The sequence below is a fragment of the Bradyrhizobium sp. AUGA SZCCT0283 genome, from assembly GCF_018130385.1.
Classification (GTDB): domain Bacteria; phylum Pseudomonadota; class Alphaproteobacteria; order Rhizobiales; family Xanthobacteraceae; genus Bradyrhizobium.
This window is the reverse complement of the sequence record NZ_JAFCLU010000031.1, coordinates 1-57,671: the sequence shown is the minus strand read 5'-3', so window position 1 is coordinate 57,671 and position 57,671 is coordinate 1. Positions and strand designations below refer to the sequence as shown.

The following is a 57,671-nucleotide window of genomic DNA, read 5'->3' as shown; positions in this document are numbered from 1 at the left end:
AAAACGCGTTCATTAAAGTAGACACGCATTAAGTTCGATGACACATCGGCCCCGTAAGATTGCGGATAGATCGCGACGGTGATCGCCTGGACTGTTGGTAACATCAATCGTTGCCCAATTACGCCTGACGAAACCGGTGCTCCGTACCCTACCCTTTGTGGGGGGGCCGCCATGGAGCTATTTCGAGCTGAGAAGATTGCCACCGTTCAGGACCAATCAAACCATGACTGCCGTTTCTGCGGGGGAAGGCTCAGTCTCCTCAAAACGATCATGGAATGTGAAAGCGGAGACGTCATTCATATATTTGAATGCGGGCAGTGCGGCGACCGCGTTTGGAGTGAATAGGCTGCCCGACGCATGATACTTCCAGGCAACATACGCCGGACCTTACCACTACGGATTACCCGCGGAATGGCCTGTTCAAGCGGGTCTGATTCTTGGCAGAATTGGGCGCGATGAATGGCGGTGGTACTTATTTTGACTCCAAGCTGTTTCCTTTATCCTATTTCAGGTGAAGAGAAGGTCGCCCGTCTGCGCGCACATGATAATAACATCACTCGATATCGGCGGCTGCTTGAGACCGATCTTTCGGACCTTGAGCGTGGGTTTATCGAAAGGCGCTTGAACGAGGAAAGGTCGGCTATGAAAAGCTTGGCCAATCACCCAGTTTCCGGCGGCCGAGACTGAATGCAGCGCCGGCAGAAAATCACTCTTGGGGAAATGCGCCAGTCCGGCCCTCGCCACCACGGACGCCGCGGGAAAATGGTTTGAAGGCGTCGCCTTTGAGTATGACGTTCTGGAGTGAACCGCATCGGCCGCAGGACCCTTACGCGATGTTGGTATTCTTGGTGCTGGCGATCATCTGGCAGGTGCTCGGGTCGCTGTAGGTTCCCCGATTTGCGTTACAGCGCGTCAGGGGTCCGCGTTGGCGAGGATTTGTCCTCATTGCGCAGCTCTTGTTGAGCCAAGTGCCAAAACTCATCTTCCCGACCTTCGGGCCGGCCGGCTTTTTCCCAAAGTTGGTACGCTCGCGCGTCGATCTCTTGTTTGCTCGGTTCTGGCATTACATTTCTCCGAGTTGGAGCACGGCCCCACCTTCTGGGGGCTTGGGGCATATCGGCGGGACCGTGCCAGACCAGCTTGGAAAGACTGGCCACCCGATTCAAGTCCACATGAAGCCGCTCGTTCCTCGCCGAGACTTCCCACAAGACGAAGGCCAAGCGGGCATCACAACGCATGGCCTTAGCCGGACTTCGGCGAGCGCCTTAAGCTATGAGGGCTGTCTGCCTTCTCATCGTACCAATTGAGCGGCTTGGCGCTTGCGATCGACTGGCAAATTCTAGGAAACTGTAGAAGCTCCCAAAGGAGCGATCCCGGTGGGACTGGTAGCCCGGGACCGCTCCGTCTCCTTAGGCGCCCACAGAGCGGAGATCTTTTTACCGGGAAAAATTGGCAATAACGTGGGACACCTGTCAGCACGAGTGTCCTAATTAGCCGCCGATATCAGGCCGACGTTTGAGCCGGCTCGCATGGGAACGAGTGGACGTTGAGCGAGTTAAAGCGCCGCGCCGGCCATGAACCCCCCGGCGTATTGGAATTGGAATGACGGCTCCAGCTGCCTCCTCGCAGAGTGCTGGGGCCGTTTTCAGGTGTGGCCGCCAGCGCGATCGGCGGTCCTATTTGGATGAGTACGACGATCAACCTACCCTGAGGTTTTCGGCGGATTCTTTCCCGCGGTTGACTACGACTTCGTAGCTTACCTTCGCGCCCTCATTCAGATTGCTCAGACCTGCTCTTTCGACGGCCGAGATATGGACGAACACGTCCTTGCCGCCAGTATCGGGCTGAATAAATCCATAGCCCTTTGTCGCGCTAAGCCACTTCACTGTACCTATTGCCACGTCAATTCTCCCCATAGATCAAACACTCGAAAGATGGTGACAGAAATCGGGCGAAAGAAAGGGCCGCCAAAGTCCGCCGTCGCCCGGTTGCTATAACAAATATTAGTCGATGTACGTTATCCACCGGCTGTAGCGCCTTACCGGTATGATTTTTCTGCCACTGTCCTGTCCCTTTCAGGCGGTTAGGCTCGACCCGGGTGACAGTTTGGGGAAGGTCGTGTTCATCGTTCAGGGAAAACCACGTGCGCCGGAAGGCGTCTTGAAGGTCATCAAGGAGACGCGCTTGGATGCCTTGAAGGCGGCAAGGGACCTGTTTGATCAAGGCATGGCTTTTGTTACTATCATCGCGGACGGCCGCGTGTACACAGTCGACGAGTTCGCTCTAACCATTTCGGATCCGCGCGACTAAAAAACTTCCGGCCTCCCCCAAAGCTTCAATGCGCGTGCGATCATGTCAGCGCCGAAAAGCCGGAAATAAATTTGGCGCCTTTTTCCTTTTAGACGAACATCTTGAATAGTAATTCAGCGGAAGGAGCCATAGATCAGCGGGACCGCGAACGGAACCTCGTGACGGATCATAGGCGCTCTTAGCAAAAGGCCGCCGATAATATGATCGGCGGCCCCGGGTCAAAAATTACGAAATTGAATACGGCGCCTCCCCGGCTTGATGAGCATAGGAATGGCCGGTGTTCCCACATTTACATAGGTTATGTTCCAGGAAAAATTGGAAAAAGACGAGCAATAGCGTTGCCGGTGAGTGACGCCCAAGGGTGTGAACAACGGGCAAAGCACAAGCTCTCCTCAGGATGCTTTCCCCGAATGATATAATTGTCTCTGTCAGTTTGATTCGGGACCGCCGCCATGAAGACTTCCTCAAAGCGCAAGACAAGCGTGCCGGCTGGTCGGCCTGCCTATCAATCCCTGGAGGGATGGGCTTTGGGGATTCTCATCGAGCAGCACGCGGTGACCGAATGCGAGCACCACGGTCACCGACGCGACCGTTCGGATCCCCACGCTTGGAACCGAGCCCGTGAGGAGGCCTGGCGGAACCCGTTCCCGGGAGCCACGCCTGAAGCTTGTATCGCTGCGATGGACGAGATCATGCGATCGATAGGCGATAGCTGTCCGGACTGTTGATCAGGACTCCAAATTCCTCCTCTGCCGCCTATATTGAGCCTATTCTTCAGTATTAGGTGGAGTTTGAGTTCATGGCCCCGCGCGCCAATTGGAAGGGCTTTCTGCGGCTGTCGCTCGTGACATGCCCAATCGCATTGTTTCCCGCGACCTCGGAATCCGAGAAGATCAGTTTCAACCAGATCAATAAGAAGACCGGGCACCGGATTCGGTACCTCAAGGTCGACGCCGACACCGGCGAAGAGGTGTCTAACGACGACATCATCAAAGGCTATCAGATCGACAAGGACCGCTATCTCGAAGTTACCAAGGATGAGTTGGAGAACATCGCGCTCGAATCCACCCGCACCATTGAGATCGACGAGTTCGTACCGCGCACTGAGATCGATGATCTGTATCTCGTCCGCCCCTACTACATCGTTCCGGACGGCAACGCCGGCCACGATGCTTACGCCGTGATCCGCGAAACCATACGTTCGCTCGATCAGGTCGCCATCGGCCGTGTCGTTCTTACCAACCGCGAACATGTCATCGCACTCGAAGCACGCGACAAGGGATTGATGGGCATGTTGCTGCGCTACCCCTACGAAGTCCGCGATGCAGCCGAATATTTTGACGACATTCAGGACGTCAAGATCACCAAGGATATGCTCGATCTCGCCAAGCACATCGTGGAAACGAAAGCTGGCCACTTCGAACCTGCGAAGTTCGAGGATCATTACGAAGCGGCTTTGCAGGAATTGCTGGAGAAGAAACAAAAGGGCCAACCTATCGAGGCGGCCAAAAAGACGGCGCCCAGCAATGTCTACAACCTAATGGATGCCCTCCGGGCAAGCATCAAAGGCGGCCAGCGTACACCAGCGGAAAAACCGGCAAGGGCCGCCAAGAAATCCAAGTCAGCCAAGCCCGCCTCCAAGCGCAAAGCAGGTTGATGACGGAAATGCCGAGAAAAAAGAAAAGGGCTTGGACAGAAGAAGATGATCGCCGGTTGCTTGAATTACGCGCGGCCGGCCGATCTTCAATTTCGATTGCCGCGGCTCTCAAACGGTCGACAAAGGCCATTGACCGAAGATTATCCGATTTGAAGGCCCGGACTCGGTCCGCCGAAGTTGCCGCGGCAGATACGGCATCGGAGCCCGACGCCCCGCACAGCGCTTGAACTGCGCATTCGCGATAGCGGTTCTCCACACCCACGACACTCTGTAGCTTCGCTGCGTTCCAATCCACAACGAGTTGAAAATTTGCAGCCTCGCCTTTGTGGCGCTCCAATGTGGCATGCCTTGGCGCCGCAAACCCAACTCCCCACTTCGCTACTGGGCCACTGGCCGCCCCACCGACATGAACGCGGAGGGCTTCAGGACGATCCTGGTCTACTGTGTTGGGCCGCCCGATCGGGACCCCCGCCCCCGCTGCTGGCACTATGCCGTAGTGCCACTGGATAGACTCCCGGACTGGAGCTGGTACGATATCTGCGCGCATTTCAAGTGCACGCAGTGCGGCTCAGTTGGCTGGGTCGATCCGCGGCCGAATTGGTCTGAAGTTATTAATTACAGCAAGGGCGTCAGCTAGGACCCTTGCGACAATTCCTTGAGGAAAAAATGGAATTATTTACCGTTCATGCATCGAAGGATGGCGAATGGGTTGAAACGCAGAACACCAGCCCGACGCTGACGGTAGCTAAAGCGAATAGCCTTCATAAAACAGGATGGGGCGTGCACATCACGGACGCTGACGGCAGGCGCTATGGCCCGGCAAGGTTCAATGAGATTCTGTCGTTCGATCGAAAATCGCCGATCAAATTCTAGTGCCGCTCCGCTAAGAAAGCGTCCAGTGGCTGACAAGGATTGGTCGAGAGAGTTTGACGATCCCATATCATTGCCAGACGGCCGGTCCCTTACCACCCTTCGAGACGCTGCCGACTACATAACGGGACTTCCGAAGAAAGGCGCGGCGCCGGAGTGGCAGGCCGCGATTGAAGCGCTGATGCTGGTTATTGAACTGGGCGGGCCCACGATGATGGCGCGGATTGGCGTCATGCGAGCGCTGAACCGTCATGTCGAGCGGGTGTTCTATCCCGATCGCAAGGATACCCATTGGGGGAAACGGAAGCTAAAGCGGGACCAGCGACACTCGATTCTCGTGCATTTCGGTGCTATCGCCGCTTGCCCTCGCCTTTTGGTTGCGGAACTATTCTGAACGGACAGCTTTGCGGGTGGAAATTGGCTCAGAGCGACCATGAATTTGGCGGCATATCCACGGACCTTAAATTGTCCGTGGGTAGCGAGGAGGAATTCTTCAACTCTTTCGCGGAATATAGAAAGGCCATTCATTGGGACGTTCGACGCTTCGACGGACCAGCCCTCCACGGGGCTCGACCGTTCGAACTGATTTGCCTTCCTAGAACCTGGGCGTCTAATTCTCGCGTCGAGAGGCAGGCAGCAGCCCTGATGCTCCCAGACGTATGTAATTCCGATCGGTTGCTAGATACGCGTGAGCAAGATTTACGAATGATGGACATCGGGGTGCTCGCTTCAAGTGGTGCTAGCTTAACGGTGCGAGACTGCACCAATCACGGATTGAGAGCGTGGCAGACCGGAAGGGCACGGGGCGCTTCGTAGTAGACGTTTGCGAGCCCGATGCGATCAACGAAATCAAACCCGCGCTCGATCTGAAATTACTTCCAGCTTATGACCGAACGTTCGATGTGCTTGCTAATTGGATTAAGCCATTTTATGCGTCAATGACGGCCTACGGTACTATGCCGGTTAATGCGGGCCTATCTATCCCTCTCGACCTGTTTTGGGATGCTCTTTGCGAACCCGAACCGGAAAGGCAGTTTTCCAAGTAAGTGCAAACTTAGGTCAGACTCCGCCCGGATTCGCTTGCAGGCTTCCCACGATCAAGCGAGTCAAAAAGACCCGGTTCAACTGTAATCGAAGCCGATCACTGATTGCCGCTGCTTCTCGGCAATATCGTCCGGTGTAGCGGAAGCTGGCCGGCGCGTAGGAAACCGGCGAATGCATGAATTCGCGCGGTGGCTTGATCGGCCGAGCTAGCGTCTCGGGAAAGTTGAGGGACCACCGCGTGTCGCCCGGCTGACCGTTAGAATGTGACCTCAAAAAATAGCTTGTCCTCGATGACGTTCGCTTGCGTCTTGGGCTTTGGCTGGTCGACGCGGAGGACCACGTCCTTCGCGCGTTCGTTAAGCGCGGCGACGAGCTCGGCGAGCGGCATTTTTCCCCAACGTTTCTTGACCGCTATCTCATGGTCGACCGAAATCATCGCGACCCGGAGTCGCTGCATTTCTTCGAGGCCCTGCGTTTTAAGGGTTGCGTTGTGGCTGCCATGGTGACCGACCTTGTAGAGGATCGCGTTCTTGAGCAGGTCCGGCCCGGTGACGGTTTTGCCGTCCACCGTCCACGAGCGGTCCTGCCAGGACAGCCAGTTGCCCACTTGCGCATCGGCAGCGAACAATAAGACGTCGCCGCCGGGCAATTCGATAGCGATCACGAGACTGGTATTGTTGGTCAGGCTGTCGAGCTGTAACGCCAGATCCGATGCACCGCCGAGCCAATCGCTATCGATGCGGCGCCATGCATCGGGTGCAGCGTCGCTTGGCTGCCAGTAGTTCTGCCTGAAGAAATCGAGTTCAGGCGCCGATTGCGCGTAATTGAAGGGAATCTCAAATTGCTGATCGAACGGACGGTTGGTGTCGGCATTGCCCAACGCGGTACCCGCACCGTCCATGAACAGCGGAAAACTATCAAGAGCCAGACCATAGGTTTCTTTGTGGCTAGCCGACGGGTTGATCTTGCGCAGCATTTTCTCGTCATGAGGCGGTCCAAGCACGTAGAACCGTGCATTGGTCCCCGCGGGCTGGACCGGCGGTTCGGTCGGAAGGCAATAGCGTGGCTTGGCCGTCTTTGCTCGGACCTTGCTGAGCGCGTCTGCGGTCGTTGGTCCTTTTGCTAAGCCGAAGAACTCCAGAATTCCGCTGAGCTCAGCGACGCCGTCCAGATCCCCTGCCATTTGCATCTGGCTCAGCCCCATGCGTAGGGCGGAAAGCGCCAGGCCCTTCTCCTTTTTCAATTTCTTGGTCAACTCGTCGTCGGGGTTTTCAGTCCACGCCAGCCAAACCTGTCCGACCTTTAGTCTTTCAAAAGACTGCCCGGCCTGAACGAAGCCGGAGAGATGGTCCCAATGCTCGTGGGTCGCGATCAACAGATCGATCTCCCCGTCGGTGACTTCTACGATATTGTCCATCACCTGATTCATGATCGTGCCAGGATCGGGCGTACCCAGAACGACACCGCAGTCGATCATCACGTAGAACGGCCGCTTGCTGCCGTCGGTGCGCGGTAGCGAGATTAGGAAACAATCGCCTAGTCCCTGGCGATACATTCTGACTTTGGCCCGGTAGCCTGAAGCCGACATCACTGCTCCAGCTACTGCGACATGAGCCGCGTGCGTTCCGCGCCGCGGCCGCTTCGGCGCGGATTTCCTGGCCACCTTTTTCTTTGCCGTGCGCGCCAACGAACTTCTCCTATCCGTGCACGTGATGCATCAAAGCGAAGGGTTCGCGGGCGTTGGTCGGGTCCACAAAGTAATTGCCATGCAAACCATCGCTGGTATCGGCGGCGAATTTCATCTGATTGGCAAAGCGCCAGGCACTGTCGACTTTCTTGCGTACCATGTACCGGACTTCTGCCGTCGCGAGGTCGATGATCAACGTGCAGCCGCCGCGGAATCGCGTCCGCGGCATTCCTTTTGGCCGGAAGCTCTGCGTTATTTCGACAACTAGGTCCGAGCGAATGTTGCCGTCGGGGCCCACCCGTCGTACCGGCCGTACCGAATGAACCTCGATCCTGCGCAGGGAGCCATCCTGGCTGCCGATCTTGTACGGCATGGGTTCAGGAATTCGGACAAGGCCGAGAGCTGCCAGTTCGTCGTCGCTGACGGCTGTCTTATCCATCAGCCAGTGCCACAAAACGCGGGCGTTCTCGTTCGACAGATCGTAGGCTTCCTTGCGCTCGCTTTTCAAATCCCAGTCGGTCGACATTTTCTCGAGAACCTCCTGCACCTTCACCTGCCGTAAAGGCAAGGGCGGCGGCTCCCAGATCAGGCTGCCGGGCGAAAGATGTTTCACGTCACGCGGGTAGATTCCCCGGTTACGAAACGCCTCGATGAAAGCGATGCGGTAACCGAGCCTGTCATAGGGCACGAGATCAGTATCAGCCGTGATCAAGGCGCGCAAATATTCGCCTAAGACGATATCGATCGGCGGACAATAGTCCAATGCGCGTATGCATATATTCAGGATTTGGCCAGCGACCTTGCTCGCCTCCCGCGCCAGGCGGTTGATCAGGTCGGTCGAGATCGCTCCGTCGGGCAGAACGCCGGTGCCGCCGGTGGCAAGGCGCACGAGGTCGGCCGTTCGTCGCTTATAGATCTGAAGAAAGGCGTCAAACACCGCGGCGACCATGACCGCGCCGATGGCGTGAGGGTCTCCCGTTGCCATTGCGTCGTCGTAGTCGCTCTGCTTCGGCTCGCGGCGAACCCATTTTTCCTTTTCGCCGCTACCCTCCTTCGGCTTTTTGGTTTCGCCGATATAGTCGCGCAACGCGCCATAACGCCCGGTCGCCTCGCCGAATTGGACCGCAAGTTGCCCGAGCAGATTCTGCTGTTCGAGGTCGCCGCGTGTGGCCTTGATCTGGTGGCTTAGCGCCTCCGGAAGGGTGAAGTGCTGGAATATCGCGACGATGTCGGCAAACGCCTCGTGGAACGCGAATACGTCCGGATTGGTCGCCTCGCGAAAGCGACGATGCACGCCGTCGAGTAAGGCGTGCGTCGTCTCATGAGCGATCACGTCATGCGAAACTGCCGTGAAGATCACGCTGCCTTGCATCAGGCCTTCTGCTGCGGAGCCGGATGCGCTGAAGTAGCCAAACAAGAGTGCTTTGTGTTCCGGACTATAATAAGCGTTCTTTGCGCGCAGCGCGTGCGGATAGATTCGCAACCGCCTTACGTATTCCAGTTTTTTGGTGGGCTCCGCGTCTGGGGATTTCTCAGTTTCAGAAGCCTGCTTTTTCTGCGGCACCACGATCTCGCGCGGTGCCCAGAGCGCGACGCGGCCCAGCGCTTTCTCGAAATACTCGATGGTCTTCATCGCCACCGCATACGCCATCTGCTGATGGAACTGCGGATTGGCTTCCGAGGGCGTCAGGCCCGATCTCGTCAGAATATGCGGATGGTTCAGGTCGACCGGAGCATAGCAGCATTGGCTTGCGGGATCGACGTCGATCACCTCGATATATTCGCCAATCGGACCCTGCTTGAGCTCGTCCTCCCAGTGGACCTCCAGTGTGGCTTCGTTGATGCCGAGCGTTTCAAGCTTCGCGCCCAGCGATGGGTCGTAGGCATAGACTCGCAACGGCCGGATTGCCGGCTTCGGCGGACGCGGATGCTTCGCGTGCTCAAGTTGAGCAGTGAGAACCGCATTACCCAAGGGTTTCGGCGGCGTCGGGCTTCCAACGGGGACGCTTGCAGCCGCTCCGCCCAAAGCCTGCCGGAGCGCATTCGATGCGCGCGGATGCGCGACCAGCGCCTCCGCAAGACGCCGCAAATCGGCCGGCGACGCATCAGCCGGATCGGCCGGGATGATGCTTTCGATGTCGGTGTTTTGCGAAAGCTGCAAAGCCTCCAGTTCCAGCATCCGTTGTTGCGGAGAATCCGGCATCGCCTGGATACCGAGGCCGGTCAGGATCTGCAGGATGGGGAACGAGACGGTGTCAGGGGCGGTTTGGCGAAGGGTCGAAGCGGACCCGGGAACTTCGGCGAGTGCTTCACTGGCGCGCAATTTGCCGCGCCCGAGGCGCTTGACTTCCTGTTCATTCCGCTTGGCGCTTTCGAAAAGCGCGCTGCGGATCGCTTCGACGCGCATCCATCCCTGCGGATAGGCATCGACAGCGCCGCGGTTCTTTTGCAGCCAGATGGCCGCGGCGGCAGCAACCTGCGGCGTCGCGGCTGAAGTTCCCTGGCCATCGAAATCGACGATATTCCCGCACCCGAATCGCGCCCACGGCACGTTGGGTGTGGGTGCCGCGACCGCGGTCAACATTTTGCTGTCGGGCCCGTAGTTGCCGGCCATCAGGCGAATGTCGAGATCAGCGTAGGGCTTGCCATTCGCCATCACACCGCAGGCGGCGACGACACGGTTGAACCGCGCGGGATAGACGATATTGTGGGTCGGGAGATTACCAAAGTTGTTGCCGGCCGCGGTGACGATGAAGACGCCCTGCTCGTATAGCGCATTCACGGCGTCGGCCCAGGCTTGCGACGCCAGCCCGCCCATGCTCATGCTAATGATGTCGACATGATTGGCGCCGTTGGCGTTCATCCCGTGCACATAGTCGAATGCGCGCGCGATCGAACTGTTGCTGAACAACACCACCCGATTGGCGACCCGAACCGGGACGATTTCTGCAAACGGCGCTCCGCCCAACAGTGGTTGTCCCGGTAATGCGGTGCCGGCAAGGATGCTGAGCGTGCCGGTGCCGTGACCGAGATTGGTGAGAAGTCCGCTGGTCTGGTCACTCGCATCGTTCGGATTGTCATCATCTACGAAGTTACGCCCGATATCGCGACGCAACCGTTTTGGTAGTGTGTGGTGATTTGGGTCGTATCCGGTGTCGAAATGCGCAATACGAACTTTCGACGCTACCTGCGGCCCGCCGATTTCTGTGATCGCGCTGTCAAACTGGGAGTGGGATCCGGACCGAAACCAATAATTGTCATTGTCGCGGGGGAAGTCGGAGCTTTGCGTATCCGTACTCTCGCATGACTGCGTCAGCGACTGCCCGCCCTCAGTAGACTTACCCGCGACCCACTTCTGCTCGAGGTCAGGCTCGGCGAATGTGGGGGCTGGGCTGCCTGCGACGCCAAGCCCCTGTTGCATCAGCGAGTGACAAACGTCCCAGACGTTTGCCTCGGCAAATCCGGGCGGCGGCGTCAGGATGTGCCAGACCTCGCCGCCGGCCGCGCCAAGCGCCGGCTGCGAGTCGATGCTTCGGAACAGGCGGGTGGCCGCAAACGTCACCGCTGAAGCGCCGAAGGTAAGCTGCGGTGCGGAAAAACCCGGCGCAGCCTTTACTAGAATGCGCTGCATCACAAAAACTCCGGCCAGGTAATCAACCCTGAGATGCCCGGCGCTGCATCAATATCGAATACTTAAAACTGTCTTGCGTCAGTTAAGGTTGGCTGAAGAACGGCAATGTAGCTCAAAGTTCGGTTCGTCGCAACCGAAGCGAGTGTAGGAAAGGCGCAACCGCTGCACGCGCAGGATTTCAAACGGCGAGCACTGGTGCGGCGAAAGTTTTCAGAGCATTGGTAATAGGAGCGGACACCGCGTTACTATCCGGCGAAAGTCCGATGCCGTTGCCGGACTTGCGCTTGTATTGGAAGTCCTAAAGTGGGGGAGCAGCTATGAGCCGGGTATTCTTCCTCGGATCTGGAGCCTCCGCGGCGGCTGGGGCTCCCCTCATAGGCGACTTCATGCCAGCGGCAGCCGCGCGCGCGCTCGAACGGAGCAGAACTCGGAGCCGGCCGATCACCGAGAACCGGCTCTACGCCTTCCTGAACTTGGCGTTCGGCGTCGGGGAGGCCCAATTCAGGGCGATGGCGCTTAGGGAAGCCGGCCCGCAAAAGAAAGTATCCGGAAGCGCACCGGCCGATCCGGACTTCATGTTCGTCCTCGGTGCTTTGGATGTTGCCATCAGCGAAGGAACCAGCTTCGGTCAAAGCATCGTCCGCAAAGCGTCCCGCGGAGGCCCGACAAAGGGATACGACCTCAGCGGGAACGAACTGGCCCGGGTGCGTCAGGAGCTGCTTTCATCAGTCGTGGCCGCTTTCGGCAGAGGGCCCGCCACGAGCTCCCTCTATGCTAATTTCGTTGCCGCCCTCCAACCAACGGACAAGCTCATCACGACCAACTGGGACACGCTGTTGGATTTCGCGATCCAATCCCTCAATCGCGACGTCGACTACGGCGCCCGTCCGATGACGTATGTCGATGCGGCCGAAAAGCCAGATAACGCCGAAGCACCGGTGCTGCCGCTGCACAAGCTCCATGGCTCGCTCAATTGGCTGTTCTGCCCACGCTGCAGCTTGGTCTATGCGAATCGCCGGCAGAATACAGCGCCGATCCGGGGCAAGCGGCCCTACTATGTTCGATGCCATGTTTGTGCCCCTAAAAAAGATTCAAGTTTGCAGGCCGAACTCGAGGCGGTCCTCGTGTCACCGACGCTACTGAAGACGTATCGGATCGCGCAACTTAAGCAGGTTTGGATCAACGCCCAGAGCGCGCTTGCCTTGGCCGACGAATGGGTGTTCGTCGGCTACTCGCTGCCAATCGACGACATGTGGGTTGTGGCTATGCTGCTGCGCGCCGCCGCCACCCAGCGTTCCTTCAAGCAGTGCCCGAAGATAACCGTCGTCGACAGGTCAGGAGAACCGGTACGCAGCAGGTACGCACGGCTTCTAGGCTGGCCTGTCCTCGACGGCGGGTCTGACTTCGCCGAGTACGTCCAGCGCATGAGTCGGGACCTGTATAATTACCCCCGGGAGTGGAACGAAAGCTAAGAGAAGGCGCTGAAAGATTTCGGCGCACAAACTCATTAAATTCAATTGCGAACAGTGCGCTTTTCATTCTGGGAGGACGGATTGATCCTCTCTAACTCCGAGAACTCGCCGTCCCGTTCGTAACCTTTACGCCGTCAGGCGCTGAGCTGTTTGCCTGATCACAAACTCTCGATGCATTAACATTTGTGACCGTCCATGCGTTCGAATTGTGATAACGTGACAAGCTATTGCCGAGCTGGAATGAAGCGTTTTGAAGTCAGCAACCATCGAATACAACGGGCGCACGATCGCCTGCCTCATTCGTAACCAGTCCGACACTGGGGCGTCGCTGGAGGTGGTCAATCCACTGGGCATCCCGGCGCAATTTTCACTTCTGATCATTGCTGATCGCTTGAGGTGCGGATGCACGGTGATTTGGCGAACGGAACACTTGATCGGCGTCAAATTCCACTAGGCTTATCCGTCGAAGGGATTACCCCGCCAGAGTTCCGGGCATGACAAAAATAGGCCGGACCGGCTCAAATTTCGCCAATAGTGTAGATTCTGCGCTCGGATAGGGCGCGAAAGGGGGACGGCTCCGGCACGCAGACCCCCAGCCTCCGCGCTGGGGCCGTTTCGGTCTTGATAAGCCGCACTGGCGCATGGGGAATATGATGGCCCCAGCCTCTCACACCGCTGGGATGGTCCTCCCGTATGACTACGGCGCCGTAAGGCTCCGAAACCGATACCTACCCCTTTACGTGGGGGGTTGGGGGGCCCGCCATGGAGCTGTTTCGAGCTGAGAAGATTGCCACTGTTCGCGACCAATCAAACCATGAGTGCCGCTTCTGCGCAGGAAGGCTCACTCTCCTCAAAACGATCATGGAATCTGAAAGCGGAGTCGTCATTCATATATTTGAATGCCTGCAGTGCGGAGATCGCACTTGGACCGCCTAAAGCAAGCCAATTATGTGTCGGGTTCCTGTTCTTCCCGCCGGAACGATTCAGGTCAGGTAAATTTAATTCCGTATTGCGTGGAGTTCATAATGCGTAGGTCTAGTTGGACACCGTCGATAATCCCGATCGACAACGATGAGACGGTCTCCTTGGTCGCGGATGATTTCGGTCGATTAGGCCGCGCCTGGCGCGAAGCCGACTACGAAGCCACCGATCTCGACACGGTCATTCAAGATCTATTGACCGGCCAATATAGCACCCCATTCGCGTCGCCGCCTTCAATACTTCCGAGCGCTGGTCGGAAGATGTTTCCGAAGACGTTGCCTGTGAACTGCGCCGTCGTGCGATCTGCAGATGCGCGAGCTTCCCTCTACGATTTCTGATTTTGTCGAAAGGAACGAGGGCCTTCTGATGAACCCGCCCCGCTCCAGCGTTAGCACCATCTGGTGAACGGAAGGTGGGCTGACGCGACAATATTCCTGCATGTCGGTTTCGGCCGGAGGCCGGCGATGCAGGCGGGTGTAGAGGTGGATAAACGCCAGATACTGACCCTGCTTGGGCGTAAAGGTTTTTGCAGGGCGACTCACGCCGGCCATCCGATTCAGCTGTTCATCCGGGCCTCCAGCGACGAGGAGGCACAGATGAATGTACGCTATCGGGTTGAACTCAGCCAAGCCGAGCGCAGCGAACTGACGGCGCTTCTCAGTGGTGGGAAGCATTCGGCGCGCAAGCTCAAGCGGGCGCAAATTTTACTGGCCGCCGACGGAGGGGCCAGCGACGAGGCGATCGCAACCAACGTTGGCGTTGGTGAGTCCACGATCTATCGGACCAAGCGGCGCTTTGTGCTCGGCAACCTGGAAGCAGCACTGAGCGAAGAGCCGCGCCCCGGCGCAAGCCGCAAACTGTCTGGCAAAGACGAAGCCCTCTTGATCGCGACGGCCTGTTCGAGTCCACCCGCGGGCCGCGTCCGCTGGACGCTGGAGCTGTTGGCGGGTGAATTGGTCAGGCTCACCGAGCACGGCAACATCTCCCGCGAGACGGTGCGCCGCCGCTGGCCGAAAACGACCTCAAGCCGTGGCGCAAGGACATATGGTGCATTCCGCAGGTGGATGGCGAATACGTCGCCCGGATGGAGGACGTGCTCGACCTCTACGCCGAGGCTCCCGATCCAATACGCCCGGTGGTCTGCTTCGACGAGAGCCCGACGCAGCTCATCGGCGGGTCCGCCTGCCGATCCCTGCCGAGCCGGGCCAGCTCGAGCGCTATGACTGCGAGTACAAGCGCAATGGCACGGCCAACCTGTTCATGTTCCTCGACGTGCATCGGCCCTGGCGCAAGGTCAAAGTAACCGACAACCGGGCTGCCGTCGACTTCGCCACCTGCATGCGGGAGCTCACCGACGTTCACTTCCCCAAGGCCGAGCGGATTCGGGTCGTCCTGGACAATCTATCGACGCACTCGGCCGGCGCGCTCTACCAAGCCTTTCCCGCTTGCGAGGCGCGTCGCGTGCTGCGCCGGCTGGAGTTCCACTTCGTCCCCAAGCACGCCAGTTGGCTCAACATGGTTAGATCGAGATCGGAGTGCTGCGCAGCCAGTGCCTGGACCGGCGCATCGCGACCCAGCAGCAGCTCAAATCCGAGATCGCCGCCTGGGAACGACAGCGCAACGCCGCGAAGGCCCGCATCAAATCGATGTTCACGACCGATAAAGCCCGCGCCAAAATGGGCCGAGCCTATCCCGAGCCCGTTGTCGTCCGTCCGCCTCAAGCCAAAGAGTCATAATCACTGTGCGGCGGTACTAGCCCCGTTTTGAATGAAGCGTTGCCGGGCTACCCAGATACTCGTACCGAATGCGTGATGACTATCGCGCTCGCACACTGCATCCCCCATTCCCGCGAACTAGTCTCGAAGGTCTACCAATTTAAGATATTCGCCATTGATGCTGCTCGCGGCGTGACCGCCCACCACTACAGCCGCCGTCGAGATCACCAGCAAGGTCAAAGCGGCAAACATGATGCCAATCAATTTCAAAGCGCGCTTGTCTGCCATCGCAAAGCGTCCTTCCAAACACGGCCAAGAAAAGCCCGGCCGGCGTTCCGGCTCGGGCCTTTCCTCCCTCTAGCAATTCCACTTAGTGAACAGCGCGAACTAAATAATAACCGACGCCGCCGACAACGATCACGGCCGGGACGGCCCAGAGCAACAGAACTGGCATGTACGCCTCCATCGGCTGCCCTCATCCATGAACCGCAGTTCTATTGCCACTTGTTCCCGGTTCTTATCCTCATGGTAAATGGCGGCTACCCCCAGCCGCATCGCCGACCACCCGCAATCGGCCCCCGTTCGCACCTTAGTAGGCAAGGTGCGCGGGGCCTTTTGGTTACAAGGGAAAGCTGGATCACTCCGCAGGTCGGGACAATTAGGAACTTGGCTCCCTCTTCCACGTTGTGCAGCGCCGCACTGACGCGGATTAGGAGATTGCGATGAAGCAGGTTTTGATAATTGCCGCTGCAGCGTCGCTGCTGGCGACCGCCGTCAACGCTCAGACCACCATGACGACAACGACCGGCGCTGGAAATGCGGTCATACAGATCGAGCCGCAGTATCGGACCAAGATCAAAAGTTACGTTACCGAGAAGAAGGTCCGACCCGTGACGACACAGGAAAGAATTGTCGTCGGCGCTAAGGTCCCGACCAGCGTTGAGCTTGAAGCAGTGCCCGCAGATTGGGGACCCTCCGTCACCAAATATCGCTACATCTATTCCAGCGATCGAGTGATGCTGGTGGATCCAGGCACTCGAACTGTCGTTCACGAAATCGACTAAGTGGCTCGTGTAGATGCGGTTCGGTGACGAGCCGCATCTACTTCAGGAGCGAGAGACGACGCTACAAGAAGCGATTACAAGAGATCGTCTTGTTGCGGGGCAGACGCACGGCCCAAGGAACTCTAAGTTGAACTGTTGGGTTCTTTCGGGTTGCGTGCTTGGGAGGGTGTAACGATGCGACAGAGAATCTACGTCCCAAAGGTCAAGCGAGAGGCGCAACGGCGCCTGCCGGATCTTTCTGAGCGAATGGCGGAGCTTCGCAGATTAATGCGGCAAGTTCGCTTGGCTGAAGCCCGCCTTGCGGCCCAAGATGGCACGATCCAAAAATTTGACGGTGTAGGTCAAAAATATACCGGACAACGCTGTATGCGAAGCAAGTGGATGATCGTGAATTACTTGGTAGCCGTCGCACTTTATCTCATCCTTTGGATCGCGTGGCAGTTGACCTAATAGGCCGAAGGAAGCCCTGAGCGAAAGAAACGACTCCGGCACACAGCCTTTATCCTGTCTTTCCGCCCACGCCCTTGAAGAGTTCAGGGTTGTTGGCAACGTATTCGACCCAAAGCTCACGCATAATTCTCTGTACGTCATCAGGCTTGAAGCCACCCCCATTAGGAGGGATGCTACTAAGCTGGCCCAACCGCACTATTCCTGAATAGGGATCCGAAGGATCCGGCGTAAATGCCGCGTCGGTTGGCTTATGAACAATACCCTGCGGAGAAATATTGAATTGGTCCCGCCTGACTAGAGTGTGCTCCATCGCGTCTTAAGCCGTTAAGAGGGGCTCACATAAACCGGCCCCAAGTGCGCTTCAAAAACCGGGAAAAATAGATAAAGTTCCTATTGCTCTGTCGGAACGATCCGACTGTCGTCAGCTTGAATCGACCTGTTTTGTTCGTGGCGTTTGTAGCGTGGCGTTTCAACGTAAGAAGCCGGCGGCAATCGGCGTGAAAGCCCCCTTCCCCGGATTCGTCGAACCCGCACTGGCGACGTCGATCGAGAAAGTGCCGTCCGGCGATCGTTGGATCCACGCATCAATCCCGATGCCCATTCCATTAGGGAGCTCGACCACATGCATTGGGGTGTTGAGATGGGCCGTAAAGGAGGCGTATCGCCGGACCGCGTAATCAATGCCATGCCTCTCGCGCTTCTCCGTCATCTTCACAATAGACGGCAGACTGCCGCCTGCGCAGCCTAGCGTGATAGTGGCAACTACCATATCCAGTAAACAGAGCGCGGGGCTTCTCCTCTACCGCTTACGGGGCGGTGGCATCGAAGTCCTGCTCGGTCATCCCGGAGGACCCTTCTGGCGCAAGAAGGACCTGGGATCGTGGTCGGTTCCAAAAGGCTTGATCGCCGCGGGTGAAACTCCCCTCGCCGCAGCAAAGCGCGAGTTTGCGGAAGAAACCGGTCACCGTCCGCGCGGCAAGTCCGTGTCGCTGGGCCAGTCGAAGCAGCCAGGAGGAAAGATCGTTCACGTATGGGCCGTTGAACAAGACTGGGACGCCGCCGATCTCAAGAGCAATATGTTCGAGATGGAATGGCCACCGCGATCCGGGCGGCGTCAGATGTTTCCCGAACTCGATCGCGCCGCATGGTTTGAAATTGAAGAGGCTCGCGCGAAAATTGTAAAGGGGCAAGCGGTTTTCCTCGACCGCCTGCTGGCAGCTATCGCAGACGGTTAAGCTACAGCCGCGCAAGACATCATCAATGCTACTAGGCCTTCTTCTGGAGCAGACACATTAGGAGTAAGCCATGAATCTATCGGTCGACTGGAATTCCGTGTTTGTGCCGGCAATAGGACTTGCAGAGATCGTTGTTCGCGGCAGCCTCATGTATCTCGGGCTTTTCGTGGTCCTCCGCTTCATGGCGCGACGCCAGGCGGGACATTTCGGGCCTGCTGACCTCCTCGTCATCGTCTTGATCGCCGATGCCGCTCAAAATGGACTTGGAAAAGAGTACAGCTCGGTAACCGAGGGCCTCGCGCTCGTTCTTACGATCGTTGCGTGGGAATATCTTCTGGACTGGATGGCTTGGCGCTTTCCAGCGACGCGACCGTATCTGAAGCCTCCAAGCCTTACGCTCATTCGTGACGGCAGGTTGATTCCGCAGCACCTGCGCAAGGAAATGATTACCGAAGATGAACTCAAATCGCAGCTGCGCGAACAGAGTGTCGACAACTACGAAGACATCAAGCTGGCTACCCTGGAAGGCGACGGACGGCTCAGCGTTTTGAAAAGGCAAAGCGTTTAGCTTTCTGCAGTGCCGGGCCGGATCCCGGAGCTCGCGCGGTTCGTTCCCCCTGCCCGCGCATTCGACAAGTACGTCTATTCGCCCCGGACTTTCATGCCATCGTTGTGATGGACGCGGTGTGCAGCTCGGCGGACGAAACGCATGACGCAACGATGGCCCTCTACACCAACCGCTTGGAGCCCAGGTTGAAACCGTCACGCCGGATACGCTACTTGAAGGCTGGCTAGGGCAGCTGCGTACCGCCAGAACGTCATGAGCGCCGCGTCCTACCTCATTGAGATCCTACTGCCGAAAGAAACCGGCTGGACAGCCCGTAGACCGGGAATCGGTCGGCACACGCCGAGCCGCGTCGACACGACGGCGTTGCTGGACTCGCGCTCGCGCGCCAGAATGATCTTCGCCCGCAATGTCAGTGCCGCCGGTAGCGAGCGCGACCGCGTTATGGCCAAAAGATGCGCGCTTTCGTCGCTGGAAATCGTCAGTGTCGCCTTCGGGCGTCCGGTTCGCATCGGGTAACTCCTTCGATCAGGATACCCGAAACCGATGCAATAATTATGCTACGAACTTACAGGACAGCACACTAGGGCGTGTACTAATAAAACAAGAGATGTCCGCTTTTGGGCTGCTAAAGCAAGACATGGGCTGGGCATCCGGGAATTTCGCCTTTGACCAACCCAAAGCGGACACATTGGACATTGCACGTCAGGTGAGGCCGAACCTAGACTTGATAGTACAGCTGGCGTTATGTCGCGCCTGCATCGGGGATGGGAGCGCGTCATGAGCAGCACGGAAATGGCGGGATATCTTGCGGCCTTTCTCGTCTTTCTGACTTTTTACATGAAGACTAATCCCACCTCGATTAGTTGGAATTTGCAGCAACCTCATTTTCATCACATATGCATATCTTGGCAGCCTTCATCCGGTTTTGGTCCTGCATCTCGTCTTGCTACCATTGAATGGCCTACGCCTTCGCGAGATGCTGCGGCTAACAAAGAGGTGCGAGGCGCCACGCAGGCTGATCTTAGTATGGATTGGCTCAAGCCATTCACATCCATGCGCAGATTCAAGCGCGGCGACGTACTATTTCGCAAAGGGGATGCCGCCGATGCTATGTGCCTCGTAGTTTCCGGACATTTTCGTCTGGTTGAACTAGGAAAGAATGTTTCGGTGGGGCAGATCTTCGGTGAGCTTGGCTTATTGGCGCCAGATCAGTTGCGTACACAAACGCTGGAATGCATTGAGGACGGGGAAGTGCTCCAAATTACATATGAACAGGGGAAACAGCTTGCTACCAAAACCCGCAATTTGCTTTCTATTTTCTGCAGCTCACGACCCGACGACTGTTCGAGAATATTTCATCACTCGAACGGGACTTGGCCGCATGCAAGACTGCAAGCGCTTCGGTCCGGGAAGTTAGAGCCCTATAGGTCAGCTGCTACGTGGCAAAGTGGAACGAGCGCGAAGATCTATCTGGATCCCGAAGTGACTAGTAGCAAGGGTCACGACAATCTGCGGCAAGAGGGACTACCGGTCGTGATATGTCGGCGACTTCCGTTGTTGGCCACTTATCGGACCTAAGCAGTCGGGCCGACGATGTCACTTATTGACGGCAAAGCCGACCTCCCGGTCGAGCATTCGGACTTCCGAGTTTGACCCGTTAAGAGACATGCTGAGACTGGATGGTTCCAATTGCTGGGCTAACGTTGAACTCGCGAACATTCTAAGCTGGTCTGACTTCGACTGCCATTTGAGTCTGCAGAAGCCGCCCCTCACCCTGGCCTCTCTCGGTAAGGGCAGGGAGAGGAATAAGAGACGGCGCTACGGCAGCACCGTCTGCCGCCGTCGATCGAGCGCCTTCGACCGCACCATCCACTCCGGCAGGGACGCGCCGTCGCGATGCCGTCCGCCGGCGCACGCCGCGGCCCAGGCGGCTACGGCGCCAAGCAGGATCGCGGTCGCGACCGAAAAGGCGAGGATGGTGGTGCTACGCCGTGACCTTGCAATGGCTGTCTTGGCGTTGGCAATGGCGCTGTCGACCCTGCGTTCCGCGTCGGCCGCGGCAAGGCCGGCCAGCGCTCCGAGCTGCTGAATGAGATAGGTGCGGTCGTCCGCGCTCAAACCGCTATGACTTGAGGTGGTGAGAAGAATGCGGCCAGCTTCCGCGCGCTCGGCGCTGAGATCGACATTGGGTGCGCGGCGGCCGGCGCGAAACAGCCGGTCCAGCTCATAGCTCAATAGCGGCTCGGCCACACTGGCCTGCGCTGGGCCACGCATCGACGATGTCCGATTGACGGTGGCCGCGCCAATCCAGGTGGCGAGAATGGCGCCCATGACCACGGCGAGCGCCCAAGTGCCCAAGCCGTGGGCGCCGTCAACGTGCGCTGTTTCCTCCACCGCAGCCGGGCCGGTCGAGGTACGGGTATGTCCTGCGATGTAGCCACCTAGGCCAAAGCTAACCACGGCCTGAATGATCAGATAGAGGCCGGATAGGATCGCAAGTGCCGCGGAGGCATCACGCCACGTCGGCGCCGTCGACGTGACGCCGAGGCCAATCGTGACCGCGAATGTCAGCAACACCGAGGAGAGCGCAGTCGCCGCAAACGCGCCGAGCACGATCGGCGACCATTGCAGGAAGTGCGGCGCGATATCGCTTCGCGCCACCGGCGTGACGTTTTCCATAGACATGTGCATGGCCTCAGCGAAGGCCGAAGAAGGACAAGATCGCCAGAATCACAACAATCAAGCCGACAAGATAGATAAGACCGTGCATGGTTTCCTCCCAGCGCCCGCCACCATTTTCTTAAGCGACAATTTTCCCAAACCTGCAAAGTTCCTCGCGCCCACGGGAAAAGTGGCAACGGTGGAGGAGCGCGACGGTCATCTCATGCCGTATGTCCTTTGATTTGGTTGCTTCGGTCCCCATATTCGGGCTATGCGCAGCCCTATTTGAGGAGGCCGGCTTGACCGAGCAGCTCGCCCTTTTTTCACAAGCTTCAGGAGTGCCAGAGGGGCTTCAGTACGTGGCTGAATTTGTTTCGCCAGCGCTTGAGTGCGATCTCATTGGATACGGTCTCGGCGTTGCCGCTCCAGCCGTTTCAATTCGGCGCCTTCGAAGGCAAGCGCCGGGTGGCGTCGTTCGGGTTCCGCTATGATTACACGCTGCAGCGGTCGTCTAAACGCCGGCATGATCGCTCGTAAAATAGCCCCCGCGCGCGAAGTCAAGTTGAACGGTCTTCTCATGTGCGGCTGAGCCGCTAGGGCGCGATAGGCACCGGGCGCGGGCTAGCCGCACCAGCTCGATGCGCTGACATATCTTGCAGCGATATTGAATAAGATCATTCCCCTTGTCATCAGGGTCAATCTTCTCAAGATTCATCGTTTGATTGCAGTCAATGCAAGTCAACAAATCGGGCAACCTGCTCCGGTTATCGTTCATATGAGCCGTAGCCGCCACTGGCGTGTGTCTCTCTGCCGCAGTTCGACTAGCAACATATCGTTGTGCCGGATGTTCCTAAGCTATCCGCTTGTTGGCGTTACCGCTTGCCGCGCAGGAGGTCGGGCATGAAGTTGGTTCATAATGGATGGTTTAGGGGAAGCAACTGGCATTGGGCGACGATTCTGGCCCTGCCCTTGCACCCCGATAATCTCGCCGCGCAGGGACTGTCGGTTGAAACCGGATCGCACGTGTCGGTCGCCCTGTGCCATCGTGCTCGGACTGGTGATGGCCTACGGCATCACGCGAAATAGGAGCCGGACGCGCTCCGAGAAGCAGATTACCGAACAAACGAAGGACCTTTACGTGAGAGAAGAGCGGGACCGGGCACACTCAGGCAGCAAGTAACACGATCGACCGCCTGAAGCGGACCGGCCAGGAGACGCTCGAGGCCACTCGTGAAACCACAAAAGGTGGAACCGGAGGGTAGGACTTAGAAGCTGATGGAAAACCGTTCCAACGAAACGAGCGAAGCCGGCGTGCTGGATAAGCTCCGGCGTCACGTTCGCATTTTAGCCGATATCGGACGACTTGCGAGTGAGAATGCCGAGTTGAATCGCTTCCTGGACCAGGCCGTCGTCCAGATCGCTCGGGCAGTCGAAATACACCATGTAAAAATTCTTCGATATCGTCCCGAGACGTCGGATCTTCTCCTCGTCGCAGGTGTCGGATGGAAGGAAGGTGTCGTTCGCACAGCTACGTTGTCAGCAGACCTGCGTTCACCGCCTGGGCGGGCATTTCAGACCGCAGAGCCGGTCAGCATCAAAGATTTCAGAGAGCAAGATGAGTACGCTCCGTCGGATTTCCTAAAGGAACATGGCATCATCTCGGTGTCCAATGTGCCTGTGCTGATCGGGGGTGCGGCATGGGGCGTGTTGGAGGTGGATAGTATCTCGCCTAGAGACTTCAGTGAGGATACGAGTGATTTCCTATCGTCCGCTGCGGGCCTCATAGGCTCCGTACTGCGCCACCATGCACAGCCGGATAAAGAAGCACGCTTGATGGCTGCGGCTGCCGAGGCTCAGAAACAAGAGATTTTGCTTCGCGAATTGCAACATCGCGTCAAGAACAACTTCCAGCTCGTTTTGTCCTCTATTTCCATTCAGAAGCGTCGGTATCAAAATCTGGAGGTTCATCGCGCGCTGGATCATGTTGCAAGCCGCATCAACGCCATTTCACTTGCCCACGATCAGCTCGCATCGCGACACGAAGGCAAGACAGTCAGACTGTCAGATTACATTCGCGCTCTTTGCAGCGCAATCCGTCAGCAGATCGACGCCGTCGAAATCGAGGTAGAGTCGGACGAACTTGAATTGAGCATTGATCGGGCTTTGCCAGTTGGTCTTATCTTGAATGAAGCAGCAATGAATAGCATCAAACATGCATTTGGCCCGGACCCTGGCGAGATAAGAGTGAGATTGGTCGGGGGCATCGGTTATGGGGAGGCCCGACTGACCGTTTCTGACAACGGGCGCGGCATCCGTCACCCGAGCGAACACGGGTCCGGACTAAAACTGATTGCCTCTCTTGCAAGACAGATCGGCGGCACCATGGAACAAGAAAGTTCAGATTCGGGGACGACAACGACGCACACGTTTCCGTTGATAAATTGAGGGTCATGGTCGGAATTATTCGCCCTAAATCGAGCGAGGATCAGTTAATCGTTCTCTTGAGTAATCAGGCAGGGTGATAGGAATGTTTGGTTGGTTCGAATCCGAGCGGCGCGAGCGCCGGAAAAGGTTAGACAAGATCGCAAACGGCTTGAAGTAAGGGCCCGGCGATTCCTAAAAAGCTATCTAGAAGCAGATGAAGCGCGAAAGCCTGAGTTCTATCGCGCCGTTGAAGACATCAGCAAGAAGTGCCGCCCCCCGATTTAGATTTTTCCCAACCAGATTTGAATGATGGGCGAATTGCCGAGGCTAGGTCGAAAGCTGCGATGCAGATGGTTTTGGAACGTGAGAACCGCCGAGTCGGAGACTTCCTGACTGATGCCTGCGCAACGGTAGCGGTCGCATATCATCGAGCCGCAGGCGTCTACGAAGCCGACGTAGACATGCAAGAGTTAGGAACTGCCCCTGTCCACCTACTAACGATGGCAACCTCCTACACCTACGCACAGAAAGAATGATTTACGGCAACCAGTTCAGAACGCTAACAGTCGGCGACTGCGTTTGTTGGAACAACGTCGACATCGGACCTTGTCACAGATTGTGAGGGAATCCTTCGAGCGAAGTTTCGATTGATTGGGATCCCGGTCATTCGACTTCAATCCAGCGCAACGATGATGCGGGTCGAGAGAACGTTAAGTGAATTCGCGTCGGCAGGGCGAGAGCCGAAGCGAAAGTCTGTACGGCAAGTAGGTGATGGCCTCGTGTCTTAGGCTCTCCACTTGGTACTTAATTCAGCCATCTCTGTCGAATACTTCCCAAACATGGCAATCCGCTTGCTTGTGAATTCTGCAATGACAATGAAAAACTCGATTGGCGACCTAATTGTCGCCACCCTCTGGCTGAATTCAAACGCAAATGTCATGTTAGCTTGCGAGATTTCCAGCAGCTCTTGATAAACGCGAACATTTGCGGTGGCTGTAGATAAATCAAATCCTTTGCTCAAACTGTTATCCGTCATCGTGTGAGAGACATCTTCTTGTGGCGCTGTCACTGGATTTTCTTGTAGGGCTGTCACTGGATTCTCGATTGCAAGGGGAGCCGTTGGTTTTGACTCATTATGAGGCTTGGGGGACGATTCAGTCGAGCTTGCCGCAACCGAGCGACGGATCTTCGGGCTTCTGACGATAGTCTGGGCGGCCCGCTGGGGCTTCGCGGCTATTTTCGGCCTGCGCGCGTGTTTTGACGCCGTTGCCGGTGTGCGTTTGCTCATCTGACACTCCAAAGGATGAATTGGGACCACGGGGGTCATTCGTGCAAAGACAACAGGCGCTGCAGTTTAACGTTCCAAACGGAAAGTCATGGAAGTTCCACATGAGACTGTGGCTCTTCCAGATTATTTGGCGTTCAGACCAGGGGTCGATGCCTGCAACGCTACTTCCGTCGGCGTCGTGTTCCCTTAAGCACGCGGTTTTGGCTCCGGCCCGAAAGCCGCTTCGCATTTTTCGCCACATGCTGTCGGTATCGATGAACTATTTCATCCCCGGAAGCACCAGTCACTAGACTTGCGGTAGCTTCGAAAGCCGCTTTTATCTTTTCGCTGACCATCAAATTTGCTTCGCGCCGGCCGCTTCTGCCGCCTCGCATCAGCTTCATCATCCGAAGCGCAATTACTGCGTTTGCTTCGGCTGCCAACAGTATCAAAGAATTGAACATCCGCTGCGCTCCACGTGTAACAAGGCGAATGGTCAGAAATTGTTCCGGAAGCGCCCGGCACCTTGATCGTCAATCCGGCAAGCGGTTGAGCAGTATCGTGCAGAGCCGTCGCTCAAACGGGCGATCCTCATCGAGATGGCGATCAATCGCATCGCCATCAGCGCCCAGTCCGGCAAGGAATCGACCGGCTGGTCGAAGAGGCGAAACGTCTGCTTTCGGAGAAACTGGAGCGAGAGGGCAAGGACGGGTTTAAAGGCGATAACGTCACGGGAACCATCTATCAACACTCGGACTTCCACGGCGCTTCCATGTGGACTGAATTTGTCCGTGGGCAGCTTGTTAACCGCTTTCGTGAGTCTCGGCGCATTCAATTTCAACGACAAAGTCTCGTCTGCTGAGCACACGGCGAGTGCGGACGAAGTTGGTGGCCGGCTTTTCCTGTTCCAGAACGACCGCTTCTTCGGCCGTTACGTCAAGCTGGATGCCGATGGGGGCGAGACCCCCAGGCTATCCTCGCTCGGTTCGTTCATGAAGGATCGAACGTCATCGGTCCTGATCTATAGGAAATCCGCGAACGAGGAGAGCCGGGCACTCGGCAGTCTAGTTGCCGACAAAGAGATTTCAGACCTTATCAAGCCCCCATTGTCGGCAAGAGGCGAACCCACCTTACCTGGGACATGTTCCCGGATGGCAAGGACGGGCATCCCAACGAGACCGGGAAGATATACACACCTCCGCATACCGGTCACCATCGACGTGCCGGACTGGCCATTCGACTACGATGCTGAGATGCGGCTCTGGATCTATCTCTACGTCACCCAGGATGGAAACCTCCACAGCCAGCTTGACTATTACGGTGCCTGGGTCGAGGGCGGCCTGCTGACGGATCCTGTTCTGAGCTAATTGATGTGCCCGGAGGGCATTCAAACTAGGTGGGGCGCGGTTGCCAGCTCATCCTCGCTGCGTCGCCCACCTCATTGGATTGATCTACACGCCTTCTTTTGATCTACAGAAAAGCTAGTTAGCAAACAGTCAGTTACGCACAGATCGTGCTGGTTCGGGCGCCGATAAGTGGTCCGCCTCTTCAATGTCACCGGATTCCAGTTTGGCAGGCTTTGTGACCGTTCTGGTCATCTGCTCCAACCAAGCCGCATGCTCGCTCTGCAGCAAATCTTCCGTTGTCGTTACAAGCGAAGCGAGGTCCACATTAGCTTCGGAGAACGTCTCCTTGATGCGGGATAGCCGCATCGCCATTGCGCCATAGCTGGCTGCCAAGTACTGCCGTCGATCCAGCAAGCCATAGGCCATGACGGCAACTGTTATAGTTGTCATCACGCCGATCCAGGGCGCAAACCATTCCTGTCCAAAGCTGGATCCCGCAACTCCGAGGATCGCTGCTACAATCGCTGAGGCGAAGCTGATCGTTCGAAGTTGTGTAGCGGCCTGTTCGTTTTCTAACTGGCTATTCGCGTAATATCGCATCTGCTCGTCGAGCCGATTCTTCCGGTACCACTCTGCCGTGAGCGGGACTGGTGGACATCGAGCATCGCCTTGCTCGGGACTGGGATCGACGAGGGGCATCAGGCCAGCGCGTTCGGCCGGTTCTGCGAGGGCATCGCGCCGCGCCATAAACGCAGTTTTGGCTGCGGAGCCGGCATACGCTCCAATTTGCGCGGCGAAACGAAAACACTCTGATTTTATCGCTTCCGCCGTTGCGCGTGCACGAATCCGGCGTCCCTCGCTGTCAGCCGACAATATCTCACGTCCGACCACTGGCGTAACTGCCGCGACGATAGCAGCTAGGAACGCCAAGGCCCTGCCAAGCACCGAACCACCTGTAACCTGCGCAGCGGTCGTGCCCAAAATGGCCGCAAGTCCGGAACAGACGAACGAAATGCGAGCCCAGCGCCTGGCCGAGCTTTGAAGTATGCGGGCCCGCTTTGCCCAACCTCGATACTCGGTCCATGCTTCTTCGATCATGGGGCCCTCCCTTAAGGCTCGGCGATCATTTCACTGCCACGACATGAGGACATCACAGTTTTCAACTTAGGCTAGTTAAGTGCGTCACATTCCTTCCGCCTTTACCTCTCCAATCTCTGGTCTCTGCCGCGCAGCTGCTCTGATCAATTTAAAAGGACGTCACTTGCGACGCGCCACTGCTGACGCTGCGACACCTAACTGAAATCTTATTTGTGATCTCGTTCATACGAACGATGACCGCAGGGGCCTTAGAATAGCAAAGAGAAAAACACCGGTCAGGAGATTTCTCATGGCTCGCGTGATCGATGTCCTGCGGCAAGTCGCATCGAAAGCAAGCCCCGGCTACCTGGCCGCGTTCGACAGCGGGGACTCGCTGCTCCAACAGCACCAGATCACTACCCCCGATCGGCTCGCGCATTTCCTAGCGCAAATCCTGCACGAATCCGGCGGTTTGACTCTTGAGCACGAGCACATGAGCTACAGCGCGGAACGGCTACTCCAGATCTTTGGCCCCGGCCGGCACTCGGCGGCGATCACACCAGCCGAGGCGCAGCGCCTCGCCCGTGATGAGCGGGGCATCGCTGAACGCGTTTATGGCCTCGGTAATCCGCGGAAAGCGCAGGAACTTAACAACAAGAATCCGGGCGACGGCTTCAAATATCGCGGCCGCGGCCTTATGCAGACTACCGGCCGTTGCAACTACCGCCGCATGGCTCAGGTTTGTGGCGTCGATTTCGAGGACAATCCGGATCTGGTCTTCTCGCCCCAGCACGCGCTGAAACCAGCGCTGGTTGAATGGTCCGAAGCGGGGCTGAATGTCTACGCCGACAATAACGACATCCTGGCCATCTCGCGCGCCATCAACTGCGGCAGCCCGAAGTCGAAGGCGATCCCCAACGGGATGCAGGACCGCGCTACCTGGTTTGCGAAGGTCCGGCCGCTAGTCGATCATATCGATTTCAGGACGGATACGACGGCCGAAATCAAGTCGACAACGACTCAGACTCAAGGGATAGGCGAGCCTCGATCGGAGCTCGGTTCGGAAGGTGCAATTGCCGACCTGTTGGGAGAGCAGATCCTTCGGGTGCGCGACGAGGGCCCCCTTGTGCGCGCGGTGCAACTCGCGCTCGCCAGGCTCGGCTATCCCCTGCGTGGAAGCGCTAGCTTTGCCGACAGGACGCTGAGCGCGGTGAAGGATTTCCAGAAGACTCATGGCCTTGAGGTGGATGGTGAGATCGGGCAGGAGACCGCCAAGGCGATCGACCGCGCACTCGCAGAGCGAAGCTCCACAACGGCAGCTTCTGCCTCCACCATTTCCGGGCTCATCGGAGGTCGCATTCTGCGCGTCGGGGATGCAGGGGCAATCGTACAGGCCGTTCAGCTTGGGCTCGCCCGGCTCGGTTATCCGCTCAAGGGTACCGGCAATTACGGCCCGGCGACCGAGCAGGCAGTGCGGGATTTCCAGGCACATCACGCCCTCGAGGTGGACGGCGAGATGGGACCGGAAGTCGCCACCGCAATCGACCGTGCGCTTGCGGCACTCAAGCACCCCGCTCCGCCCTCGCCGCAGGTCGATTCGGGCCGCTCTCCGGTGGCGGCGGACATCCCAGTAGTGGTAGCGCAGTCCGCCGCCACCGGCCTGTTGGCGGAACTGGTCGGCAACACTGTTCTCGCCCTGGGCGATCAGGGATCAGCGGTCAATGCACTTCAGCGCACGCTGGCGAAGTGCGGCTATGAGCTGAGAGGCAGTGGCTATTTCGGCGGAGCCACCGAAGCCGCTGTCATGGATTTCCAGGAACGGTGCGGCCTTGAGGTGGATGGCGAGGTCGGTGCCGAGACAATTCGAGCGCTTGACCAGGCGGTGGCGGCGGCGCCGCGTTCCACGGTGCTCTCGCAGGACCAGCAGCCGCCTCAGCCGCCACCCGGGACAGACACACGGCCTCTGTGGGTGATCGAAGGTCTGAAATGGCTGAACTTACGGGAGGGACGAGGCGAGGCCGAGAATCCCGATATCCTGAATTGGGCAAGAGACGAGGGAGGCGCGATTGCGAGGGATTACAAACATGATGCGATCCCCTGGTGCGCGCTGTTCGCCAATATGGTGCTGACCAAGGTTGGTATCAAAGGCACCGAGACCCTGTGGGCCCTCGATTGGGACAAGTGGGGCCAGAAGCTTCCCGGTCCGGCTGTCGGTGCGTTTGCGCCGATGAAGCGCGAAGGCGGTGGACACATCGCAATCGTAGTCGGGCGTGACATGCACGGCAACCTCATGTGCCTGGGCGGAAACCAGAGTGACACCGTAAGTATCATTCCATTTCCGGTCGATCGGCCGCGAAGCTTCCGCTGGCCCGTTGGCGTAACGGCACCGTTCAAAGCCGGCTTTGAATCTCTGCCACTGATGAGATCGGACGGACAGGTTTCGGCCAAAGAGTCATGAACACGAAGTAATTACACAGCCTGTAACAGTGCAACGATGAGGCCGCCGTCTGCGGTGCAACTCCAATTCCTGACCAACGGAGGATCCCATGGAAATGGCCCTGCTTATCAAACTATTACCAATCGTGTTCCGAGCGATTAACGTCGCGCCACAAATTCAGGAAGCGATGCGAATTGGAACGCCGATCGTTAAGGCCGTGGAGGAAAACGCGGGTGATCTCCTGCCCTTATTGAAGGAAATCGGTAAAGAAAAATTTCCAGACATTAATGAAAAATTTGCGCCGGCGGCAGCCGCCTCGACGATGTTTGATCCCGTCAGGATAAAGTGGCTTCAGACCGCGCTGAACGTCCTCGGTGCCACCCCGCCGCTCGATGTCGATGGCGAGTACGGTCCAATGACGAAAGATGCCGTCCTGCTGTTCCAAAAAGTCCACGACCTTGTGGCCGATGGCTGGGCTGGTGATACCACTCACGCCGCGCTGCAACTGGCGCTTGCCAAGAAGCCACTAGCCGCAGCACAAGCGTAAATTTCTCGGCGAGGGAAGCATCTGTGTATTCGCTCGTACTCGTCGCGATGTGACGCTGGGCTTTCATCGCGGTGAACACGCACAAAACACTACAGACGTGCTGGTGGCTTAGCAGCGCAGTCGTTCTCAATATTATTCGCCATAACACAGTCGAGGAAAGTGCAATTCGACTCTGCCAACTGGATCGGCTATTCGGAACTTGGTCCAAGGCAGGGGCAACTAACTGCTCAATCTGCAATGGCTGCTTCAACAAAGTCATTCTATAATGACTATAGTGGCGTTGGCTGACGGAACGACCGTGACGTGGAGGGGCTATGGCCCCCAAGGTTTTCATTTCTTATCGTCGCGACGACAGCGCTGGCCATGCTGGCCGGGTGCACGACCGACTGGAACGGGAGTTCGGTCGCAATTTGTTGTTCATGGATGTTGACTCCGTTCCGCTCGGCGTCAACTTCGTGAAGGTGCTCGGCGAGGAGATCGCCAAGTGCGACGCGCTCTTGGCAATCATCGGCCCGGGCTGGCTTGACGCCCGCGATGAGAATGGTAATCGCCGCCTGGATAACCTCAATGATTTCGTGCGCATCGAGATCGAGACCGCGCTGTTGCGCGGAATCCCCGTTATTCCGATCCTGTTGGAGGGTACTCGGGTTCCGAAGGCGGACCGTCTCCCGGATGGCCTCAAAGAGCTGGCTCTGCGGAACGGGGTCGACGTCCGACATGCCTCCTTCCTCGATGACATGGAGAGGCTTATTCGCGGGTTGAAGGGCCTGCAGTCACCACAAAAAACTGACCCGGCTGCGCCCTCCCGCGTGGATCGCGACAGTGCTGAAGGCGGCGTTGCGGATTCGACGACCACTCACGCGCAAGCTGGCAAACAATTGCGGCTGGCCGTGCGGTCGGTAGGGTTTGTCTGGCTTGGGGCGGCAATGGGAGCCCTTGTATTCGCCTGGGTAGCCGCTGATCAGGCGGGCGTCCTTAGGCTTTGGCCGTCGCGCCCCGCCAAGACGGCATCAAGCGAAGGCTTGAACGGGAAGGTGCAGGCTGACCCGGCAGGGAGGAACAAAGCTGAGAGCGACAAGGGGACCGGTGTGGAGCCAAAGGGCCGAGAAGAGGATGCCGCACGAAGCGACCCCGCCCTGACCGTGGAGCCGGGTTCGGGCCAGAGCTTCCTCGACCAGCTGACCGACGGCAAGCCGTGCACTACGTGCCCCGAGATGGTGGTGGTGCCGGCGGGCAGCTTCATGATGGGCTCGCCGGTGAGGGAATTGGGCCACGACGACATCGAGGGCCCTCAACGCAAGGTCACCATTGCGCGGCCGGTTGCGGTGGGCAAATACGAGGTGACGTTCGCCGAGTGGGACGCGTGCGTGGCTGACGGCGGCTGCAAGCAGAATCCCGACGATGAGGGCTGGGGCCGCGGCAAGCGCCCGGTGATTAACGTGTCCTGGGACGACATCACCAAGGAATACTTGCCCTGGCTGTCGCGCAGGACCGGCAAGACTTATCAGTTGCTGACCGAGGCTGAATGGGAATACGCGGCGCGGGCTGGAAGCACGACGCGGTTTCACTTCGGCAATGACGAGAAAGACCTCTGCACCTACGGCAACGTTGCCGACCTGACCGCCAAAGAGAAGAACAAGGAGTGGACAGTTGCGAATTGCTCGGACGGACATGTCAACACGGCTGTCGTTGGATCTTTCAAGCACAACGTCTTCGGCATCCACGACATGCACGGAAACGTGTGGGAGTGGGTGCAGGACTGCTTCAGGGACAGCTACGCAAGCGCGCCGGTCGATGGCTCCGCCGTCACATACGGAGATTGCACCAACCGTGTCGTGCGCGGCGGTTCCTGGATCGGCAATCCATCGGGCGTCCGATCCGGAAGCCGCTTCCTTATCACCCCAGATGTCCGGGACAACTGGGTCGGCTTTCGTTTGGCCAGAACATTAAATCATCGCCCGTAAACCACGTGGCAATGAGGTCGGGTCTGGTAATTCTCGTCTACAGTGTCCGCGTTATGTCCGGTTAGGGGTAATCTCGGAAATGCCGGTTGTCCGGTTGGAGGCGTCGGTTTGGACATGATTCAAGCGTCCAATCGGAGCCTCTAATCATGCAGTATGAACTCCCGGGATTCCCTGTGTTGATGATCGGCGCGTCCTGAACGCTATCTTTTGGGTTTCGCGCTCAGGTGCTCGCTGGCGCGATCTGCCGGAGACCTATGTTCCCCGCACCACTTGCTATAATCGCTTCGTTCGTTGCCGCAGGCCGGCATATGGGATTGCGCGCCTTAAGAGCCCCTCTGATACGGCAATGGCCTTGCCTCTGACCCCTGAAAAGCTCCAATATCTAGTGACGAGGCTGGGTCATGGTAACAGCGAATACCCCTCCCTGTCTGTTTCTAAGCCATTCAGGCGCCGACAGTGATGCCGCGCGCGAACTGAAACGTCGCCTTCTCGATAGTCCCGATGCTCGTGCGGCTGGGCTGTTGATATGGCTAGATAAGGACGACCTGAGTGCCGGAATCGGCTGGCAGGCTCAGGTCGAAAACGCGATCAGCAAGAAAACAACGGCCTTCGCAGTCCATATCGGCGCCAAAGGCGTCGTGAATTGGGTCGATTCGGAGGTGCGGCTTGCGCTGTCGCGCGCGACCGGCACGACGGACTATCCGTTCATCCCCATCCTTTCCAAAGAATGCGGGGGAGCCGCCGCGCTCCCTCCGTTTGCGCAGCAGTACCACGGAGTTCACGACCCGCTCAACAACCCCGAGGAATTTTCCAAGCTGCTGCGCGCCGTGCTCGGCCGCTCGCCCAGCGAAAAAGCCGTCGCTCTCGAAAATCCCTTCGTCGGACTAAAGTCGATGACGGAGGCGGATGCGGATCGCTTCTTCGGCCGCAACGAGGAGATTACCAAGATTGTCGACAAGCTTAAGTCGCACCGGCTGATCGCGGTCGTCGCGGATAGCGGCGCGGGCAAGTCCTCGCTCGTCCAGGCCGGGCTTATCCCGGCGTTCCGCGGCGGTAAGCTCTCCGACATGGCGGGCCGCGAGCCCGATGACCGGCTCTGGCACGTTGTCGTCATGCGTCCCGGCCGCGATCCGATCGAGGGCTTGAAGCGAGCTGTGACAGAAGCGGCGGAGCGGCTCGGCCGCTCGGCAGACGAGTGCGCTGGTTTGCGCAAGCGGGTCGATCTCGAGGACCCAAGCGAGACCGCGTATGCGATCCGCTGCGATCTGCCGGTCGGCAAGACGGAAACATTGCTGGTCGTCGACCAGTTCGAGGAGTTGCTGACCGAGACCATGGAGACCGTGCGCGCACCGTTCGTCGATTTTCTCATAGCGCTCGCCGGCGGTGGCAGATTCAGGATCGTTCTGACGCTACGGGCCGACCATTTCAACCTGTGCCGACCACTAGCGAACCTGTTCGAGCATTTGACGCGCGACAATTATGACGCCGTATTGCGACTTCGGCGTATTACCAACGAAGGAATTGCCGAAGCGGTCCGCAAGCCCCTTGCTCTGGCGGGCCATACGCACGTTGTTGAACAGGACGCAGTAATCGCCTCGATCCGGCGCGACATCAGCGATCGCCCTGGCGATCTTGCGCTGGTGCAGATGGCGCTCTACGCAATGTGGCAGATGCACAAGGCCGACGGCGTCGGCCTGCTTGTCGCCTATTCTCAAGTGGGCGGTGTCGCCGGCGCTTTAGCACATGAGGCCGAGAGCGTTCGGAAGCATCGTCTTAACGCGGACGAGCGTGAGCTCCTCGCAGCCGTGTTCGTCCGGTTGGTGCGTCTCGGCGAGACCGGCGGCGCGACGCGGCGCCTCGCCGATCTGGCCGATTTCGATGCGCGGCGCCACGCGCTCGCTGCGAAGCTAGCGAGCGAGGACTGCGGACGTCTCCTGCTCGCCAGCGAGGCCTCGATCGAGGTCGCCCACGAGGCATTGATCACGCAATGGCCATGGCTGCAGAATGCGTTGCAGCAGGCCGCCGCGGACATGCGCGTCCTCGACGGCCTGATGGACAAGACGCGTCGGTGGGTTTCGAGCGGATCGCGCGCGGCAGAGCATCTCGCCGCTGGCGCGGAACTAGCGGAATTTGCCGCGCTGGCCGCGCGCCAGCCCGATTGGCTGTCCGGCGCCGAGCGTGATTTCGTCGCCGCAAGCAGCCGTGCCCACACAAGGACAACGTTCGTAAAATACGCAGCCGTCGCTGCGTTGGTCGTCTTTGCGATCGGGGCCGCATCGGCGGCGTTCGTCGCAAATAGTGCCCTGAAGCAAAGTGGTCAGGCCCGCCAGGCGCTCCTTAAGGCCAATGATGAAATGCGGGTCAAGATCGGCGAGCTACAGGTCATGCAGTCCCGTTTGCTCGCCGATCGCGCGAACCAGGCTACCGGCGACGGCGATGCAGCAACGGCGATGCTTCTCGCGCTCGAAGCGCTGCCGGACACACAGAGCAACAAGCAGCGGCCCCCCGTACCGGAGGCGGATGAGGCGCTGTTCAAAGCCTATCATGCTCTTCGGGAGACGGTCGTATTGAAAGAGCATGCAGGTCCGCTGTGGAGCGCGCGGTTCACGCCGGATGGCAGGCGGCTGGTGACAGTGTCGGACGACGGCACGGGACGTGTATGGGACGCCCAGACTGGCGCGCCGCTTTTCGAGCTGCGCGGGCATCGGGGGCCGGTGCGATCTGCCGAATTTAGCCCCGACAGCCGATACGTGGTCACGACCTCGCCCGACACCACCGCGCGTGTGTGGGACGTCGAAACAGGCCGAGAGATCGCGATCCTTGAAGGGCACAGCAAGAATGTGTTGAGGGCAGCGTTCAGTCCCGACGGTCGGCAGGTGGCCACCGCGTCCTTCGACAACACAGCGCGCGTGTGGGAGGCGAGCAGCGGCAAGCAGATCCACAACCTTGACCAGCATACCGGGCCCGTGCGCGATGCCATCTTCACGCCCGACGGTAAGAACATCCTCACGATCTCCGATGACCGGACAGCGCGTCTGTGGGACGCCACGACTGGACAATCCATTCGTGTGTTCGAGGGGCACACCGGTCCAATCCGCTCGGCGACCTTCGCGAAGGATGACTCAGACACGGGCATCCTGCGATACCTGTTGATGACAGCCTCCTCAGACAAGAGCGTGCGTTTGTGGGCTCTCGATAGGAACGAGCCGATCGATACTTTCTCAGCGCATGACGCAGACGTGTGGAGCGTTGCCATAAGTTACGACGGCCGGCAAGTGGTGACGGCATCCGATGATGGGACAGCCCGCACCTGGGAGAAGGTGGGGACGGCGGGGTGGGCTGTACGGGGTTACGTTTCTCCAAAAGTGAGCCGCCGTCTTGCGGGGCACACCGAACCCGTGCGCTTCGCGACGTTCAGCCGCGACGGCAGGAACGTGGTGACTGCATCTGACGACCGCACCGCTCGGATTTGGGACGCGCGAACAGGCGAACTGAAGGCGGTTCTCAGGGGACATACGGGACAGGTGCGGACTGCTGTATTCAGCCCCGATGGGACGCGGGTTCTGACCGCGTCGGCCGACAATACCGCGCGGTTGTGGAATGTCGAGCTGCAAGCCGACACATTGAGTGTGGTCCTCAAGGGAGGCGGTGAGGGACTCCGGACTGTCGCCTTCAGCCACAATGGACATTTGGTCTTGACGGGCGCCGCCGACGGCTCCGCCATCATCTGGAACGTTCAAACAGGCATGCCGGGTACCCTACTCCGCAAACACGACGCGCGCGTGTCAAGTGTCATGTTCAGTCCCGACGGTAAACGCGTGGTCACCGGATCCTACGACGGCATGGCTCGCATTTCGGACGCACAAACGGGCAACGAACTCGCGATCCTCAAAGAACACAATGGACCGGTCCGCAGCGCGGTGTTCAGCCCCGATGGCTTGCTGGTTGCGACGGCCGCCGACATGGCGCGTTTGTGGAACGCAAAAACAGGCGAGATCGTGGTGCGTCTGGTCGGTCACCAAGGAGAAATTCACGCCGTTGCATTCACGGCCGACGGCAAACACGTCGTCACGTTGGGTGCCGACCACACGTTTCGTACGTGGGACACTCAGGGGAATGAGGTCGCGCAGAGCAAGCAGATGGGCCAGGATCATGAGGCTGGAACGCACAAGATTGCCATCAGGCCGGACGGTGAGGAGGCAGTGACCGTCGGTGGCGACAACACCCCTCGGCTGTGGGATGTGAAGACCGGTGGGCTTCTAGCGATGCTTGAGGGTCATCAGGGCTCGCTTTTCGGCGTCTCCTACAGCCCGGACGGCAGAAGGATTGCAACGACATCGGCTGATAACACCGCGCGCATTTGGGACGCCGATGCGCGCAAAACCGTCGCGGTGTTGGAGGGAGTGGCACCGATGTGGGACGCCGCATTCAGTGCCGACGGTGAACGCCTTGTCACCGCGTCCGAGGACGGTACCGCCCGCATCTGGCCTGTGTTTCCGACAACGCAAGCGCTGGTCAATCAGGCAAAGAGCACGGTGCCGCGCTGCCTCACGGTGGACCAGCGACGGCGGGCCTTCCTCGAACCAGAGCCGCCGGCGTGGTGCATCGCGGAGAAGAAGTGGCCGCCCTACCAACCTGCTAAATAGAGACGGCGTTATCGGCAGATCCTCCGGCCGTAGTAGAAGACGCAGCGCACGGGCATATATCCCGGTGTATATATTGGCCGCGGGCGTGGATAAGAAAGCACGTAGGGCCGGCGGATGATGTAGGTCGCTCGAGCGTCGTACGGACGAGGGTAGTAACTTGGCCGCTGCGGCACGACTCGTTCTTCGACTATCGGCCGTCGCTCTTCGACTACCCGCGATCTCTCCTGGACCATCCGCGGCCGTTCTTCGACTCGCCGCGGTCGGCTCGGTTGAACGTCGACACGTCTTGTCCTGGAGACCGGCGGCTCTCGCTGCGGAGGCTCAGGTGGACTGTAGGTCAGATTTATGGCGCAGCTCCGACCGCTCGCGCTCAGGCATCGGTCCGCAAAGTCTGCCGGTTCGGGGGCGCCACGCGCAGGTCCTTGCAGCCCATTTGCGGTCACCAGCACCACATCGCCGGCGTTGACGAGCATTTTGCACGTCGGCTGCAGGTCGTTGGTGCAGACGTTGACACGTCCTTGTCTCAATATCACAAAGGTCCTCTGCCAATCGACAAACAAGTCGAACACCGTGCCTATCGGCGTCACGCTGGCGGTCGGCGTCTTGATCAAGTAAGAGTTCGAGTCGCCGCTGGTCCAGCGCACGGCGCCTTCGCCGGCGCTCACGATGATACCCTTGACGGATTGATCGGGGTTGTAGACCAGACGATCGATCCGGATCATGGTGATTGGCCCGACCGCGAGAGCCGTCCGGTCGACGAGCAGAATGCGCGCCTGACTCTCGACCGCCGTGCGGATGAATTCATTTTCGTAGACGTCGTCGCCTTCGGCTTTCGAACCCCACGCTTGTTCGCTGGACTGTCGGCCCGCGACATCGTGCACGATCTGCACGGCATCGCCGACACGGACGCTTGCCGCCTGCGCGCCCGTTACGTCGATTATTCCGGCAATGATGAAAGACAAAGCAGCGGCACACTGGAGGCGAGACATGTTACCCTCCTATAAGGCCTGTGCACTTGAACGCACATCATAGCAGGGCACAAACAGGCGGCGTGTGAAACATTTCACAGGTAGCGCATATTGGTGATGCAGAATAAACGAGAGCCCAGATCGTTCGGGAAGCTGCCATTTGCTCAATGCTCAGGATTAGCCCTAAAAACTGTTCTTGCCTCCGTCGCGCTGTGATGGAATCATCGATCCGCTTAGGTTTCGATCACGATCTACGGAATGTAAGACCCGTAATGGCGAATTTTTGTCGGCGAGACAACGAATATTGCTGCACTCGAACTACGGCGTCGAGTGCTCTAGGGAAAATTGTTGCGTCAGGAGCGCATCCCATGGCCCTTACTTATTATCTGGCGATCGACGGCTTCTTTGGTGATTCGACCGGCGACACTAACAAGGGCGCGTTCGACGTCATTGGCTACAGCTTCGACGTAAGCGCGGTCCTCAGTGCAGCGACCGGAGGCGGCCGACCTTGACCTCAACTCCGGCCTGACGGCGCTGCGCAAGGATGCCGCGACCGGCAAGCACATTCCGTCGATCGAGCTCAAGGGTGTCTCGTCCAATGGACAGACGTTCTATGATCTCAGGCTCGGCGACGTGGTCCTGACCGCCTATCACGACACCAACGGTGGCCACGACATGCTGTCATTCAGCTACCAGCAGGTCAGCCTCACCACTTGGCCGCAAAGGTCCGATGACAGTCTCGGCACCCCGGTCACCTTCGCGATGGGCCAGAAAGCGGCCATCGAAGCTGGGATGGAGGCTTACGCGCGTGTTGTCAAAGTCGAGAGCTGATCCGTGTCGTAGCGATCTCGAAGATCAGCAAGCGCCTTGGGGTCCGGCGCACCCTGCGCCGCGAGTTTCGCGAGCTCTTCGAAATAATGCTCATGGCCGGGCGGAGAAACGGTCATCAGCACGCGAGCCGGCTTCTCACTGACATTCGTGATGTTGTGCGGCACCCCCGGCGGGATGAACAGATAGGTTCCGGGCGTTGCGCGGATCGTCCTGTCGCCGACATGCCACTCACACTCGCCCTCGAGCAGGTAGAAGGTCTCCTCCTGCAGCCGGTGAACATGCCGCCCGGTGGCGAACCCCGCCGGGATCGTCCAGTCGAACATGCTTGTGTGCCTGGTGTTTTCGCCGGTGACGAGGAAGACCATAGGATGACCACGCAGTATGACCCCCTTCTTCTCATCGGGCATACGAATGACGGCATCGGCGCTCATGTGATCCTCCATTGACCAAATGCCAATTTCTGCAAGCACTTGTGCAACATCGGCCGTCCGTGCCGAGAAGTCGTGAATCCGTTCCCAAAAATTTGCTAAAAGCGTCGAATGACAGTCGGGAGTGACCACTACCAGTTCGGCCCGTTCCGCCTCGACCCGGAGGCGGGCATTCTATACCGCGGGGCCGAGCCGACCATGCTTGGGCAGCGCGCCGTCGCGCTGCTGCGCCGGCTGCTCGAAAACCCGGGCGTACCGGTGTCCAAGGACGCCCTGGTCGACGCCGGCTGGGGCGGATTGGCGGTTGCCGATAACAATCTAACGGTTCAGATCGCAGCCTTGCGCCGGGTGCTGGCGGACGCGGCGGAGGCCGGGAGCTGGATCGAAACGCTGCCGCGGCGCGGCTATCGGTATGTCGGACCGGCCGTTGTCATCAATGTTCCCGATGCGTCGGCTGCCGCCCTCGCCGCGTCGGCACCGACATTGCCCGAAAAGCCCTCCGTCGCCGTTCTGCCGTTCTCGAACCTGAGCGGCGATCCGGAGCAGGAGTATTTCGCCGACGGGATGGTCGACGACATCATCACCGGTTTGGCACGCATAAACTGGCTTTTCGTCATCGCGCGAAAACTCGACCTTCACCTACAAGGGCCGCGCCGTGGACGTAAAGCAGGTCGGCCGCGAGCTTGGCGTGCGCTATGTCCTCGAAGGCAGTGTGCGGAAGGCCGGCGACAGCGTGCGCGTGACGGGCCAAATGATCGACGCGTCGACCGGCGCGCACGTGTGGGCCGAGCGCTACGACCGCAGTTCCCACGATATTTTCGCGCTTCAAGATGAGATCGCGCTGTCGGCGGTGGGCGCGATTGCGCCAAGCGTGCGGAAAGCGGAAATCGAACGTGTCAGGCGGAAACGACCTGACAGTCTCGATGCCTACGATCTCGTGCTGCGGGCCCAACCTGACGTCGATTCAGGTATGCCGGAGCAAGTGACGAGAGCGCTGGCACTTCTTGATCGTTCGATCGCGCTCGAGCCCACTTATGCGCTTGCGCATGGTAATGCCGCGATGTGTCACCATTGCTTGTTCCTTCGCGCCGGGCTGCAGGAGATCAACCGTGCTGCTTCGATCCGCCACGCCCGCTCCGCCATTGTCTATGGACAAGACGATGCGCTCGCTCTGACGTGGGCCGGATTTTCCATCGGCATGGATGAGCACGATCGCGCCGCTGCATTCACAGCATTGGAAGCCGCCCTCGCCATCAGCCCGTCATCGGCGCTGACCTACATTCTCGGCAGCGTGATTTTCGGATGGGGCGGCGAAGCCGAACGCGCAATAGATTGGAGCGAGCAGGGTATGCGGCTAAGCCCGTTCGATTCCTGGGCGTGGGCCGCGTTTGACGCGCAAGCAATGAGTCATTTGTTGCGCGGCCGCTACGAGGAAGCTTGTCGTGCGGCCTACAAATCCGTTCAAGCCAATCCGGCACACAGCATCACTTACGTGCAATTGGCCGCCGCATTGGCCAAACTTGGCCGGTTCGACGAAGCGAGGGCGGCCGCTACGCGTGTGCTCGAGCTTCAGCCGGCCTTTCGCTACAGCCGCCAGTTTGCGGGCGTGAACTGTGCCCCAGCGCTTGCGGAAGCCCTTGGTGGGGCGTTGCGGACCGCCGGGCTGCCAGAATAGCGCGGCGTGCGGCTAGCTTATGTCTTCTGATCGGCGACGACCTGCAAAGACCCGCGCGAACCGAAGGGGCGTGTTTGTCCGCGATGCGCCGTTGGTCAAATTTAGAATGTCCGCCAATGGAATGGTCGATTTTGCCATGTCCGCTCTCTCGTCAGCTTTCCCCAACACCGGACATTGCGCGCTGGCTATCTGGATATCCGAATGGGCCGGCGTGCGGTTGTGGTCACCGGCCGTGATATTTGGCCCAGCAGTCCGCCGTTTCGTAGACCCGAACAGCCGAGATTTGCTCAAGACCCGGCTTCAATCGCTCCCATATCCAGACCGCAATATTCTCGGCGGTCGGGTTCTCCAGTCCCTCGACGTCGTTCAGGCACCTGTGGTCCAGCGCGTCGACGACGCCGGCGAAGCATTTTTCGATATCAAAGAAGTCGGTGACGAAACCCGTGTGCGGGTCCACTGGTCCATCCAGATGAACCTGTAACCTGAACCCATTACGGGTCCGCGTATACGTCTCGAAGCCACTTAGGAATGTCTGCGGATGCATGCTTGAAACGCGAGCGTTTCGACGGTCAGAACGTTGTTGTCCCTTAAGACAATCGGAAGCGCTGGCGTGTTCGTGCGTTCGACGTCCACGAAATTTCGCCAGAGTCCACCGACGTATATTTTACCGATACTCGACAAGTAGTGGCGCGGCCACTAAAGCCATTGATTTCATGGCGCGCCAACTGCGAACTTATATGTCATTGAATTGCTGTATAATTGCGATCGATTGGAGCGCCACCTCACCTGCCACGTCCCCCAACTCGGCGAATAGGCGGCGCAAAACGCGCCCGTGGCTCTCTCACATCCGCCCAGCGTCCTTGAGGACCGCGATCGTCCGCAATGCGATATCGCGCATCAATCCGATCTCCGTCACATCCCGTCCGTCGGCGAGCGCCTTTGCAACGATCGCGAGTTCGCGCCAGCATAGATCGGCGGCCACAGGCGCCTCACGCATCCACAGAGCCGTCCGCAATACAATGTCAGCCCATCTGTCACGATGTCGTGCAATAACGCTCTGCAATAGATAGGTAGCAAGTTTGGTGCGATCACGGCCGCCGGCGCGCTCCACCGCTTGAGCGACCTGCGGGTCGTCCTCAAACCAGGATTGTGCGACGGCCTCCAGCTCGGCAAGTTCGTTGCTCTTCCGCAGCACCGAAGCGAGCGTGGCGGGCTCACACATCGCCTTGGGGACCTCGGCGATCAGCCCGGCGAGCGTTTCACCAAACGCCATGCGCGCGGGTTGCCAATCGGCACCGCCGATAGTTTCGGCGACTTGGAGCAGGCCGAACGGCGGCGCTTCCCGTTTCTCAATACTGAGCGCCAGTTCGTGCGCCACGATGCGATCGAGATATGATCGGGATACGGCAAGCGTAGGGGTTTCCATCCCAGCGGCGGCGAGACTCATCTCGATCTGGCGGCGCGATTCCGGTTCGCCACTCCATGCATCCGCGATCCCTCCCTTGATCAGGACCGATGATATTCGCTTTTTCCGTCCAACCGGGGATATCAGAAGGAATCCTTGCGCTGTGGCTCCATCGACGGCGGTGGCGACAATTGCCTCTATGGTGCCAGCCTCCCATGGTGCGCAATCGATCCCAGCCGCCCGCGCCTTGCGGATAACCGTGTCGACCGCGGCTCGTTCCTTCTCGGGTCGCCAATTGCGCATCGTAATCAGCCGCCGAACCTCGGTCGACGTCAGCGAGGCTGCGACCTGCGCAAGCGCTCCGGCAACCGCCCGGCGCACAGTCGAATCTGGATCGAGCAGGAACAGAACCGCGGCGCCACGCGCTTTGGGGATGCCGGCAAGCGCCAGGCCCACGGCCAAGGCGCTACGGGTTTCCGCCGGCATGGCATGACCGCTTTCGATCAGCGAGCCGACGGCCAGGAATGGATCGCCGTCGCACGCTTCGAGGATGCCGGCGAGAGCGGCGCGGACGTCGGTCGGAAGCGGTCCATCCTGGTTCCGATCAACGAGCTGATTTGTCGACGCCGCGGCAAGCTCTGGCGACGCAGGGATTTTCGACTGATGCAGCGCTCCTCCCACAAAGGCAAGCATGCGGCCGTCGACGTTTCCGGCATCGACCTGCGCGACGACGTCGGCCTGAAAATCCGCGATCAGTTTGGCTGCGTCCGCGTAACCGCGATCGGTGCGATAACGAAGATGCTCGAGCAGCCGCTGCAGCAGAAACAGATAACCGATCGCAAGCGGCTCATCCTGGCCGGCCGGAGGCATGTGGCGAGCCGCGCCTGTGAAGGCGGCAAAGATTTCGCGCGGGGAGCTTTCGCAGTACCGATCGAAGGCATCATTGAACGGGGGCGGTCGACCCTTAGCGATCGCCTGCGCGATCCGTCTCGCATGCTCATCCGTCGGCGAGGATTTTGGCTGGGCTCGGCTCATCGAGGTGCCTCCGCGAATCATATGCAATGATAGCCGGGAGTTGGTCTCGTTCCTTTCAAAGCCGGCGATATCCACGCACAAAATCCACCCTTGGACAGGCTGAAAGGAATTATCCGGCTTCCTTTCGATTGACGAATTCCCGTCGATGGGATCGCCGGTTTTTGCGGAAGGGACCACTTTGATAGCCGCGGTCTTCCCACTCCGCGCCGATCGTAGAGTGTCGATCTCGGCTACGATCTCCGCGCACTCGCGTTCCAGTGCCGTGAGCCGCGCCACGAGTTCGGCAATTCTGGCGTCCATTTGCGTCATCGTGAAGATTAGCTTGCGCCAACGTTATCCAACATCAGCTTGACGCAATTTGGCTTTGCCCGATAGCTGCGCAAGGAGGAGGCCGCACAATGGCAGATCCAAGCCCATAGTTCGCAATTTTATTCTGAATGGTGGCAATTTGGCGCTCCTAAGGAGCGCCTCATTGTTTTTCGAGGCGTTTCAGAATGGCCGCCCAAACTGGAACGAGGAGAAGCTTCGATTCATAGCGGGTGGTGTCCTCGCCGTTATAAGGCGACGGTCATGCGTCCGAATTGAATAGTGCTTCGCATTGGAGCGACTTTCGCGGTCGTCCGCGACTCGAACTGCGTCCCGCCCGGCGCAGAGCGCCTTCAGGCCGAGCCGGCGGGCGCCTTTTCCGTTCACCCACGTCTCGCTTCGTCTCGCTTCGAGAGTTACGCCAGCCCAGCTTCAAAGCGCTGTCAGCCTTGAGAGCCTCCTTGGAGGGAGCGCAATATCGCTTTGGCATCTGCGCGATCGCCGCGGTCCGGCTGATCGGCGAAGAATTGTAATTCGTATTGCAGCAGCGTGTGTGCACGTTCGGTCTGGCCTTTGGCGGCGAGAAGGCCGGCAAGACTGCCCGCCGCGCGCAAGGCAAATCCTCGTTGGCCGCGCTGGCGGGCGAGCGCCAGCGATTGCTCGAAGCACCGTTCAGCGAGTGCAGCATCATTGATTTGCGCGTGCGCGGCAAGCCGCCCTTCGATACGAAGACATTCGACCTCGTACCAGTAGTTGCCGCCCCGCGCGAAGACGTTGCGCGCCTGCTCGAGACAACGTCTAGCTTCCGCCAGCTTATCGGTGCGGACATATGCCTCAGCAAGCCAGCAAAGGTAGGTGGGCAGCCAGTAGACAAGGTGCGCGTTCTGAAAGGAGTCGCGCAGCTTCTCCAACGTGTCGATGCCCTCCGCCAAGCGGCCGGATTCGACCTCGGACCAGCCGAGAAATGACCGCGCCACCAGGATCCACAGCGGTAGCTCCCGTTCGATCGCGCGCGCAAGCAGCCGCTGTGCGAGCGCCTGCACCGTTCGTACGTCTCGCTCCAGTGTGTACAGCATGCAAGCGTGAGCACAGGCGTAGCCGAAGGTATGAGCGTGCGACAATTGGTCTGCATATTCGAGCGCGTCTCGCCCGTGTGCGACCGCTTCGGTAACCCGGCCCAGCAGCCAGCAGGAAATGCACAGGTTGGATAGGCTCGTGACCTGCACATCGGTCCCGTATATGACGGCCGTTGCGCGGTCGGCGGTTGCATCGTAGAGTTTGGCTGCCCGCTCGAGATGATCGCGCGCCTTTTCAGTCTCGCCGTCAAGTAGCGACGTGCCAAGCAACCGGTGGCCGACCATTCGATCGGCTCTCGTTCCTTTCAGCTCGGCGAGCGTCAGAAAGTCTCGCGCCAGCGCGCCGGCCTCCCGCACATCGCTTGCAACTCGTAGGTACGACCACCGCGCGTACAGCGCCGGAAAGATGCGCGGATCGTTGTCCAAAGCGCGGCAGAGCTCGATGGCGCGGCTGCTCACATCGGCGACCGCGTCGGCACCCCATCCCTGTAGCGCGATCGTCGGTCCGATCAGCGCAATCTGGGCGTTCAGCTCCAGATTGTCCCGTTCAAGTCCAGCAGGGAGCTTCCTGATCTCTTCCCGCGCCGTGTTAAGTTGCGCGATGGCCTCCAGATTTGCCGAGCGCTCGGCTGCTTGCTTTGCCGCTTTGAGCCACATCTGCGCCGCTCGCGAGGTGCGGCCGGCCTCCGACAGGTGCTGCGCGAGGTAGTCGGGTTCCCTGTTGGTGATCTCCGGCAGCTGGAATTCGATCTCCTCGGCGACGCGGGCATGAAGCTCTCGTCTCTGCCGCTTGAGGAGCGAATAGTACGCTACGTCCCGCACCAGAGCATGCTTGAAAGAGTAGACCTTTTGGTCGCCACTGCGCTCGAGCCCTATCAGTCCGGACGCGCGCAGCCGCTCGAGAGCGGGTTCAAGGGTGTTGTGGTGCTCGCTCGCAACAGCCGCCAGAAGTCGATGCGAGAAACTGCGCCCGATCACCGACGCGAGCTGAGCGATCACCTTGGCATCGCCGAGCCGCTCGAGACGGAGCATCAGGGAGTCGTAGAGCGCCGATGGCACTTCGGCGGGCCCACTGGCAACGATCCCACTTCTGACGCCCGGATCGACCTGGCCGGTCTCGAGGGCGGCCGCCGCCAACTCTTCTACGAACAATGGCACGCCGTCCGATCGCGCGACGATCTGCTGGATCAACTGGCTAGGCAGCCGCTTGTCGCGGACGACGGAGCCGGCGAGATCGCGGCAGTCGTCGTCGTCAAGACGCTGAAGCAGTATGCGCCGGATCATCAGCGAACCGCTGTGAATGGTAGTCGCCCGGCTGGTGATCACGAGCAGAATCGGCGCGTTGCCGATCTGGCCAGCGATACGCTCGACGATCTCGATCGTCGATGGATCGGTCCAGTGAAAATCCTCGACCAGTATCAGGCCCGCGCCGCCGTGGGCGTGCGACGTCAACAGCTGCACAACCGCGTCGCGGGTCTTCCGACGCCGCTCCTGCGCATCGGGAACTGTCGCGCTCGATGTGCCATACGTAGGTAAGCCAAGCATTTGGCCGATCAGCACATACTGCTCCTCGTCGCCGGCAGGCGTTGTGGAAAGGAATTCGCGCAGGCGCGCCGAATTGGCCTCGGCGCCTTCATCCTTGCGAATACCGATGCGCTGCTCGAGGGTCCTTATGATCGGGTATAGCGGCGTGTTCTGGTGCTGGGCAGAGGCTTGGACCGCTAGAATCAAGTCGTCGGGCAGCCCGGTTTTGTCGATCAGCTCCAGTGCCAAGCGCGATTTGCCGATCCCGGGCTCCCCGGTGATTTCCACCGTGTGTCCCCGTCCGCTCTTCGCTAACTCCCACGCTTGCAGCAACTCGCCGATTTCGGCGACCCTATTGACCAGGGGCAAGGCATTGCGATGGCGTGCGCGATGCGCCACGTCATCTTCCACCGCCTCTCCCAGGACGAGGAAAACTTCAATTTTCCGCGACAGTCCTTTGAGCGTGCGCATCCCGAGCGGTCGCAACGGGAATTTGCCGCGTAGCAGGCGCTTGGTCTCACCGCTGATCACCAGCGAATTGGGCTCGCCTATTTCCTGCAACCGGAATGCGATGTTGGGCGTTTCGCCGACGATCTCCGTTCCGTCGTGCACATGGTCCCGCCCCGCCTTGCCGATCACCGCCACGCCCGTGTGTAAACCGATCCGGACGCGAAGCGGTTCCTGGATCGTCGCCGTCGAGCGCTCGCTGAGCTCTTGAATACCCCGCAATAACAGCAGGCCAGCGTGTACCGCGCTCTCAGCCTCGTGCTCCGACGCGAGGGGATACCCGAACTCGGCGCGAATGCCGTCACCGATGTAGTTGACGACAATGCCCCCAGCATTCTTGATGCACTGGGAGCTGATCGCCTGGAATTCCAGTAAAATCTCTCTCAGGTCCTCAATGTCGCAACGCTCAGAGAGACCGGTTGAATCGACTATGTCGCAGAACAGAACCGTGACCTGACGGCGTTCAGTTGTTCTGTCGTGAAGATCGTCCATCATTCATCCAGGAATTCTGACGATGGTCCGCGGATCGTTTTGAGCTTCGCTTCTTCTTCGCTATGAGTTTAAGATCCCCTTGCCGATCTGCTTGAGCCCAATCACTGAAAACAAGTCCGCAACGCTTCAAGCGACCAATCGACAACCACCCTAATCTCAATCACGCCAGACTAGGCTTCCAGCTTGGGCATCACAAGCGCTTCCCTTCCCGTTGGGCAGTCTCTGAGCCGGGCCTCACGCGCTCAACAGTTCAGCAAAGAATGGATTTAGCATACGCCGTTGTGGGTCCGCTTGTTTAACTCGCGCAGAGAACTCCTTCCATCTCGCCCCATAGGCTGCCTCGACATGCTGCCTCTCGACGAATGGGCTCTGGTTGAGCAATGGAATGCCGTTCCGCTTGTAGGCAAACTCATTGAATTCCTTTAGAAATCCGTCCCAAGCCGGCTTATCCGTGTAAGCGTGAATGGGGTCGATCGAGAAGATGTCTCCATCGTGCGTGTAAGATAAAATGGAGTGAGTATCCTTCCGGATGAAGTATGAGCCAAGCGCCATGTTGCAGCGAAAGTCGTATTTCTTGAAATACTTCTCACTGAACTCCACGTATTCGCGCAGCGCGCCCAGCCATTGACTGCGGGGGAACGCCCAGAATGTGAATGCATATTTCGCAGATGGCAGAGTCCTGCTGTAGTCGATCGTCTTGTCGGGATTATACAAGGTCGCCCCGCCCACCAGGTACAGCGTCGACATCAGCAGCTTGCTGCCAGCAAACCAAGCATCGAGGGACGCATTCCTAAGCGGCTTGGTCGGGATGCGGCTGTCAATGAACCGGCCCACACGGGCCTCGGTGTGATTCCACAGGGTGCGTCGACCGGCGGCGAATAGCGACGCGAACGGTCCAACATGGTCGACATGCTTTCGCGTCTGGAAGTGTGCCTTTCTGCCGACCGTCCAGCAGATCAAGCCTTTCGACGCATCGATGATCTCGTCCACCTCCTTCTCGGTCAGATCTTTGATCGGACGCGGCAGGTAGCTGAACTGGATCGCTTCCAGCGGCTTGATGCGAAACGTGACCTCATAGACGACCCCACATAGGCCGTAACTCGAGCGCATGAGGTACAGTAGATCCGGGTCATTCGTCTCCGACGCTTCCGCCAACTCACCGCTGGGTGTCACCCATTTGATGCCTATGAGGTATGATCCGACCTGCCCGAACTCGCCCCCGTCCAAGCCGTCCTTCGTATGGCAGCAAGCCGCAGCACCGAGCGTCATGTTCCCGATTTCGATGTTGGTCAGGAATTGGAGGTTCTGCGCGCGCAGCGTCCGCGACGCGTCGATAAACTGAAGACCCGCCTCGGCCGTGAATGTCATTCCCTCTCGATCGATCTCGATGATCCGCTTCATGCCGGACATGTTGATGATAGTTCCGTCCGAGGATGCGCATGGCGTCAAGGAATGATAGCTACCCATCGCCCGGACCGGACCAGGGTAGCGGCCGGTATCTCTCAGGACCGATTGAATCTCGGCAACGGTGCTGGGAAACACGAGTTGCGCGGGAGAGGTTGTGATCCCGCCATCGTAATTCCGCACCATGTTTTTCATCGTATCTACCCCACGAGTACCCCTGTCGGGCGAAAACATGCAGATCAGATATTTCCAGCTCTATCGATGTTAGGATCGAGCTTCGGCTCGGTCATCACAACAATAAGCTTGTTGCCGGACAGCTTCGCAACGCTAACGCAAAATCAGGCGCGTCGGTCACTGCAGGCTGTAATTCCATTGCATACTATCCCAGCATCCATTCGGTCGACAGGGGGAATTGCTGGGTTCGTGCCGATCGGACACCGAGGTCGAGGTATGGTTGCAAGCGGGGGCTGCCTACTCTGCAGGTCGGGATCCGCATCGGTTTCAGCGATGTCACGGATCTTGGTAATCCAGTGATGCTCGCTTGCAGCTGGCTTCTCTTCGACGGCGGTCCATCGCTGCCATCTGAAATCCGGGATATCGCGTCGAAGGATCAGGCAAGGACGGACCAGGGGGACCTCTCCGCCTTCGTCGTCCAACAAATGCTCAGCGAATGTCGCAAGGTCGTAGCGTACGGCATCCAGCGACTTCGCGAGGGCTTCTATGGCGAAACGCTCCCCTCGGGGCAAAAGCGGTCCACATCGCATCGTGCAATCCCCGCGATAACCATCGAGAGTAATTCCCAGCAAGCGCCTGCACTGAATTGATGGCAGCTTTACTCATCTGCGATCGGCTCCAATGTGAAGCACCTCACATTTGTCGCAAGATTTTTGAGCAGCCGGGGCGCCAGATCCAAACTACGCTGAGCAATCGGAGGATCATGGTGGCCGCCCTGAAGCACACCTATCTCAACTGAGGATGCAGAACGATCCGCTTCTTTGAACGTCGGCGCCACGACAACTTGGCAGCGAGGGCCTATCGCGACTTCTTCACGCCGCCAATTGCATAGCTCGCCATAAGAGTTCTCCTTGAGGAAATTCGATTTCAACACGCATTGATCTTATGGATGTCGCAACCGGACCGGGTTCTGTTGCCTTGCAGCCAAGGACTGGATGCAAACACCGTTGGCGTTGATTAGTCGCCGGGGATCATCGAGCTTGCGACAAATCTCATCCCGGCCCGACTTCTGCGTAGTGAAGGGCCTGTTTCAATCATCCCTGGCGGTGCCGCGCTCATACAACGCAACCAACGGGTGTTCGCGGGTTACCTAGCTGCCCGCCGGAAAGAAAGAATGCATATCCGCGAGTCCGATTGGCGAAGAGACGCTTTGGTGATAATAGATTGCAGTTATCAGCTGTAGCCGAAATCGATTTCAGACGTATGCCTTTGGAGAACAAATGTCGCGTCGAAACGACGGCTTTGAATTCCATGCTGGCCTGCTGCAGCGGCTCTTGGATATTGTTTATCGGGTCATCAACTTCTTTGAAAGATGGGATCGACTGCCGACCTTGCTGGCGGCCGTCAACCTCGGCGTATTCCGTGACAGGCTACGGGCGCACAACCTCCACCATACCGGCTACGGTATTGGGACATCGAGCGACTGGAGCGCGGGCAGAGAGCGCTGGCGTTCGCCCGATGGCTCGTTCAACAGCCTCGATCATCCGCGCATGGGCATGGCGGGGTCCCGGTTCGGCCGCAACTTTCCGCTGCCTGAATGCGTGCCCGACAGCGGGGACGAACTGCTCGATCCCAGCCCGCGGGAGATATCCCAAAAATTGCTGGCGCGCCGCACTTTCATTCCCGCGACCAAACTCAATCTTTTGGCCGCCGCCTGGATCCAGTTCGAAACACACAATTGGTTCAGCCATGGGCTGCCCGAGCCGGGTAATGAGTTCAAAATTCCGCTGCAGCCGGACGACGACTGGCCCGAGCGGCAGCGGGTCGACGGCTGCATGCAGATCCGTCGCACCCTCGCGGATACGACACCGCGCGAAACATGGCTCGGCGCCACCCCGACGTTCCGCAACACCAACTCCCATTGGTGGGACGCCGGACAGATCTACGGCAGCAGTCACTCAAGGCAGGCGGATATACGTTCCGGCACGGACGGGAAGATCGCGGTCGGTCCCGACGGCATGCTTCTGGAGGACCCGACACATCTCGGCGTTGATCTCACCGGCTTCAACGACAATTGGTGGGTTGGGCTCAGCCTGCTACACAATCTTTTCGTGCGCGAGCACAACGTGCTCTGCGACGCCTTAAAGGAGCGCTATCCGGCCTGGCACGACGAGGAGCTGTTCCAGCGAGCGCGTCTTATCAACGCGGCCTTGATTGCCAAGATACACACGATCGAATGGACACCGGGCATCCTCGGGCATCCGGCGCTGGACTTCGCCATGCATGCCAATTGGTCGGGTGTACCGTACCGCGTGATGCGCGCGGTGCTCGGCAAGGACAACGAGGCGGCCCACGGCATCCCGGGCTCGCCGACGGACCAGCACAGCGCGCCCTATGCGATGACCGAGGAGTTCACCTCTGTCTATCGCCTCCACCCGCTCCTCCCGGACGAGATGAACGTGCGGCGGCTCGACACCGGAAAGCAAGTGTGCTGCGAGCTGGTCAACATGCAGGGTAAGTCGACGCGTCGTTTCATGGAAGAGCACGGCTTCACAAACCTGCTCTACTCCTTCGGCACCAATCACCCGGGCGCCATTCGCCTTCATAATTTTCCCAATTTCCTGCGCCGGTTCGAAAAGGTTGGCCAGCCGCTCCTGGACGTGGCCGCGATCGACATCATACGCGACCGCGAACGCGGTGTTCCGCGCTACAATCGCTTCCGGGAGTTGGTGGGCAAGCGACGCGTCGAGACATTCGATGAAATCACCAGCATCCCCGGCGCGGCCGACAAGATGCGTGCAATCTACAAGCACGTGGATCGTGTCGACCTCCTCGTTGGGCTACTGGCGGAAGATCTGCCGGAGGGCTTCGGCTTCAGCGACACCGCCTTCCGCATCTTCATTCTGATGGCAACCCGGCGGCTCAAGAGCGATCGCTTCTTTACCGACGACTATCGGCCCGAAATCTACACCGACTTCGGCCTGGATTGGATCAATAATAACAACATGAAATCTGTGCTGTTGCGGCATGTGCCGCAACTCGGCCCGGCGCTCGAAGGCGCCAAAAACTGCTTTGCCCCCTGGAATGTGCTTTGAGGTTTTGCCGTGGCCTTCACGATCACCATTCCGGGCATCATCCGTCTCGTTGTTGTCAGGACGCCGGACGAGGTGCTCGCCGTCAACGATGCAAGCATGGTCGAACGCTCATTGTCCGGCCGTGGCGGTCTGGTGAACCGCTCGGTTGCCGCCAAGCTCGCGGTTTTCCGCACGCCGGACGGAGACATCTGGCCGGCGTTCCGCGACCGGCTCGATCCGTTACGCGTGGCGCACCAAGCGGCGCTCGAAGCGGCGCTTTCCGACGTCAGGCCGTTGCTGCGACGGATCGCGCCCGAAATCGCCGAGCTTGGCGGTTACGTTCGCGACGGGGCAGCGGATCGCAGCTTGGGCGTCATCGTCCAGCAAGCAGTGGGTCGCCTGTTCTTTGCCAATTACACCGCCAGCGAGAAATCATACTACGCCGCGCGCACGCTGCAGACTTGGTTGTCGCCCTGGCCGCTGCGCGCGTTCTGGATCAGGCGTAGCGGCGCGCTGCAGGCCTCGCTTGACCGGATCATGGACTTATCGCGCGGTGATATGGCGTGCGCGCACGCGACCGCGCTTGCAATGGACAACATCGTGAGGTCGATCAAGTTGATGCGCAGGTTGGCGCGTCACGGCGACAATCTGGCGAAGATCGAACCGCTGGATGCGCTAGCGCAGACCTTGCGCGCGCCGACGCGCGTGGTCCGCGAGGCGCGCGACGAACGCCACGTCGGCCCGGTCCGGCTCCGCGCACGGTCGCTGGTGCTGCTAGCGGTGGAAAGCGCCCGCCGGCAACGCCCGGATCCGGGCTTCGCATTGTTTGCCAGCGCTTGGAATCGCTGTCCCGCGCACGGCGTTGTCCCCGCTTTGCTCGCCGACGTTTGGCAGGCAGCGAGGGCCGACACGGGAGGCTCGCCTGAGCAACGCCGCGATCTTCAAACTGATCAAATTCCAGTCTCGAAGAACCCGCCAACGGCGGCCATTCGATAAGCGCTCATTCCGCGATTGGGAGTTGGCATAAATTGACCTCGTCCCCCGTGCATACAAGATCAAACACTTTCGGAGACATGCACAGCCCCGCCGACACCAGTGAGCGTTTAGAACGCCTGCTCTCGTTGGCTGTCTGTAGATTTTCATTTATCTCTCGGTGCACACATCGTGCACGCGCCGCCAAACTATTTGAAAGCATTGAACTCGCGGTCCGATCCGTCATTGGTAGTACAGACGGGGCCTCACGCGATTTTATGCAAATTGGCAAAACAGCATGGCGCGAAATGCCGAGCGGCCCTGTGCAATCAATTATGGAACGGGATAGTACTTCTCAACCGGAGCCGTATCGTTCTATGTCGTAGAATATCGTGGATTTTGGCGCTCCGTGCCTGTAATCATGATTACCGCTATGGGGACGATGCGACCAGGAGGAGAGCTGCTTGGAGCAGCCGGATTGCTTTCTAAGCCCATTGATTTTGGCCTCTTGCGTCAGGCGATCGACCAGCGCTTGGAGGGAGCCACCTAGTCAGCATGTGGCACCTTTGAGATATGCCCGCCTGTCCTGAGAATGTCGGTTCATCGAGGTAGACTGGAAGCCGCCGTGGCCCCGCTCAAACCGACGCGAATGACCCGTTTCGGACCACGCATCCAAATTCCAGCACCTGAGCACACCCACAACTTCTTGTATCCGCGACGCGCGCGGCGATGTAACCTAGGAGGAGCTGCCCAAGGCGGGTTATTGCCGAGATCGCTCCTTATTTAGCGGCTGCGCGTATGACGTCAGCAGCGATGCATTCGGACAATCAAGAAGTCACATTTTCTGGGACCGACCGCCATCGTTCACGCCGATCCTTGGTCATCTGGGAACGTCGGATAACAAGGGAGGGAATTCATGAACACTTTATTCGCCCGCGCCCTGATTACAATCGCTGGGTTTGTCTTCCTGTTGGAAGCCGCACGGGCACAAGCCATCTTCCGCACCGAGATTAGTTCGGTGCCGACAGTCACACTCGACACCGCGGATTTCCTGCTCGGCAAAAAAGATGGCAAGCCCGCGATGATAGCGGGCGAGCTGCGTATTCCAAAGCCCGGAACCGACCGGTTGCCAGCCGTCGCCCTCGTGCATGGTTCGGGCGGCGTTGGCTTCAATATTGGCATGTGGGTGGGCGAGCTAAACAAAGCTGGCTTCGCGACTTTTGTTACCGACAGCTTCACAGGCCGTGGGATAACGAATACCATTACCGATCAAGCGCAACTTTCGTCTTACACGATGATGAACGACGCCTTTGCTGCGCTTGCCGTGCTCGCGAAGCATCCGCGCATCGATCCGGACAAGATTGCGGTCATGGGTTTCTCGAAGGGCGCGATACCCTCACTTTACGCCAGCATGGACCGTTTCCAGAACGCCTACGCCCCTGAGGGCGCAAGCTTCGCCGCCTATATCGGTTTCTACACGCCCTGCAACACCGCGATGATCGGTGACGAAAAGGTCAGCGCGAAGCCGATCCGGCTTTATCACGGCATCGCCGACGACTGGGTGCCGGTCGGTCCATGCCGCGACTACGTCGCGCGACTGAAAAAAGCTGGTGCCAAAATAGACCTCGTTGAATATCCCGGTGCCTATCATGCTTTCGACGTGCAGACGATCCCGGGCACGCTACAGCTGCCGCAGGCGCAGACTTGGCGTAAATGCCGCTACGAGGAAAAGCCCCAGGGCGCGATCATCAACAGCGATACGGGCCAGCCCGCCAGTTTCAACGAGCCCTGTATCGAGCGAGGTACCACGATCGCCTATAATGCTGAAGCGACCGACGCTGCTCGCAAGGACGTCGTCGAATTTCTCAGCAAACTTTTCAACAAGTAGCCGACGGAAATGAACGCGCCGTCAATACTCACCGTCGCGTTGAAATAGAAAAAGGCTCTGCGCAATGCAGACCCTTTTCTGCCTTCGGTCGCAATTGTTCAGTTCTATAGATGGTACTGCGGCGAAATCACGAGGAGTAGCGCGGTTGTCCGTTGTTGGCACCTTTGAGACATGCCCGCCTATCCTGAGGATGTCCGTTCGCCGGGGTAGACCGGAAGTAGCCGTGGGCCGGTCAAACCGACGCGAATGACCCATAACGGCCCTTCGCCGTCGCTAGCTATATCGAGATTCTCTTATCCGCAGCCCGGACGATGGAGTATGATGGTGTTCATGGAGGATCATCTTTTAAGCCCGTGCGACCGGGAGGGCCGTGTCATGGGAGATAATAAGGCTTTTCTGGCCACGCCCTATCAGGAGGAATTGAGGTGGGTGCGTAACGCGATCGCGAGTGCCTGTAGACGCCTCAATATTGAGCTCATCTCGGTGGACGAGCAAGTCGCTGCTGGCGATGTCATTGCCGGGATTCATCAATACGTTCGATCGAGCGACTTCGGTTACGTCGTCATAACAGGACTCAATGCGAATGTAATGTACGAACTGGGCCTCCTCCACCAAGCGGGGAAGCCGACGATCATTCTGTCTGACGCAGATACGGCAGTCCCCTTTGACCTGCGGTCGGCGATGAGACTTGAATACGATGCCCAAACCAAAGACGAAGCTCGATTGACAGACCAAGTCGCGGCGGTTACGGGCCAACTCCTGCGCTTCTTCGATCAAGCGGAGCGAACTGCTATCGTCAGTGGTGTCGGACGCTCGCCGACGCTCACTGCACAGGATATTGGCGCATCGGTGTTTCGAGTTGCAGAGTTCGAATTCGAAGACATAAAGAACCGCGCGGCAAGAGCCATGGGGCGGACGGGTTGCGCTACAAGCAACATCATGCTGCTGGACGAAGGGAGTTTTCGCGGATGGCGGCTGAAGGCAAAGTGCGCCGGTGGCTCGACGCTAATAGTGAAGGTCGACCTCAATGGCGAAGCCTTCGAGATCGACGTCCAGGAATAGGCTGTCGGCTGTCCAGGAGAAGGATCCAACCGCGCCTCACACCGACCACCCAGGTTCCTTGCACGCAATTATTGGCAGCGCATCGACTAAAGCGAGAATTGTGGCTCCCGGTGCACGGCGTTTGCTGCGTGCATGAGTCAGCAATTGGCGCGTTTGAGACACGCCAATCTGTGTCGGATAACGGTGAAAATATTTACGCGGGAGGTGTCGGGAGCACAACCGGCAAAACGTCCTCTTGGCGCCAACGACGGAACTACGCGGAGGATTTCAGATGGATCACGGGCAAAATAGCTCAGAAGATGAAGCAGCCGTCCGCGCCGTGTAGAGACCTGGCTGGCCGCCATAAGGCGCAGAGATATAGAAGGGATACTCCAAAAACCACGACATCTTGATGTTCGATGTGCCACCTCCCTTTCAATCCAGGGGACTAGAAGCCTACAGGACAACGTGGGACCTGTTCTATTCCTGGACAAGCGATCCGGTCCTCTTCAAACCTACCGAAATGAGCATTACCGCCAGCGCCAACGTCGCCTTCGTCGTCGCGACCGTGCGTTGCGCCGGATCTGAAGCAAACGAGGAACCTGAAGGCCTGGACTTCCGCCTGACAATGGGCATGCGCAAAATCGATGACCGATGGACCATCATCCACGAACATCATTCAGTGCCGGCCGTGGATTAGCGTGATCGTTCCACCGTTTGCGCCTAGCTGCTCCCGAAGGACAAAAAGTGACCGCAGGCCGCCCGAGTTGGCGCGGCCTTTTTCATATCAAGACTAAACCTGCGATGTCGCCCAATGTGCACCTTTGAGACATGCCCGCCTATCCTGAGAATGTCCGTTCACCGGGTAGACCGGAAGTCGCCGTAGTCCCGCCAAATCGACGCGAATGACCCAAAGCGGCATTGACCCAAGACCAGCCCATCCTGTCTACACAACTGAGTGGCTGACAGCGCTGGTGTAAGACAATACTGACGCAAATTTACGAAGTTGCGACACCTGCGGAAGCCGCGGCGATATCGGCAATCGGCGTGGATCATATCGGCGTGCTCGTCGGCGACGGTGCCTTCCCTCGGGAACTTCCGGTTCAAACGGCGTCGGCCCTCGTGAAGATGATCCGGGCGCCGTCCGTACTTTCCGCGCTGTTCCTCTCGGCGGATGTCGCTCTTATCGAACGGATGGCAGGGGAGCTTGATCCGCCCATCGTCCATCTTGGCGCATCAAGCGAATTGCTTACGCCTGATCTTGTCGTGGCACTGCGAAAGTCCCTGCCAAAGACCAAATTCATGCGCAGCGTACCTGTCACGGGACCTGAGGCGGTAGGTGTGGCGCAAGCATATGATGGAGTTGTCGATTGGGTCCTGCTTGACAGTCATCGCACAGGTGATGTGCAAATCGGCGCGCAGGGCGTGACGCATGACTGGAGCATCAGTCGAAAGATTGTGGAGAGTGTTCGTACCCCAGTAATACTTGCTGGTGGCCTCGGACCAGACAATGTCAAAGAAGCTATTCGGTCGGTGCGACCTGCCGGTGTCGATTCGAAAACAAGGACCGATCAAGAGGGCACTCACTCAAAAAACCTGGGGAAGGTGGAAGCCTTCTATCGCGCTGCGACGAGCGGTTAGATCGCACTTCTCTTCTTGTGCAGGTTTGAGACATGTCCGCCTAGAATGTCCATTCACCGGGGTAGACCAGAAGTCGCCGTGCTCCGGCCAAACCGACGCGAATGGTAGAGTCGAGATGTGGCGCGGTGGCGTTAGGTAGAACATATCTGTTGCCGCCCCTTTCGTCTGGCGGTGCCT

45 protein-coding genes and 4 pseudogenes (1 of these 49 running past the window's edge) are annotated in these 57,671 nt (G+C 58.7%); 33 read left to right on the top strand and 16 right to left on the bottom strand.

Annotation, left to right across the window (positions count from 1 at the left end):
• The 3 genes from JQ624_RS30685 to JQ624_RS30675 all read right to left on the bottom strand — a co-directional run.
• Positions 1-104, bottom strand: the start of a protein-coding gene (locus tag JQ624_RS30685; RefSeq protein ID WP_212422646.1) for a hypothetical protein. It extends 118 nt beyond the left edge of the window; the window shows 104 of its 222 coding nt (coding positions 1-104); its start codon is at positions 102-104; its stop codon lies beyond the left edge, outside the window.
• A 798-nt stretch (positions 105-902) separates the two neighbouring features.
• Positions 903-1,064 (bottom strand): DUF2934 domain-containing protein, encoded by a 162-nt coding sequence (locus JQ624_RS30680; RefSeq protein ID WP_212422645.1) that lies wholly within the window; start codon positions 1,062-1,064, stop codon positions 903-905.
• A gap of 633 nt (positions 1,065-1,697) precedes the next feature.
• Positions 1,698-1,901: a cold-shock protein gene (locus JQ624_RS30675; RefSeq protein ID WP_409334391.1), complete on the bottom strand. Its 204-nt coding sequence runs from the start codon at positions 1,899-1,901 to the stop codon at positions 1,698-1,700.
• Between the two features lie 217 nt (positions 1,902-2,118).
• Here JQ624_RS30675 and JQ624_RS30670 point away from each other — a divergent pair, with 217 nt between their 5' ends.
• From JQ624_RS30670 to JQ624_RS30650, 5 genes are all read left to right on the top strand, one after another.
• Complete coding sequence (locus JQ624_RS30670) at positions 2,119-2,310, top strand: hypothetical protein (RefSeq protein ID WP_212422643.1); 192 nt, start codon at positions 2,119-2,121, stop codon at positions 2,308-2,310.
• Positions 2,311-3,109: 799 nt separating this feature from the next.
• Positions 3,110-3,967, top strand: a complete 858-nt coding sequence (locus tag JQ624_RS30665; protein WP_212422642.1) for a Ku protein — start codon at positions 3,110-3,112, stop codon at positions 3,965-3,967.
• A 666-nt stretch (positions 3,968-4,633) separates the two neighbouring features.
• Positions 4,634-4,840, top strand: coding sequence for a hypothetical protein (locus JQ624_RS30660; protein WP_212422641.1), 207 nt, complete (start codon positions 4,634-4,636; stop codon positions 4,838-4,840).
• Positions 4,841-4,865: 25 nt separating this feature from the next.
• A complete protein-coding gene (locus tag JQ624_RS30655) occupies positions 4,866-5,231 on the top strand; it encodes a hypothetical protein (protein WP_249130192.1) in 366 nt (121 codons plus the stop codon).
• 388 nt (positions 5,232-5,619) lie between these two features.
• A complete protein-coding gene (locus tag JQ624_RS30650) occupies positions 5,620-5,883 on the top strand; it encodes a hypothetical protein (protein WP_212422640.1) in 264 nt (87 codons plus the stop codon).
• Between the two features lie 254 nt (positions 5,884-6,137).
• Here JQ624_RS30650 and JQ624_RS30645 read toward each other — a convergent pair whose 3' ends face one another.
• Positions 6,138-7,568 (bottom strand): hypothetical protein, encoded by a 1,431-nt coding sequence (locus JQ624_RS30645; protein WP_212422639.1) that lies wholly within the window; start codon positions 7,566-7,568, stop codon positions 6,138-6,140.
• A gap of 10 nt (positions 7,569-7,578) precedes the next feature.
• Entirely contained in the window at positions 7,579-11,199 is a 3,621-nt protein-coding gene (locus JQ624_RS30640; RefSeq protein ID WP_212422661.1) for a S8 family serine peptidase, read from the bottom strand.
• Positions 11,200-11,585: 386 nt separating this feature from the next.
• On the opposite strand from JQ624_RS30640, the gene JQ624_RS30635 reads away from it, so the two are divergent.
• The 3 genes and pseudogenes from JQ624_RS30635 (at position 11,586) to JQ624_RS30625 (ending at position 15,388) form a co-directional block, all read left to right on the top strand.
• Positions 11,586-12,671, top strand: coding sequence for an SIR2 family protein (locus tag JQ624_RS30635; protein WP_212422638.1), 1,086 nt, complete (start codon positions 11,586-11,588; stop codon positions 12,669-12,671).
• Between the two features lie 250 nt (positions 12,672-12,921).
• The gene (locus JQ624_RS30630) at positions 12,922-13,125 is read left to right on the top strand and encodes a PilZ domain-containing protein (protein ID WP_212422637.1); all 204 of its coding nucleotides are present in this window, start codon (positions 12,922-12,924) and stop codon (positions 13,123-13,125) included.
• 1,123 nt (positions 13,126-14,248) lie between these two features.
• Positions 14,249-15,388: pseudogene (locus tag JQ624_RS30625) on the top strand (IS630 family transposase).
• Between the two features lie 117 nt (positions 15,389-15,505).
• On the opposite strand, the gene JQ624_RS30620 reads toward JQ624_RS30625, so the two are convergent.
• Complete coding sequence (locus tag JQ624_RS30620) at positions 15,506-15,655, bottom strand: hypothetical protein (RefSeq protein WP_212422636.1); 150 nt, start codon at positions 15,653-15,655, stop codon at positions 15,506-15,508.
• 434 nt (positions 15,656-16,089) lie between these two features.
• On the opposite strand from JQ624_RS30620, the gene JQ624_RS30615 reads away from it, so the two are divergent.
• The 7 genes and pseudogenes from JQ624_RS30615 (at position 16,090) to JQ624_RS39785 (ending at position 20,262) form a co-directional block, all read left to right on the top strand.
• On the top strand, positions 16,090-16,431 hold the full coding sequence (locus tag JQ624_RS30615; protein ID WP_212422635.1) for a DUF1236 domain-containing protein: 342 nt from the start codon (positions 16,090-16,092) through the stop codon (positions 16,429-16,431).
• A 174-nt stretch (positions 16,432-16,605) separates the two neighbouring features.
• Entirely contained in the window at positions 16,606-16,881 is a 276-nt protein-coding gene (locus JQ624_RS30610) for a hypothetical protein (RefSeq protein ID WP_212422634.1), read from the top strand.
• A gap of 461 nt (positions 16,882-17,342) precedes the next feature.
• Positions 17,343-17,462 (top strand): annotated as a pseudogene (locus JQ624_RS38865) (DNA ligase); the annotation flags it as partial.
• A 168-nt stretch (positions 17,463-17,630) separates the two neighbouring features.
• Positions 17,631-18,116 carry an NUDIX domain-containing protein gene (locus JQ624_RS30605; protein WP_312014519.1) on the top strand — a complete coding sequence of 162 codons (486 nt, stop codon included), beginning with the start codon at positions 17,631-17,633 and terminating at the stop codon, positions 18,114-18,116.
• A 70-nt stretch (positions 18,117-18,186) separates the two neighbouring features.
• Complete coding sequence (locus tag JQ624_RS30600; RefSeq protein ID WP_212422632.1) at positions 18,187-18,684, top strand: DUF421 domain-containing protein; 498 nt, start codon at positions 18,187-18,189, stop codon at positions 18,682-18,684.
• A gap of 252 nt (positions 18,685-18,936) precedes the next feature.
• Positions 18,937-19,200 (top strand): hypothetical protein, encoded by a 264-nt coding sequence (locus JQ624_RS30595; protein WP_212422631.1) that lies wholly within the window; start codon positions 18,937-18,939, stop codon positions 19,198-19,200.
• Between the two features lie 228 nt (positions 19,201-19,428).
• Positions 19,429-20,262, top strand: coding sequence for a cyclic nucleotide-binding domain-containing protein (locus JQ624_RS39785; RefSeq protein ID WP_409334390.1), 834 nt, complete (start codon positions 19,429-19,431; stop codon positions 20,260-20,262).
• Positions 20,263-20,502: 240 nt separating this feature from the next.
• Here JQ624_RS39785 and JQ624_RS30585 read toward each other — a convergent pair whose 3' ends face one another.
• Complete coding sequence (locus JQ624_RS30585; protein ID WP_212422629.1) at positions 20,503-21,369, bottom strand: hypothetical protein; 867 nt, start codon at positions 21,367-21,369, stop codon at positions 20,503-20,505.
• Positions 21,370-21,373: 4 nt separating this feature from the next.
• On the opposite strand from JQ624_RS30585, the gene JQ624_RS30580 reads away from it, so the two are divergent.
• A complete protein-coding gene (locus tag JQ624_RS30580) occupies positions 21,374-21,586 on the top strand; it encodes a hypothetical protein (RefSeq protein ID WP_212422628.1) in 213 nt (70 codons plus the stop codon).
• Positions 21,587-22,620: 1,034 nt separating this feature from the next.
• Positions 22,621-23,790, top strand: coding sequence for a sensor histidine kinase (locus JQ624_RS30575; RefSeq protein ID WP_212422627.1), 1,170 nt, complete (start codon positions 22,621-22,623; stop codon positions 23,788-23,790).
• 763 nt (positions 23,791-24,553) lie between these two features.
• Here the strand turns inward: JQ624_RS30575 and JQ624_RS30570 are convergent.
• Positions 24,554-25,057 (bottom strand): Phasin protein, encoded by a 504-nt coding sequence (locus JQ624_RS30570; protein ID WP_212422626.1) that lies wholly within the window; start codon positions 25,055-25,057, stop codon positions 24,554-24,556.
• A gap of 475 nt (positions 25,058-25,532) precedes the next feature.
• Positions 25,533-25,787 (bottom strand): hypothetical protein, encoded by a 255-nt coding sequence (locus tag JQ624_RS30565; RefSeq protein WP_212422625.1) that lies wholly within the window; start codon positions 25,785-25,787, stop codon positions 25,533-25,535.
• 40 nt (positions 25,788-25,827) lie between these two features.
• Between JQ624_RS30565 and JQ624_RS30560 the strand changes: the two genes are divergently transcribed.
• Positions 25,828-26,403, top strand: coding sequence for a hypothetical protein (locus tag JQ624_RS30560; protein WP_212422624.1), 576 nt, complete (start codon positions 25,828-25,830; stop codon positions 26,401-26,403).
• A gap of 129 nt (positions 26,404-26,532) precedes the next feature.
• On the opposite strand, the gene JQ624_RS30555 is transcribed toward JQ624_RS30560, so the two are convergent.
• A complete protein-coding gene (locus tag JQ624_RS30555) occupies positions 26,533-27,480 on the bottom strand; it encodes a DUF4231 domain-containing protein (protein ID WP_212422623.1) in 948 nt (315 codons plus the stop codon).
• 289 nt (positions 27,481-27,769) lie between these two features.
• On the opposite strand from JQ624_RS30555, the gene JQ624_RS30550 reads away from it, so the two are divergent.
• The 5 genes and pseudogenes from JQ624_RS30550 (at position 27,770) to JQ624_RS30530 (ending at position 37,053) form a co-directional block, all read left to right on the top strand.
• Positions 27,770-29,917 (top strand): TIGR02594 family protein, encoded by a 2,148-nt coding sequence (locus JQ624_RS30550; protein WP_212422622.1) that lies wholly within the window; start codon positions 27,770-27,772, stop codon positions 29,915-29,917.
• An 88-nt stretch (positions 29,918-30,005) separates the two neighbouring features.
• Entirely contained in the window at positions 30,006-30,443 is a 438-nt protein-coding gene (locus JQ624_RS30545) for a peptidoglycan-binding protein (protein WP_212422621.1), read from the top strand.
• Positions 30,444-30,757: 314 nt separating this feature from the next.
• The gene (locus JQ624_RS30540) at positions 30,758-32,407 is read left to right on the top strand and encodes an SUMF1/EgtB/PvdO family nonheme iron enzyme (RefSeq protein WP_212422620.1); all 1,650 of its coding nucleotides are present in this window, start codon (positions 30,758-30,760) and stop codon (positions 32,405-32,407) included.
• 163 nt (positions 32,408-32,570) lie between these two features.
• A pseudogene (locus JQ624_RS30535) lies at positions 32,571-32,722 on the top strand (transposase); the annotation flags it as partial.
• An 86-nt stretch (positions 32,723-32,808) separates the two neighbouring features.
• Entirely contained in the window at positions 32,809-37,053 is a 4,245-nt protein-coding gene (locus JQ624_RS30530) for a TIR domain-containing protein (RefSeq protein ID WP_212422619.1), read from the top strand.
• Between the two features lie 8 nt (positions 37,054-37,061).
• Here JQ624_RS30530 and JQ624_RS30525 read toward each other — a convergent pair whose 3' ends face one another.
• Positions 37,062-38,042 (bottom strand): FecR domain-containing protein, encoded by a 981-nt coding sequence (locus tag JQ624_RS30525; protein WP_212422618.1) that lies wholly within the window; start codon positions 38,040-38,042, stop codon positions 37,062-37,064.
• A gap of 347 nt (positions 38,043-38,389) precedes the next feature.
• Between JQ624_RS30525 and JQ624_RS30520 the strand changes: the two genes are divergently transcribed.
• Both JQ624_RS30520 and JQ624_RS30515 read left to right on the top strand, forming a co-directional pair.
• Entirely contained in the window at positions 38,390-38,533 is a 144-nt protein-coding gene (locus tag JQ624_RS30520; RefSeq protein ID WP_212422617.1) for a hypothetical protein, read from the top strand.
• Positions 38,505-38,852, top strand: a complete 348-nt coding sequence (locus JQ624_RS30515; protein ID WP_212422616.1) for a type VI secretion system tube protein Hcp — start codon at positions 38,505-38,507, stop codon at positions 38,850-38,852. The genes JQ624_RS30520 and JQ624_RS30515 overlap by 29 nt, the downstream gene beginning before the upstream one ends.
• Here JQ624_RS30515 and JQ624_RS30510 read toward each other — a convergent pair.
• Complete coding sequence (locus tag JQ624_RS30510) at positions 38,822-39,283, bottom strand: cupin domain-containing protein (RefSeq protein ID WP_212422615.1); 462 nt, start codon at positions 39,281-39,283, stop codon at positions 38,822-38,824. The genes JQ624_RS30515 and JQ624_RS30510 overlap by 31 nt on opposite strands.
• A 108-nt stretch (positions 39,284-39,391) precedes the next feature.
• On the opposite strand from JQ624_RS30510, the pseudogene JQ624_RS30505 reads away from it, so the two are divergent.
• Positions 39,392-40,955, top strand: a pseudogene (locus JQ624_RS30505) (winged helix-turn-helix domain-containing protein).
• Between the two features lie 223 nt (positions 40,956-41,178).
• Here the strand turns inward: JQ624_RS30505 and JQ624_RS30500 are convergent.
• Positions 41,179-41,499 (bottom strand): 6-carboxytetrahydropterin synthase, encoded by a 321-nt coding sequence (locus tag JQ624_RS30500; RefSeq protein WP_212422614.1) that lies wholly within the window; start codon positions 41,497-41,499, stop codon positions 41,179-41,181.
• Positions 41,500-41,796: 297 nt separating this feature from the next.
• Positions 41,797-42,402 (bottom strand): hypothetical protein, encoded by a 606-nt coding sequence (locus tag JQ624_RS30495; RefSeq protein WP_212422613.1) that lies wholly within the window; start codon positions 42,400-42,402, stop codon positions 41,797-41,799.
• Between the two features lie 114 nt (positions 42,403-42,516).
• On the opposite strand from JQ624_RS30495, the gene JQ624_RS30490 reads away from it, so the two are divergent.
• The gene (locus tag JQ624_RS30490; RefSeq protein WP_212422612.1) at positions 42,517-43,425 is read left to right on the top strand and encodes a hypothetical protein; all 909 of its coding nucleotides are present in this window, start codon (positions 42,517-42,519) and stop codon (positions 43,423-43,425) included.
• A 719-nt stretch (positions 43,426-44,144) separates the two neighbouring features.
• Here JQ624_RS30490 and JQ624_RS30485 read toward each other — a convergent pair.
• Together JQ624_RS30485 and JQ624_RS30480 are read right to left on the bottom strand one after the other, a co-directional pair.
• The gene (locus tag JQ624_RS30485) at positions 44,145-47,300 is read right to left on the bottom strand and encodes an adenylate/guanylate cyclase domain-containing protein (protein ID WP_212422611.1); all 3,156 of its coding nucleotides are present in this window, start codon (positions 47,298-47,300) and stop codon (positions 44,145-44,147) included.
• Between the two features lie 234 nt (positions 47,301-47,534).
• A complete protein-coding gene (locus JQ624_RS30480; RefSeq protein WP_212422610.1) occupies positions 47,535-48,899 on the bottom strand; it encodes an FAD-binding protein in 1,365 nt (454 codons plus the stop codon).
• Between the two features lie 1,259 nt (positions 48,900-50,158).
• Here JQ624_RS30480 and JQ624_RS30475 point away from each other — a divergent pair.
• The 6 genes from JQ624_RS30475 to JQ624_RS30450 all read left to right on the top strand — a co-directional run bounded on the left by JQ624_RS30475 (position 50,159) and on the right by JQ624_RS30450 (position 57,494).
• Positions 50,159-51,973, top strand: a complete 1,815-nt coding sequence (locus JQ624_RS30475) for a peroxidase family protein (RefSeq protein WP_212422609.1) — start codon at positions 50,159-50,161, stop codon at positions 51,971-51,973.
• Positions 51,974-51,982: 9 nt separating this feature from the next.
• Positions 51,983-52,948: a hypothetical protein gene (locus tag JQ624_RS30470; protein WP_212422608.1), complete on the top strand. Its 966-nt coding sequence runs from the start codon at positions 51,983-51,985 to the stop codon at positions 52,946-52,948.
• 892 nt (positions 52,949-53,840) lie between these two features.
• On the top strand, positions 53,841-54,812 hold the full coding sequence (locus tag JQ624_RS30465) for a dienelactone hydrolase family protein (protein ID WP_212422607.1): 972 nt from the start codon (positions 53,841-53,843) through the stop codon (positions 54,810-54,812).
• Positions 54,813-55,130: 318 nt separating this feature from the next.
• Entirely contained in the window at positions 55,131-55,874 is a 744-nt protein-coding gene (locus JQ624_RS30460; protein WP_212422606.1) for a hypothetical protein, read from the top strand.
• Positions 55,875-56,265: 391 nt separating this feature from the next.
• Positions 56,266-56,553 (top strand): nuclear transport factor 2 family protein, encoded by a 288-nt coding sequence (locus tag JQ624_RS30455; RefSeq protein WP_212422605.1) that lies wholly within the window; start codon positions 56,266-56,268, stop codon positions 56,551-56,553.
• Positions 56,554-56,837: 284 nt separating this feature from the next.
• The gene (locus tag JQ624_RS30450; protein WP_212422660.1) at positions 56,838-57,494 is read left to right on the top strand and encodes a phosphoribosylanthranilate isomerase; all 657 of its coding nucleotides are present in this window, start codon (positions 56,838-56,840) and stop codon (positions 57,492-57,494) included.
• Positions 57,495-57,671: the final 177 nt, after the last annotated feature.

What these genes read in the sequence shown, in the direction of transcription:
- JQ624_RS30555 (WP_212422623.1), bottom strand. Translation starts at nt 27,480, where the DNA reads ATGATCGAAGAAGCATGGACCGAGTATCGAGGTTGGGCAAAGCGGGCC.
- JQ624_RS30585 (WP_212422629.1), bottom strand. Translation starts at nt 21,369, where the DNA reads ATGTCTATGGAAAACGTCACGCCGGTGGCGCGAAGCGATATCGCGCCG.
- JQ624_RS30550 (WP_212422622.1), top strand. Translation starts at nt 27,770, where the DNA reads ATGGCTCGCGTGATCGATGTCCTGCGGCAAGTCGCATCGAAAGCAAGC.
- JQ624_RS30615 (WP_212422635.1), top strand. Translation starts at nt 16,090, where the DNA reads ATGAAGCAGGTTTTGATAATTGCCGCTGCAGCGTCGCTGCTGGCGACC.
- JQ624_RS30520 (WP_212422617.1), top strand. Translation starts at nt 38,390, where the DNA reads ATGGCCCTTACTTATTATCTGGCGATCGACGGCTTCTTTGGTGATTCG.
- JQ624_RS30635 (WP_212422638.1), top strand. Translation starts at nt 11,586, where the DNA reads ATGCCAGCGGCAGCCGCGCGCGCGCTCGAACGGAGCAGAACTCGGAGC.
- JQ624_RS30575 (WP_212422627.1), top strand. Translation starts at nt 22,621, where the DNA reads ATGGAAAACCGTTCCAACGAAACGAGCGAAGCCGGCGTGCTGGATAAG.
- JQ624_RS30455 (WP_212422605.1), top strand. Translation starts at nt 56,266, where the DNA reads ATGTTCGATGTGCCACCTCCCTTTCAATCCAGGGGACTAGAAGCCTAC.
- JQ624_RS30460 (WP_212422606.1), top strand. Translation starts at nt 55,131, where the DNA reads ATGATGGTGTTCATGGAGGATCATCTTTTAAGCCCGTGCGACCGGGAG.
- JQ624_RS30580 (WP_212422628.1), top strand. Translation starts at nt 21,374, where the DNA reads ATGGCCTCAGCGAAGGCCGAAGAAGGACAAGATCGCCAGAATCACAAC.
- JQ624_RS30545 (WP_212422621.1), top strand. Translation starts at nt 30,006, where the DNA reads ATGGAAATGGCCCTGCTTATCAAACTATTACCAATCGTGTTCCGAGCG.
- JQ624_RS30485 (WP_212422611.1), bottom strand. Translation starts at nt 47,300, where the DNA reads ATGGACGATCTTCACGACAGAACAACTGAACGCCGTCAGGTCACGGTT.
- JQ624_RS39785 (WP_409334390.1), top strand. Translation starts at nt 19,429, where the DNA reads ATGTCGCGCCTGCATCGGGGATGGGAGCGCGTCATGAGCAGCACGGAA.
- JQ624_RS30610 (WP_212422634.1), top strand. Translation starts at nt 16,606, where the DNA reads ATGCGACAGAGAATCTACGTCCCAAAGGTCAAGCGAGAGGCGCAACGG.
- JQ624_RS30665 (WP_212422642.1), top strand. Translation starts at nt 3,110, where the DNA reads ATGGCCCCGCGCGCCAATTGGAAGGGCTTTCTGCGGCTGTCGCTCGTG.
- JQ624_RS30620 (WP_212422636.1), bottom strand. Translation starts at nt 15,655, where the DNA reads ATGGCAGACAAGCGCGCTTTGAAATTGATTGGCATCATGTTTGCCGCT.
- JQ624_RS30525 (WP_212422618.1), bottom strand. Translation starts at nt 38,042, where the DNA reads ATGTCTCGCCTCCAGTGTGCCGCTGCTTTGTCTTTCATCATTGCCGGA.
- JQ624_RS30640 (WP_212422661.1), bottom strand. Translation starts at nt 11,199, where the DNA reads ATGCAGCGCATTCTAGTAAAGGCTGCGCCGGGTTTTTCCGCACCGCAG.
- JQ624_RS30465 (WP_212422607.1), top strand. Translation starts at nt 53,841, where the DNA reads ATGAACACTTTATTCGCCCGCGCCCTGATTACAATCGCTGGGTTTGTC.
- JQ624_RS30680 (WP_212422645.1), bottom strand. Translation starts at nt 1,064, where the DNA reads ATGCCAGAACCGAGCAAACAAGAGATCGACGCGCGAGCGTACCAACTT.
- JQ624_RS30600 (WP_212422632.1), top strand. Translation starts at nt 18,187, where the DNA reads ATGAATCTATCGGTCGACTGGAATTCCGTGTTTGTGCCGGCAATAGGA.
- JQ624_RS30475 (WP_212422609.1), top strand. Translation starts at nt 50,159, where the DNA reads ATGTCGCGTCGAAACGACGGCTTTGAATTCCATGCTGGCCTGCTGCAG.
- JQ624_RS30540 (WP_212422620.1), top strand. Translation starts at nt 30,758, where the DNA reads ATGGCCCCCAAGGTTTTCATTTCTTATCGTCGCGACGACAGCGCTGGC.
- JQ624_RS30495 (WP_212422613.1), bottom strand. Translation starts at nt 42,402, where the DNA reads ATGAGTCTCGCCGCCGCTGGGATGGAAACCCCTACGCTTGCCGTATCC.
- JQ624_RS30510 (WP_212422615.1), bottom strand. Translation starts at nt 39,283, where the DNA reads ATGAGCGCCGATGCCGTCATTCGTATGCCCGATGAGAAGAAGGGGGTC.
- JQ624_RS30660 (WP_212422641.1), top strand. Translation starts at nt 4,634, where the DNA reads ATGGAATTATTTACCGTTCATGCATCGAAGGATGGCGAATGGGTTGAA.
- JQ624_RS30595 (WP_212422631.1), top strand. Translation starts at nt 18,937, where the DNA reads ATGAGCGCCGCGTCCTACCTCATTGAGATCCTACTGCCGAAAGAAACC.
- JQ624_RS30480 (WP_212422610.1), bottom strand. Translation starts at nt 48,899, where the DNA reads ATGAAAAACATGGTGCGGAATTACGATGGCGGGATCACAACCTCTCCC.
- JQ624_RS30570 (WP_212422626.1), bottom strand. Translation starts at nt 25,057, where the DNA reads ATGAGCAAACGCACACCGGCAACGGCGTCAAAACACGCGCGCAGGCCG.
- JQ624_RS30530 (WP_212422619.1), top strand. Translation starts at nt 32,809, where the DNA reads ATGGTAACAGCGAATACCCCTCCCTGTCTGTTTCTAAGCCATTCAGGC.
- JQ624_RS30500 (WP_212422614.1), bottom strand. Translation starts at nt 41,499, where the DNA reads ATGCATCCGCAGACATTCCTAAGTGGCTTCGAGACGTATACGCGGACC.